The organism is Flavobacterium sp. GL_143 (genome assembly GCF_057834355.1).
In genome coordinates this window covers 5,305,778-5,363,448 of record NZ_CM174401.1, presented here as the reverse complement: position 1 = coordinate 5,363,448, position 57,671 = coordinate 5,305,778, and the positions used below count along the sequence as shown (strand labels likewise).

Genomic DNA, 57,671 nt, shown 5'->3' with positions numbered 1-57,671 from the left:
ATAAACTCTTGAGCTTACCGTGTCGATAGCTTTGTTAAGTTGGTAACCGTAGTGTGTATTAGATTGTCCAGCTACTAAAACGATGTCATAACCTTCACTTTGATCTAAATTTGTATTGTTTTGTGCAATTGATAATTGGAAACAAAATAGTATTAATAGTAATTTTATATATTTCATGTCGATTATTTTTTGATAATTTTTATTTGTTTAGTCACATTGTTTTCAAGTGTTACCGATACAATATGAATTCCTGTTTGAAAATGATTTACTGCAATTACAACCTCATTTTGGTCATATTTGTTTTGAAAGACTACTTGCTGACTTTGATTAAAAATGGCTATATTTTTAATCTTTGACGTTGCCGATACAGTTATGTTGTCAGTTGTAGGATTTGGATAAACCATTACATTTTCTGCTGTAATCTCAGGTTCAAGTGATACAGTTTGCACCTCAATTGCAGGTTCAATTAATACCGTTTGTTTCTCAACCGTTGGTTCAATTACTTTGGATGTACTTAATAATTGAGGTTTTGTATCATTATTAAGCATTCTTAAAAATTCCTTATAATATCTTGCACCCATTTCTCTTTGTCCAGCAGCATCAAAATGAATATCATCAAAATTATTATTTGGTTTTGTAATTACAGTAGGAAACTCTGAATCTGCAAATCCAGTATTTAGAACTCTACTTGGAGTGCTTTTGATAATTTGCTGTTGTTGTTTTCTGGTAGCGTTGTAATTAGCCCAATAAGGAACCATACCACCAAGTATGAAAGGAACATCCTGAATGTTTTTTTGATCAATGTCAGATCGCATATCTGCAATCATTTTATCAAGTGTTTTTTGATAATCTGCCCAACCTACGTTGGCCTCACCTTGATGCCAAAGTATAGCTGTTAACTTACTGCCAGGAACATTCTTTAAAACATAGTTTACTCTTTGCATAGCATCATTATACAAGTTTTGGTTTTTTGTCCAGCTTGTAATACTGCTTCCCGAATAACCACAAGGAATAATTAGAACTCTTCTTTTTGAATTCTTTAAAATATCATTTACATAAAGATTAGAAAAAGTCGTAACAAAGCCGACTCTGTCATTTGCTCTTGTCCAGAAATCTAGCGCTGGTTTTGCAGGTGCAATTCTGTAATCTAATCCATCGTATCTATAAAGAGAGTATACTCTTGAGCTTACAGTATCAATAGCTTTGTTAAGTTGGTAACCATAATGAGTATTTGATTGACCCGCAACCAAAATTACATCATAGGAAACATCATTAGCATTTATTGGATTTTTCTTGGTTTGTGCAACCGATGTTTTTAATCCTAAAAAGGTGAATAGGACTGAAAAGAGTAATAGCGTAGTTTTATTTTTCATTGACTTGTTTTTTGGTTTGCTCTTAAAAAAATAGATTTAATTTAAGAGCACAATTAATACTCAATATTTTTTTTGTAAAAAAAGTATTATATTTTTTGCAAATGTAAGACATATTTATGTAGAATTTTTCTTAATATTAAAATAATTTTTCTCTTTTGACTTCATTTGAGATTGTTTTTATTCTGAAAAAAAATGATTTTAATATAGAAAATGTTTAATTGGTGTTCAATTATTAAGTTATTGATTGTTAAAGAGTTATTTCGTTGCTCTTTTTGTAAAAATAATTTTCACAAAATTTAAACTAATATTTAATTGTTTTGTAAGTTTTTAGCTTTTAAAAATTATATAAAGTGCTGATTTTTAGTTAGTAATGATTTTGTTTTATGTGGTTTTTTTAAGTCAGACAGATAACTAATAATGAAGTTTTGTAATAAAATTTTCGGGTAAATTTGAAAACGAATAAAGGATGTATGTTAAGAATGGATAAAACCTTAAAAGATAAACGTTCAAAACGATAAGACGTTATTGTAATGCTTTTGAAATCTCAGAACCTTTGTGGCTTTGAACCTTTGATCCTAATTTTGAAAAAAAATCAGAATTCAATTTTTCAATTCGGAATATAAAAAGTATTTTTGCGCATGCAACACAACGTACTTATTTTAGATTTCGGATCGCAATATACTCAGCTTATTGCGCGTAGAGTTCGCGAATTAAATATATTCTGCGAAATCTTCCCTTACAATCATTTTCCGAGTGATTTATCAAGTTATAAAGCAGTAATTTTAGGAGGAAGTCCATTCTCTGTTCGCGCAGAAGATGCTCCACATCCTGATTTATCTCAAATTCGTGGTAAGCTTCCAATGTTGGCAGTTTGTTACGGAGCACAATATCTAGCTCATTTTAGCGGCGGAAAAGTAGCTGCTTCAGATACTAGAGAATATGGTAGAGCCAATTTGACTTATATTAAAGAAGACGAAGTTTTCTTTGAAGGTGTTTCTGAAAACAGTCAAGTTTGGATGAGTCATAGTGATAGTATTAAAGCTTTACCTACAAATGGAGTGAAATTAGCAAGTACACACGACGTAGAATTTGCTGCTTACAAAATTGAAGGTGAAACTACTTATGGTATTCAATATCACCCAGAAGTATTCCATTCTACAGATGGATCAAAAATGCTAGAAAACTTTTTAGTAAAAATTGCTGAAGTTCCTCAAAACTTTACACCAAATGCTTTTGTTGAAGAGATGGTGGGAGAATTAAAAGAGAAACTAGGTAATGATAAAGTAGTTTTAGGATTATCTGGAGGAGTAGATTCGACAGTAGCAGCTGTATTATTACACCAAGCTATTGGTAAAAACCTATATTGTATTTTCGTAAATAACGGTTTACTTCGTAAAAACGAATTCCAAAATGTATTAGATCAATACAAAGGAATGGGATTGAACGTAAAAGGAGTAGATGCTGGAGATCGTTTCTTGTCTCAATTAGCAGGAATTAGTGATCCAGAAACCAAACGTAAAACTATTGGTCGTGTATTCATCGAAGTTTTTGATGATGAATCGCACCTTATAGAAGATGTAAAATGGTTGGCACAAGGAACAATTTATCCTGATGTTATCGAGTCGGTTTCTGTAAAAGGACCTTCGGCAACTATTAAGTCACACCATAATGTGGGTGGATTACCAGATTACATGAAACTGAAAATTGTAGAACCATTACGTATGCTTTTTAAAGATGAAGTACGTAGAGTAGGTGCTACTTTAGGAATAGATCCAGAGTTATTAGGAAGACATCCTTTTCCAGGACCTGGATTATCAATTAGAATTCTTGGAGATATTACTCCAGAAAAAGTACAAATTTTGCAAGATGTTGATGCCGTATTTATCGACGGGTTAAAATCTTGGGGATTATATGATAAAGTTTGGCAAGCAGGGGCAATTTTACTTCCTGTAAATAGTGTTGGTGTAATGGGTGATGAGCGTACTTACGAAAAGGTAGTAGCGCTTAGAGCTGTAGAATCTACCGATGGTATGACTGCTGACTGGGTACATTTACCGTACGATTTCTTAATGAAAGTTTCTAACGACATTATAAATAAAGTAAAAGGCGTGAATCGTGTAGTTTACGATATAAGCTCAAAACCACCTGCAACAATTGAGTGGGAATAGTATTTTTTTTCAAATTAAGGCATTACATTTGTAATGCCTTAATTTTTTCAAACCTACTATTTATGAGAGAACTTTTAACGATTTCTCTTGTCTTTATTTTGTCTTTTAACAAAATAACTGCGCAAGAATCAATTATTGAACACAAAATCCAAAAAGGAGAAACTGCTTATTTCATTGCCCAGAAGTATAAAGTTTCCTTAGACGAGATTTACAGATTAAATCCCGAATCGCAAAGTGGATTAAAGGATAGTCAGATTATCCGAATTCCAGTACATTCTCCAGTCAAGGAGAAAGAAATCAAACAACTTACGCACACAGTTGCTGCCAAAGAAACTCTGTTTGGATTATCAAAACAATACAATGTGAGTGTTGAAGCCATTCAAAATGCAAATGCTTCAATTCTTACTGATGGATTAAAAATTGGTCAGGAACTTATTATTCCACAAGATGCTGCCAATATAATTAAGATTGCATCTGCAAATAATGTTACTTCATCAAAAGTGACACATGAGGTTTTGGCCAAAGAATCATTATTTAGTATTGCCAGACAATACAATGTTTCGGTTCAGGATTTAGAAACCTTAAATAAAGAAACTTTATTAAATGGTTTGCAAATAGGGCAAACTATTGCAATCCCGAATAAAAGAAAAACACTCGATGGTCGTGTTCGTGTTATCAATGGAGAAACTATTTTTCATGTTGTAGCACCAAAAGAGACAAAATATTCGATTGCTAAAAAATACGGAATTACAATTGATCAGCTTGAGGCTCAAAATCCTGAAATTGTAAACGGACTAGTTGAAGGAAATAAACTTGCCATCAATACCAAAGAAATTACGCCTACCAACGACAATGAAGAATTGATGCTTGCATTGGCAGAGAAACAAGTTGTGGTCGAAAAAACGAAAGCCAAGACAATCGAATTAGAAGATTTAAAAGATAGATTGGTAGTTCAGAAAGAGATGAATGAGAAGGTTATTAAAATCAATGACCTTAATGTTGATCTTAAGGGAATGGATGGTTTAAAAGGAAATTCGGTAGAAAAACTAAGATTGGTTCTGGAAGCGAATAAAAATGTTCAGGAAGTTTTAATGTCAAAATTAGATTCATTAGTTGTTAGTATGACAGATGATTTATATGACTTAAAAAAGATGGATGTGCTGAATATGAAAGAATCTAAACGCTTAGAAAAACTTTCGTACGAAGGTATTGCTAAAACTAATGAGCTTTCTTCTCAACTTAAAAAAGAATTAGCCGAGAACAGAAAATCGTATGCGGGATTGATGAATAAAGTAGAGCGAATTGCTGTAGAAGAAAATCAAGAGTATAAGAGAAAGGTTCGTGAAAACACAAAGAATAAAACTGGTGAAACCCTTTTGCAAAGTCTTTCTTTAGAAAAAATCAAATATTATAAGATTGATCAGGAGAAAAATGATGCTCAGAATCAGAAATTGATTGCCAAAATTGATTCATTAGATACTCAGAAAAAAATTGAGGTAAAGCGACATATTAGTAAAGCATCATTTTATGGATCTGAGGCCAGAGCATTTGATGATAAAGTAGCTTTGGTTAAATTAAAAAGATACCAAGATAATGCAATTCAGAATCAGGGAAATACTGAAACTTCAATTGTAGCGTTATCATTAGACGAAATAAAACAGAAAATAAAAGAAGATCCCCTTTATACTAATAAAGATGTTAAAGTTGAATTTTTTGATAACCTGAAAGCAGTTCCCAACGGATATTACTTGGTTTTAGGTATATTTACAGACGCTACGCCAAGAGATCAATTTATTATGAAACTAATAGATTCGGGGGATTTTAATGCTAGTTTTTTCTATAATGTAAACAGTCAGTCGTATTATGTTTATGCTGAGAGTTTTGAAAACATAGAAGAAGCTTTGTATAAATACAAACAAAAAGAAAATTCACCGCTTTATAAAAATTGGAGTATCGCTAAATTAGAATTATACATTAGCAAATAATTAACAAGCTTGTGGAATCTTGTTTTATACAGAAATACTATCTTGTTTAAAATTTTTTATCTTATTATGAAATACATTTCAATACTAATTACAACTGCTTTTTTGATGTCTTATTCTGTTTTTCCACAGGATAAAATTAGTAAACACACCGTTACCAAAGGAGAAACAATTAACCAAATTGCCCAAAAGTACAAAGTAACTCCTTATGATATTTATAAGCTTAACCCAGATGCACAAAGTGGATTAAAGTTGGATAGTGTTTTGTTGATTCCGAATAATTCAGGAAAAACAACTAGTTCAGATAAATCTACAGCAACCGTTACTCCTAAAAAAGCAAACGGAGCAACTACGCATGAAGTAGTTGCTAAAGAAACGCTTTTTGGTATTGAAAAAAAGTATAATGTTTCGGATGAAGCTTTAAAAAAAGCAAATCCATTTCTTGAAAAAGATGGTTTGCAAATAGGACAAAAGCTTGTTATTCCTTCAGGAAACAGTTCTAAAGAAGCATCAAAAGATTCTAAGATACCTGCTACAAAATTAGTTCCTGCTAAGCAACAAGATAAATATGTTTACCATGATGTTTTGGCAAAAGAAACTAAATATTCGATTGCAAAACAATACGGAATTACAATAGAAGAATTAGAGAAACGCAATCCAGAAGTAGTTCCGAGTTTGCCAGTAGGATATCGTTTAACAATAAAAGGAACAGCTCCAAAAACAGTTGCTCCAACAACTACTCCGGTTAAAAACGAAGTAAAAACTCCTGTAATCGAAACTACCAAAAAAGTATCGTATGCAGATTATCAGGTAAAACCAAAAGAGACATTATATAGTTTGTCTAAAACATTTGGTGTGTCGCAAGATGAGTTGCTTAAATTAAATCCAACTTTATCTGGAGGAGTTCAGGAAGGAATGATTTTAAAAGTTCCTGCAGGAATTATGCCTCCGCCAGAAATTAAATCTGAGACAAGACCAGAAATTAAAGAGGAAGTAAAAGAAATAGTTACTCTGACTAAAAAGAGAAGTAATGACCGTAAGAAGATAGCGTTATTATTGCCTTTTAATTTATCTAAAATTCAAAGTGATACTACCAGTGCTGCTACTCGTTTGAAAAAAGATAAGTTCTTGAATATGACTTTAGATTTTTATTCTGGAGCATTAATGGCAATAGATTCTGCTAAAGTTCTTGGACTACCAATAGATGTTTCGATTTTTGATTCTCAGGAAACCAAAAACGGATCAAATGTAGCGGCTATTATACAAAACAACAGATTGCAAGAAGCTGATGCTGTTATCGGACCATTTTATCAAAGTAATGCCGAAGCAACTGCTAAGTTATTAGGAGAAAATAAAGTTCCTGTAATTTCGCCGTTGTCTAAAGATCAAGGAAATTCATTTGATAATTTATATCAAACAATCCCATCTAATGATATTCTAAAAAATGCAATGTTTGATTACATGCGTTCTAAAGGAGGTAATATAGTTGCAGTTGTTGATAAGAAAAAAGAATCAATAAGACAGTATATTCAGCAAAATCAGAAAGGTGTAATTTTTGCACCAGTTACCGAAGCAGGAGATTTTAATCCGGCAGGTTTAAAAATTCAGTTTGTACCTAACAGAATGAATTATGTTGTAATGGAAACAGGAAATACAGCTATGATTAATGCTACGATTAAAGTTATGTTGAGTTCTATGTCATCATATCAGGTACAGTTGGTAATTTTAGAACCAAACAGTACATTAGATACAGACGAAGTTAGTTTTGAAAGTTTAACTAAATTGAAATTAATGTACCCATCAGTAACACGTGAAAACGAATCTTCGGGAGCACTTATTTTTGAAAAAGAGTATAGAAACAAAAATAAGATCAATCCAAATACGTATGCTACGAGAGGTTTTGATGTAACTTTTGATACTATGATGCGATTATCACAAGGAAAAACGTATGAAGAAACTGCAAGTGAAATTGCAACTGAACAAGTAGATAATAAATTTCAGTTTTATAAAAAAGAAGATGGAGGATTTGCTAATAAAGGCGTTTACATCTTATATTATGATAGTGATTTAACAATTAAAGAAGCAAACTAATGACATCAAAAGTAACCTATTTAGGGGATTTAAGAACTAAATCAGTACACGTGCAATCAGGAAATGAAATCATATCTGATGCACCTATAGATAATAACGGAAAAGGAGAAGCTTTTTCTCCAACCGATACTGTTGCTAATGCTTTGGCAAGTTGTATGATGACTATTATGGGAATTAAAGCCCGTGATTTAAATGTAGATTTCATTGGCTCAACTGCCGAAGTAACTAAGATAATGAATGCTGAACCAAGAAGAATTGGAGCAATAGAAATTGTTTTTGATATGCAAGGTGTTGCAGATGAAAAAAGTAGAACAATTCTGGAACGTGCAGGAATGACTTGTCCAGTTTTCCTAAGTTTGAATACTGATATCGAAAAGAGAATTACTTTTAACTGGAAGTAATTTTGTTTTACACATATTTAAAAAGCCATCAAGGAATTATTCTTTGATGGCTTTTTGTATTTACTGAAATGATTCTATAATCCTTTCTCAGGTCTTAAATCTTCAAGAATAGGAGTAAGGATGGTTTTTACTTCCTTTTGAATGGTTTCATTTTTTTGCTCAAAAATAACAATGTTGTTTTTACCTTTTTTAAGCCAACAACCAGGTAGGTAAAGTGTTTGTTGTGGGCCAACACTCCAATAACGACCAATGTTTATTCCGTTTACAAATACAATTCCTTTGCCCCAATCGCGCATATCCAGAAATACATCTCCAGTTTTATTAAGATTGAAATTACCTTGGTATAAAGTTGGTCGATTTACTTTTGCTGAATTTTTATAAACGGTTAAATCTGGTTCGGTTGTCATTGGTAATTTATACATTTCCCAATCGCCAGTAATTGTTTCACCATTAATAATAACAGGACTTATAATTCCTTTATTGTTGGCATTGATTTGAGAACCGTAATTAATACGTCCCATATTTTCGACAACAATATCTAATGTTGCATTAAATGGGATTTCGATTTCACAATCGTATTTTTTGTAATAACGATTTAATTCGGCTACTTTTTTTCCATTTACATATACTATTGCATAATCACGTAATCCGTTTAATTCTAATTTTCCGTTAATCGGTTGTGTGAATTTCTTGCTGTACCAAACATAACCATCCCCTTGATTTAATTGTTCAAATGTTTGTGGATTATCTTCGATTACAGGAGAAATTTTAGATTTTAAATCGGCTAAATCTACTGCTTTTGTCAGCTTTATATTCGGAATAGTGATTACTGGTATTTGGTCGGGAATAGCAGGAGTTTCATTTGTTTTTAATAATTCTCTTAAAGCATTATATTTTGGAGTTGCCCAACCTGCTTCACTAATCGGGGCATCATAATCATACGATGTCATATCGGGTTGAATATCGTGTTCTTTATCATAATTAGCGCCCGAAGTAAAACCGAAGTTTGTTCCTCCGTGTACCATATAATAATTAAATGAAACCTGATTGTCCAAATATTTTTTCGTTTGACGAACAGTTTGTTCTGGTTTTTGAGTTGGGAATGGTTCTGCCCAATGATCTAACCAACCAGGATAAAACTCGGCTACCATATAAGGGCCTTGATTATTATTAAATTGATTCACGACTGCTTTTAGTTTAGCGATATCACTTTCACCATTTGCAGTGGGTAATGCACCTGGTAAAGCACCACCTTCAAACAACCAACTTCCATCAGAAGTAAAGAAAGGGACTTCAAAACCGATATCTTTTAATTGCTGAAATACGGCTGCGCTATATTTTTTATGTTCTTCGAGAGGAATATCTTTGCGTTGAGCAACATAAGAACCAAATTCGTTCTCACCTTGTACCATGATTATTGGTCCGCCTTTGGTAATTTGTAAATCCTTAACCTGATTATACAATTCGGTAAAATAGGCTTTGGTCGCAGCCAAATATGCTGTATTGTAACCACGAATTAGCATATTAGGAACATTCTGCAAGAACCACGGATAACCTCCAAATTCCCACTCGGCACAAACATAAGGACCTGGGCGTAGGATTACGAACAAACCTTCTTCTTGAGCTATTTTTATATATTCGGCTAAGTTTTTATTTCCGGTTTTAAAATCCCAAACTCCGGGAGCTGTTTCATGATAGTTCCAGAATACATAGGTAGCAACGGTATTTAATCCCATTGATTTCATCATTTTTAAACGATGACGCCAATAGGGCTGAGGAATACGGGAGTAATGCATCTCGCCCGAATGTATTTGGATTGGTTTATCATTTAATAAAAAGTTCCCATCTCTTATTGCAAAAGTTTGTTTTTGCTGTGCTACTAGCGAAGGCAAAGTAAAGAAAGAAAATAGGAGGGCTAAATAAACTTTTTTCATTTTTAATTGAATTAAAGATTATAATTTATTGTGTTTTTTGTTTTATAGAGTTTGGTTATTAATTATGTCACCCTGAGGCGAAGCGTCATACTGAGTTTTAATGCGCATAGTCAGGAACGCGGATGACACAGATTTACTCCGTAATGACGCGGATAAAAACGTTTTTTTTTAAATAACGATAAGAAAAATCCGTTTTTATCTGCGTTTTCGTCTTTGACGAATCCGTATTATCTGTGTTCCTGACTAAGCTTGATATTGACTAAGTTTATCTTGAGTAAAGTTGAATGAAATTGGTTTGACATTTTGCTTAAGCAAATGTGTATAACAAAAAGAGGGCACTTTATAATGGTGCCCTCTTGATGCAATTTAACTAACTTCAAAATTTTATTTTATTTAGAAAATTCTAAACCTTTTAATTTATTCCAACCTCCACGTGTGAAATCTGGGATTTCTACTGGAGAAGAATTGTTGTCAAGTGAAATTTCTGTTAATGGACCTAAACAAGACCATTCTGCAAGATCGTATACATCCATATCAAGAGGCAATCCGTTTTGTAAGCAGTGAATCAAACGGTAATCCATGATGAAATCCATTCCACCGTGTCCACCAACTTGTTTTGCTTTTTCTTCGATTCCTACTACAATTGGGTGTTTGTATTTTTCCATTAATGCTTTTTTCACATCTTCTGGCATGAATTTGTGTGCACTTAAGTTTTCGTGATCTGGTTTAATGTCTGAACTTATAGATTTAGAATCTAATGCATATCCTTCTACGGGATATTTATTAGCAAATCCTTTAGTTCCGCTAAGTTGGTACATACGGCTGTATGGGCGTGGAGATGTTACATCATGCTGGATTTGGATAGTTTTTCCATTTTCAGTACGAATCATAGTCATTGTGTGATCTCCGTTTCTGAAATCTTTAATATCGATTCCTGATTTTTCTTTGATGTAAGCAGGGTTTCCAACTGCTTTTGTATCCATAGAAACTAAATAGTTCATTTTGTCACCACGGTGGATATTTAATGCTTGACAAGCTGGCCCCATACCATGTGTAGCATAAATATCACCACGGTGTTTTATATTATAATCCATACGCCAGTTATTCCAGTACTCTCCCCAAAATGGTTGAAGACCGTGAATGTAAGATCCTTCTGCATGAAGAATTTCTCCAAATAAACCTTGTTGAGCCATGTTTAATGTAGTAAGCTCGAAGAAATCATACACACAGTTTTCTAATTGCATACAGTGTTTACGAGTTTTTTCGGAAGTATCGATAAGATCCCAAATTTCTTTCATAGTCATTGCACCAGGAACTTCAATAGCTACGTTTTTACCATCTTTCATAGCTTGAACTCCTATAATAGCGTGGTGTTTCCAGTCGGTAGCGATATAAACTAAATCTACGTTTGGAAGCGCAGTTACTTGTCTCCAAATGTTCTCATCACCATAAAATTCTTTTGCTTTAGGAAGACCTTGTTTAGTAAGGATTTCGTTTGCTGATTTGGTATTTTTTTCAAGCATATCACAAAGTGCTACAATCTCTACACCAGGAATATGTGTCATGCGTTCTACTGCACCAGGACCACGCATTCCTAAACCAATAAAGGCTACACGAACTGTTGGGATTGGAGCAAGTGCCAAACGTAATACATCCTTTTGTCCTTTGGCACGCGCAGGAGTAGGTGTCTTAATCATTTGAGCTGAAGAAGTAGCATATCCTAAAAAGAAGCAGGATATCAGAATAAATTTAAAGATACTAGTTTTCATGTTGAATTAATTTTAATTTAAAATTGTGGGCAATCTATTTTGGGATTGTCTTACTGTTTTTTTATGGCAAAGTACTAAAATTTATACTTGGCTTATTATGCTTTAATGGTTTTGTAAATTTAGTTTTGGCTTTAGTGTATTTGTTAAAGAAACCTCCGTCTTTTAAAAAGAAAAAATCTTTTTCGACTCCACCAGAATAATCCATTCTATATCCTTTTCTTCCAGTATTATCTACTGTAAAAATAGCCGAATCTATTTCTGTCCAAACGCCCTTATCATCGCAATACCATTGGTTGTTAAACAAAACTTTGCGAGATTTATTTCCTTGTTGTGGCACGAAATTCTCTAAGAAAGAATGAAATCTTTTTAGATAAGTATTGGTTTGCGGACGGTTAAAACTTGCTATTAACATCCATTTGTTTGCTTCGGGTGCATAAAAATATGCAGTGTATGTGGTTGAGTTATCATTTTGAGGAACTCCGTTAAGCAAGAATTTATATGTTTTGCCAGCTTTCCAGTTGTATCTTAAGTAACTTTGTCCACCAGAACCTTCATTTCCGAATTCACCAGTTTGTACATTTTCTCCTTTTTTTAGCATTTTAATTTTATGCGATTCAGGAATACTTTTTGGATCATCTGTAACAAAAGGGCTCCAAACAGAAAACAATACGCGGCGCTCTGTTTCAGAATTTACCTGAATTCCAAAGTACCCTTCGCCAAAACCGTTTGCCATATAATAAGAACCTATTTTATCTTCGTTTACAGGAACGGTAATTTCGTTATAATACCATTGAACGTTTACTTTTTCGGGTACTTCGTAATTTAAATGTACCGAAGGACCTCTTCGTCCCCAGTGAAAAAAGTTGTCATCATTATTAGGTACAAAAGCAGTTTTTCCTTGGAGTGCTGATCCGCTAATGATTAATTTAGAAATAGAAGGGAAATTGTTTTGTGTTTTACTAATCCCTTTTATTTTTAAAGCAACATATCCTGTATCAATAATTTTCCATTCGTTTATTACAATTGGTCTTTTGTTACTTTCGTCAAATTCGATTTTTTTGAATTCTTTGTTAATACCAAATTCTAATGTAGATTTCCCTTGAACATTTACAAATTCATCTGTTGAGATTCGTATTAATCCTGGAGTTGAAACTCTAAAATAAACTGTAAAGTATTCTTTAGGGTCTGTCCAATTTTCTATTCCGTTATCGGTTATAGTATTATTACTTTCAAGATTGTAAGAACTAAAAGCATTTCCGCCAAGTGGCAAATGGATTTCGTTTTTTGAATCTTGTGCTAATACATTTGTGCTAATAAGCAGCAATGTAAGGAAAGAGAAAATAATTTTATAATATTTCATTTAGCCTGATTTTAGCTATTATTGTTTTTTGCATTTAACTTCTCTAGAATCCCTCTTATTTATATAAGAGGGAAATTCTAAAGAAGGCCTTATTTACTAACTAACCATTAAACTTAAAAATAGTTTTCAAAATCTTTATTAAGGATTTTGAGTTAAAGTACCAGGATAAGCATTTATTTCCGATTGAGGAATATATTGTACTACTCTTGGACTTGTTGCTGGATAATCTACCATTGGGGTATGAGGACCAGGGTAATGACGTGTCATTGTTTGTCCGTTTCTGTAAACGTCATATCCACGTTGTGCTTCAAAAGCTAGTTCTAGCTGGCGTTCTTCATCAATAAGTTGTACTGCATTTGTACTAGTTAAAGAAGTATATCCACCACCAACGATTGATCTTTCTCTAACGATATTTAAATTTTTAAGCGCATTTTGATAATCTGATTTTTTAGCATAAGCTTCAGCCATATTCAAATACATTTCGGCTAATCTTGAAATAATAGGCGAGTGTAGGTGTGAGCTATTGTCTTGCAAAGAACATTTTGTAACGTAGTACATAGGGTATACACGATTTAATAACATCATATAATCTTTTTCTCCTACATACGTTTTACCAGCATAATTTATCGAATAGCTATTTTCGGCTGCATTTACTACCGTAAGATTGTAATCTGTATTTGCTATAGTAATATAGTATGAACCGCTAGAATTAGTTTTAAGAGGTTGTTGTACATAGTTATAACCAGTTTGTACTCCACTAGCATTAAAAGCATCTGTTATAAAACGGAAAGCTTCTGTTTTATTGTTAGCAGCATCCAATGCATATTGAGGATCGATAAAAGCCCATCTTGCATCTTTCTTTAAGCCAGATTTACGTAAAAGATCTAAGTATTTTGCACTTGCATACATTTCTCCCCAACCTTGTCCTTGAATGTTAGCATACATACCACCAATACCACCATAATGATCATCTCCAGAATACTCTGAAGCTACACGTTTAACAGCAAAAATAGTTTCTGTTTGTCCGCTTGCATCAGGAGCAAAAGTATTGTATTTCATAAAATCGGCTCTGCTAAGCATATTATAACGACCGCTGGAAATTACTTTATTAGCATACTCAATAGACAAATCAGCATATTGTTGATTTGGCGTTTCATAAGTTCCACTCATATATAAATATACTCTTGAAAGCATTGCCTGAGCAGCTTCCTTAGTTGCATAAGCTGCAGTTCTGTTTTCATTCATTAGCGCTTCTCCTTTTTTAAGATCGCTAATAGCTTGCTCATAAGTTGCTTTTACAGTAGCTCTATCCGGAAGGTTAATGTTGGCAATATCTTCAGGTAATCCGTTAACAATTGGTACACCCAAATTAGTTTCAGGAGATTGTGCATAAGGTCTACCGAAAGTTTTAACCAAATAGAAATAAAGCATTCCTCTTAGGTAATAAGCTTCTCCTAATTGTTGGTCCATTTTAGGGCTTTCTCCTTCAGCTATCATTTTCATTAAATCACTTGATTGTGAAATTACTTTATAACTATTGTTCCAGAAAGTAGATAATCTACCATTAACAGGGCTATGCTGATAAGAAATAAAAGAATAAAAATCATCTGTAGAGGTACCTCTAATCATGATGTTGTCTCCAGGATATTCACCAACACGGTGCATTACATCCGACCAGCCTTTAAGTTGAGCATAACATCCGTTAAGAAGTACTTCGACAGCAGCTTCTTTATCCTGCATGATTTTATCTTTTGTGTAATAACCGTATGGTTCTCGCTCCAGCTCACATGAAGAAAGAAAGCTAAGGGTAATAAATAATATGAATATTTTTTTCATGGTTTTGTTTTTTAAAGAGTAAGATTAAAACCTAATACAAATCTGCGTGTCTGAGGGTATACCGAGGTTGAAACTCCAGTTATTGTTCTTACACCATTTCTTTCAAATGGAGGTATTTCTGGATCTACACCTGAGAAATCGGTAATTGTAAACAAGTTTTCACCAGATACAAATATTCTGAGATTAGAAATATTCAAACGCTCAATAGATAAATTATATCCAAACGATACACTTCTCATTTTTAAGTATGACCCATCTTCTAAGAAACGTGATGATGCTTTATTTGAGTTGCTCGAATTGTTATAAATTGCTTGTGGGTGTGTAGCAATATCCCCTGGTTTTTCCCAACGACTCCATCCTTTTTGAAGATTCATTTGGTTACGATCTGTATAAGCTCCATCTGAATCAAATTCAGCACGAGCATAGTTATAAATTTTACCACCTACTGAGTAGCTGAATGTTGCTCCTAAATCGAAATTTTTATAATTTAAACTAGTCGAGAATCCTCCGTAATAAGATGGAGTGTAGGCATCGATAGCAATTTGATTTTTAGATGCATCTCCATAGTTAGATGTCTTAACACGTTCTCCAGCTGCATTGGTTGTAAACCATTCTGGCTTTCCGTTATCAGGATTTACACCAGCCCATTCTGTAAGGTACCAAGTATCTACATCTTTTCCAGGTGTTAATAGTTTTTTTGCAGAACCAGAAATACCAGTTCCATCTTCAACAATAATTTGTTGTTTTGTTCCGTAAAGACTTGTCACTTTATTTCTATTTAAACCAATATTAAAGTCTACATTCCATTTCCAGTTTTCATTTTTAATGATATCTACGTTTATAGATGCTTCAAAACCTTTATTGTTTACAGACCCAACATTTCTCCAGATACTAGTTACTCCAATTACTCCAGGCAAAGGCACTTCATATAATAAACCAGATGTATCTTTATCGTAATAGTCTAATGTTATATTGATTCTATTTAAGAAGCTAACATCTAAACCAATACCAGTTGTAAACGTTTTTTCCCAGCTTAAATCAGGATTTCCTATTTGAGAAATAAGCGCACCAGGATTTTCATTATAACCAGAAGACACAGAATACAAAGGTAAGTGCAGGTATAAACCAGTTGGTCTGTTTCCTACTGAACCATAACTTGCTCTAAGTTTTAAGTTATTGATATAATCGGCTTTAAAGAATTTTTCTTTATGAATATTCCAACCACCACTAATAGAAAAGAAATTACCATATCTTGCATTTTCTCCAAAATTAGAAGCCCCATCACGGCGTATAGAAAATTGTGCCATGTATCTGTCGTCATAGGTATAATTTATGTTGGTAAACAATGATTGAACTGCCCATTGAGATCTGTTACCTTTAACTTTTTCTGGAACAGTAGCTGCATCTGCAACAATAAATCCTGGAGGTATTCCAGTTGAAATTGCTTCATTAGTTTTACCATTGTATTCATTCCATTCATATCCAGCAATTGCGTTTATAGCGTGTGCTCCAAATGATTTGTTGAATTTGAATAATTGACTGGTATAAAAACGATTATTACTAGTAGTTTCATCTGTAATTCTTCCTTTTACTGATAACCCTTCAGATGATCTTGGATCAATATAGGTCATTTCGTTGTAATTTGAGAAGGTGTAGTTATTTGTAGAAGTGAATGATAGCCAACTAGTAATTTTAGCATCAAAATCTAAATTGGTTCGAACACTATATCTTTCAGATTCTCCATAATTCCATTGTAAGTCATACAAATAGTTTGAACCCGTTGTATTTACCCAAGTAGGATTTGGCTGGTTGCCTACCAAAGTTCCATCAGGAAGATATGGGCTATCCCAAGGCATATTGCCATACATAGCACTGACAGAATGTTGTTTGTCTTCAGTTTCTGTACGTGTAATATTAGCTTGAGGACGTATGGTTAACCAATTGTTTACTTTATAGCTAAATTTAAGTAGTAAGTTATAACGAGTATAATCATATCCTTTTATAGCACCAGTTTCGTCATATATACCAAGAGAAACATAGCTTTTAAATACATCACTACCACCGTTAATCGATAAGTTAAAATCTCTTGCGATACCAGTTCGAGTAGCATTTTTCCACCAATCGTAATTTTTGTTTCTTAATTCAGGGTTCCACCACCATGCATTACTAAAATCTTGTTTGTTAGGGAAAGAGTCATATAAGTCATATAATTCCTGACCATTCATGATGTCAAAATTTCCTGTATTTACAGTTGTTGCAGCAGTTTTGATAGAGGCATTAATAGTTGCCTTACCACTTTTTCCGCTTTTTGTAGTAACAATGATTACACCATTTGCACCCTGAGAACCATACACAGCTGTAGATGCAGCATCTTTAAGTACAGTTAAAGTTTCGATATCGGCTGGGTTCATGTTTCCAGAACTACTTCCTACAATCACACCATCGATAACCCATAAAGGATCAGTACTTCCGTTAACAGTAGTTTTTCCACGAATAACGATTTTACCAGTATCTCCTGGCTGTCCATTTCCTGAACTTACATAAACTCCAGTAGCTTTACCAGCTAATAAATTCTCTACAGATGGAGTAGTAATATCAGTAAGTTTTTTATTATCTAGCGTTTGTAAAGCTCCAGTAAGACTTTCTTTTTTGATTTTGCTGTAACCAACGATAACTACTTCGTCCATTACTTCTCCAGCTTCTTTTAAAGTTACAACGATAGGCCCTTTTCCAATCGTTACTTCTTGTTCTTGCATTCCCATATAAGAAATAACCAATACTGTTTGATTATCTGCTACTTCTATGGCAAATTCACCATTGTAATCTGTTTGTACACCGATAGCAGTTCCTTTAATAAGAACATTTACTCCAGGAAGTGGCATTCCATTAGAATCGGTTACTTTACCCTTAACAATTTTTTGTACCAATGATAAATCAATTCTATTTGTGCTTACTTCTTTTGATGAAGCAGCGGTTGAAATTTGAAAAGTCAAAGCGAACAATGAAAGAATTGCTAATTTAATTTCCTTTCTAGAAGGGGCGTTTAACCGAAAACTTCTAGGTTTTTGTTTAATTAATAAATTCATACTCTTAAAAATGGGTTTGGTTAATAATTTGTTTTGTGTTGTTGTGTTAACTGGTATTCATTTTTATTATAATCGATTTAAGGAAATCTGCCTTAAATGAAATCGTGATGCTATTCTTTTTTTACTATTAATTATCTGAAAATTCAATTTTAAAATCTTAAATATGTACACTTTTTCTTGTTTATTTAGTTATGTTTTTTTAACATAAATTGTACTTTATTTTTTAAGATATGACGAAACTATATATTTAATTTTTATTAAACAAGGAAAAACACAAAAAATGTGCTCGAACACACAATATTTGTGTTCTCGAGCACATTTTTTTTATGGAAAATGTTTTTTTAGTAATAAAATTCTAGTTTCTTATTAAAAAATATGAAGCTTCTTGATTATTTAAAAACTAGTATTTTGATGGTAATTACCATAAGAAGATGAAATAAAGAAAGAGGATTGATAAAAAAAGTATCAAATTCTTATATAAGGGTACAGTTGAATATTAAATATTCCTGAAATATTGTGTTAACAAAGGCGATAATATAGTATCAATAACGGCAATATAAACTTAAGATTTAGTGTGTCTTTTTAGCTTAACGGAGATAACAGGAAATCCTTCAGATGACTGTAATCATTTGAAGGATTTTTATTGTGCGTATTTAAGTTAATTTTTGTTAAAATAAGGGAATTAGAAATTAGGAGAAAATAGGTAATAGTATTTAAATTCCTTTAAATACTATTACCTGTAAGTATCAATATAAAGTAAACTCATTTTGGAGAATGAATATTAATGAATATTTAGTTTTTTTAACCTGTGTTATTAGATTAATGGCATTAATTATTTTAATTTTCAAGGGTGATTATGAGAGTTTTATTATAAAAAAAAATTGTAAAATCTATAATACAAATGCTAGTTGCAAAATAGACATATAATTATTGGGACATATTTTTTGTAAAATAAAAATTACAAATATGCTAGATTTTATTAAAAAAAGGTATAGCTTAGCTTTTTGTTTAATTTTTATTCTTTTAACTTTAAAAATGTTATATTATGAAAAAAATAGTGCCATGTCTGTTTTTATTGTTATTTATGTTTAGTTGTAATAGTGATGATGCTTTAGAGACTGTAGAGTCTTCAGCCCAAGTATCTAATGGTACAGAGCATTATGTTTCGACACGTAAATCGAGTAGTTTACAGTATTCTCTTTTTCAAAATGTTGATCAATTTTGTACGCCCAATGCTTGTTATGCTATGGGTGAAATTTATTCTTCTGAGGCTGCGGTGGCAATAATTGAATTTGGTTATCAGGGAAGTCCAGCAAGTAAATATGAGCTTAGGATGCCAGGAAGTCCGACAATAACATCTGCTGCAGGGAAGTCTTTTAGAACATTAACAGTAAACTTGAATCCTGGAATTAATACGTTTTCGGCTTCGGTACTATTTTCAGATCCTGGCCAATCAGCTAATCTGAGGCTTAGTTTGATTTCAATAGGAGGGGATGTTACTTTGGATGCTGAAGGGCATATTGATTTAGTAGCAGAAGGACGCAGTGAAATTAGAGCTGTAGATGGCTCAACTCCCTTTCATTCTAAATGTAGTAGGTGTGGGACTCTAAATTCGGTTTACGCGCCAAAATGTGTTTCATGTGGGAAGTAACATAACGAAAAATATAAAAGCCTTCAAATTATATAATTTGAAGGCTTTTATATTTTTGAAATAGGCTAAAAAAGAAAAAGTTTAAACCTTAAAAAATTACCTTTTACTATTAAGTTGAAACAAGCCAATTTCTTTACCAGAATCATTAAGCATTTGCAAATTTAAAACTTTAGGATTAGCTTCAATTCGTATTAAAGTTCTAATTCCAGTTTCTGGTCCGCCGCCAATAACAAAATGATAGGAGTGATCTTTATTTGGTTCGAACATTCCGTATTCGTGTGTGTGTCCTGCAACAAACAAATCAATTTTATATTTTTCGAATAAAGGACCAAATAACCTGCGACATTCGGTTGTTCCGTGTTCTTCATCGGAATGATAATGCGGAATGTGCATCATTACTACACGAAAAGGAGCATTCTTAAAAGCTTTAGACTTCATTTGTTTCTCTAGCCAAACTGCTTGTTCTTCTCGATAAGAATCATAATTTACAGTTCCGCCATATACAGGATGTGAATCTTTTTTATCTTCGCCAGTATCTAAAACAATTGTAAAAACGGGACCCATTTTAAAAGTATAATACTCTTTCTTATCGTAGTTGTAGTAATAATCTAATAGATTTCTTGAGTATTTACCTCTGGTTTCATGATTTCCTCTTACAAGCATAAATGGTTTCTCAGTCGAAAATAAGCTGCAAGGATTAAGTAAATGATTGATGATTTGGTTTTCATCCGTTTGATAGTCAAACATATCTCCGTTAAGGAAAACAAAATCGTAAGGTTTATTTTGGTTAAGTTGTATAAGTTCGCCAAAAGATTTCGGGCGGTCGTGTATGTCGTTTAAAACGAGCCAGCTTACTTCTTTTGCTTTTGGATTGAGTGTTTTAAAATGATATGTTTCGCTATTTATAATATCTCCAAAAGTGATTTTATATGGTTGAAAATCTAAAATTTGTTTGGAGAAAACTTTATAGTAATAGGTCGTATCTGGTTTAAGATTTGTGAGTGTTACAGTATTGATTCTAGAATTAATATTCATCATACCATGAGCACATTGCTGGGCTTTGATTCCTAATTTTTCGGTTTCGCCATATTCTACCCAATTTAAGCAAAGTTGGTTAGTGAGCCACATTATTGTAATACCATCATTTGTGGGAGCTTGCAAATAGGGCTTTGTTAAGAAATCATGTTTTGAGTCTGGTACTTCGCTATTTGTGTTTGATGCTAAAGCCGATAATGGTAGCCCTGTTGCTATAACAGATCCCGAAATACCTGCTATAGTTTTTGTTAAGAAGGAGCGACGAGAGTTTTTTTCTTCTTTCATAAAAAGATAAAAATTTGGTTATTTATAGTTTAAAATGGTTGTTCTTTTGAGATAAATAGAAACGAAACTATAGATTATATTTTATTAAACAAAGAAAAGTATTGTAAAATGTGCTCGAACACATATTTTTTACTTTGAGTTTTAAAAAGAATTCCTCTTAATTCAATGCAGAATAATTAAGAGGAATTCCAGAAGAATATTTATTAATTATGGGTTTTGAGTTAATGTACCCGGATAAGCATTAATTTCTGATTGAGGGATGTATTGTATAACTCTTAAGCTTGTTGCCGGGATATCTATCATTGGAGAATGCGGGCCTGGGTAACGACGCGTCATAGTTTGTCCGTTTCGATACACGTCATATCCACGATGTGCTTCAAAGGCTAGTTCTAATTGGCGTTCTTCGTCAATAAGTTGTACTGCATTTGTACTATTTAATGAGGTATATCCGCCGCCAACAACGGCTCTTTCTCTTATGATATTTAAGTTTGTTAGAGCATTTTGATAATCTCCTTTTTTTGCATAAGCTTCAGCCATGTTCAAATACATCTCGGCTAATCTTGAGATAGTAGGAGAGTATAAATGGGAGTTGTTATCTTGTAGAGAGCATTTTGTAATGTAGAACATTGGATATATACGATTTAGCAACATCATATAATCTTTTTCGCCAACATATGTTTTATTTTCATAATCTATAGAGTAGCTATTTTCGGATGCGTTAACTACTGTAAGATTATAATCTTTAGTTCCGATAGTTATATAAAATGAACCATCAGTATTGCGTTTAAGTGGTTGTTGTACATAATTAAAACCTGTTTGTATTCCAGCAATATCATAAGTATTGGTTATAAAACGGAAAGCTTCGATTTTATTATTAGAATTATCAAAAGTATATTGTGGATCTATAAATGCCCATCTGGCATCTTTTTTTAGACCAGATTTCTTTAATAGATCCAGATATTTAGCACTAGGGTACATCTCTCCCCAACCTTGTCCCTGAATGTTAGCATACATGCCACCAATACTATTGTAATAATCATTGCCAGAAAACTCTGACGCTACACGTTTAACGGCAAAGATAGTTTCTGTTTGTCCGCTTGCATCAGGTGCAAAAACATTGTATTTCATAAAATTAGCTCTACTAAGTAATTGATAACGACCGCTAGAAATTACTTTATTAGCATATTCTATAGATAAAGAAGCGTATTCCTGATTTGGACTTTCGTAAGTTCCGCTCATGTATAAATAAATTCTGGAAAGCATTGCTTGAGCAGCTTGTTTTGTTGCGTAAGCTGCATTTTTGTTTTCGGTCATTAAAGCTTCCCCTTTTTTAAGATCGCTTATTGCTTGTTCGTATGTTGCTTTTACAGTTGCCCTGTCTGATGGATTGATGCTGTTAACATTTTCGGGCATTCCGTTTTCAATAGGCACACCTAGATTAGTTTCGGGAGATTGTGAGTATGGTCTGCCGTATATGCGACATAAATAAAAATACATCATTCCTCTTAGATAATGTAGTTCTCCTAATTGCTGATCAGTTTTAGGGCTTTCTCCTTCAGATATCATTTTTATCAAATCGCTGGATTGAGAAATAATCTTGTAACTATTGTTCCAGAAATTAGTTAGCCCGCCATTACTAGTCATATGTTGATATGAAATAAAAGAATAAGAATAACCTGTAGAAGTTCCTCTGATCATTACATTATCACTTGGATATTCTCCTGCAACATGCATTATATCTGACCAATTTTTGAGTTGTGCATAGCATCCGTTAAGTAGCACTTCTACAGCTGCTTCTTTATCAGATAAGATTTTATCTTTTACGTAAGAATCGTGAGGATCTCGCTCTAAATCGCATGAATATAGAAAGGCGATAGTAATGAATAATGTAAATACTTTTTTCATGATTTTAAGTTTTAAGGTTAAGGCCAAATGATAATTTGTTTACTGAAGAATAGTTTGGTTAATAATTATTTTAATCTGTTCTGGTATTTGTTATTTTGGTAAGAATAATGATAGTAAATAGGTGTTATTTGTTGGTTTTTTGTAATTTTTTCGCATAAAAAACTTACTAATAAAAAACGAATCTATATATTATTCTTTAATTAAGCAAGAAAAATTGTATAAATGTGTTCGAACACACTATATTTGTGTTCGAACACATTTTTGTTAATGAGAAAAACTAACCAGTAATAATTTAAATAAAATGATTATGTCAAGTAAAAACGTAAAGCGTCGTGATTTTATTAAGAATACCAGTCTGTTCGTTACCGGACTATTGGTTTATCGTATTCCTGTAATGGCAAACTCTCTTCTCCCAGAAGCTTTGAATAATGAGAAAGGAATATTATTAAGACAGGCAATAAATCAAGAATGGATAAAATCATTGTACGAAAAGAGTACAGTAACTACTTATTTAAAAAGTAAGAATGAATTAGATTTTATTGGTATGCCTGTAGGAGGTATTAATTGTGGAACGGTTTATTTAGGAGGAGATGGCAGATTATGGTTATGGGATATTTTTAATAAAAACCAAGAAGGAATTGAGCCAAAAGTGATAGCATGGAATACCGAAGTATTAGATGGAGGAAGCAAAGTACGTTCCAGAGATGGTGCCTGTTATGTAGAGCCATCCAAAGATATTCGTCCATTGGATCAGGGATTTGCAATTAAAATTATATATGCAGGTAAAACAGTCATTAAAGAACTTAAAAGTGAAGATTGGGATGAAATTGCTTTTGAGGCAACTTACCCATTAGCAACCATTAAGTACACAAAAAAAGAGTTACCAATTACGATTACACTACAAGCATTTTCTCCTTTTATTCCTTTGGATGAGGATAATTCTAATTTACCAGCTACAGTCCTTTCTTTTCAGGTTACAAATAACAGTAAGAAACCAATAAGCATTGAATTAATGGGCTGGTTAGAAAATGCTGTAAATAAATTCTCGGCTGGATCTGGTGATGGTGAACGTGTAAATAAGGTTGTAATAAAAGAAAATATGTTATCTGTATTTTCCAGATTTGTCGCTACCGAAGAAAATAAATTTTCTGAGTTTGGAGATTCAGGCTCTATGTGTTTATCATTAATTGGATCAAAAGGATTTGCAAATCCATCATTAGGAGAATTAATTCAAAGCGAAAAGCTTTTTTCAAAAACAGACAAAACGATTGTACATACCGACGCAGGCAATAAATTAATTGGAGGAATAGGTACTTCTCAAAAAATTAAAGCTGGGAAAACGGTAAAAATAGATTATGTTATAAGTTGGTATTTTCCTAATGTAGGAGAACGAATTAATGTGCCAGATGCAAAGAGTGGGAATTATTATGCTAGCAAATTCTCGGATGCATTAGAAGTGAATAATTACATTGCAGATAAATTCTCTTTCCTTTCATCACAAACAGAGTTATGGAAAACAACTTGGTATGATTCTACTTTGCCATGGTGGTTTTTGGAACGAACATTTATGAACATTTCTACTATGGCAACCACAACATCCCATCGTTTTGCTACAGGGCGTTCGTGGGCATGGGAAGGAGTAGGCGCATGTGAAGGAAATTGTACCCATGTTTGGCAATATGCACAGGCAGTTGGACGAATTTTTCCCGCTCTTGAAAAAGATAATAGGGAAAGGGTTGATTTAGGAATATCGTTAATGGAAAATGGAGGAATATGGTTTAGAGGAGAATATGATAAACGACCAGCAATAGATGGACAAGCAGGAACGGTATTGCGTATTTATCGAGAACATCAAATGAGTACAGATGATACATTTTTGAAAAAAAATTGGACACGTATTAAAAGAACCGTCCAGTTTATTATAGATCAGGATAAAAATAAAGATGGAATGGAAGATACACCAATGGAAAACACATTGGATGCAGTATGGGACGGAGAAATTGCATGGATTGTAGGTTTATGTATCGCTGCAGTAAAAGCAGGACAAGTGATGGCAGAAGAAATGAACGATGCTGTTTTTGCTGCTAAGTGCAAAGAATATGTAGAGATTGGAAGAAAGAACATGGAAGAAAAGTTATTTAATGGAGAGTATTTTATACATCGTCCTGATGCCAAAACAGGCAGGAAGAATTTAGGTTCCTATAATACATGCCATATAGATCAGGTATATGGTCAGGCATGGGCTTATCAAGTAGGATTGGGAAGAATTTTGGATAAAGAAAAAACAGTATCGGCATTACAATCTTTATGGAAATATAATTTTAAGATTGATGTAGGTCCCTATATAAAAGATCATCCAGGAGGTCGCCCTTATGCGTTGCCAGGAGAAGGAGGAATGATTTTAAATACAAATCCGTATAATGAACCCAAACCTTATGGCGATGATGTAACTTGGCAACTTGGTTATTTTCATGAATGTATGAGTGGTTTCGAACATCAAGTAGCTGCACATATGATTGCTGAAGGAATGGTAGATGAAGGGCTGGCAATGACAAAAGCGATACATGACCGATATCATGCAGCAAAGCGAAATCCATTTAATGAAATCGAATGTAGTGATCATTATTCACGAGCGATGGCAAGCTATGGAACATTTATAACAGCATGTGGTTTTGTATATCATGGCCCTAAAGGATATATTGGGTTTGCTCCAAAATGGGACAAAGAAAACTTTAAAGCACCATTTACAGCGGCAGAGGGATGGGGCTCTTATACCCAGTATAAACAATCAGGAAAACAAATACATAGAATCGATCTGAAATATGGTTCCCTAAAGTTAGGATCAGTTGGTCTTGAAAAAATAGATTTGCAAAAAATAGAAAAAGTTTCAGTAATGTTGGAATCCAATAATATACCGTTCGAATTTACTCATGGAGATTCTGATGTAAAGATTAACTTATTGAAACCAATTACTATACAAACAAATCAAGCTTTAGTCATTTTAATATCCTGATTAATAAATAATGAATTTTAATTGTAAATTGTGCTCGAACACATTATGTTTGTATTACTATAAAAGTATTGTATAGATAATTGGATTCGTAACGTATAATTAATTTAAATACATAGAAACATAGATTTTGTATTCTCAAAAAAGGCGTTGCATTTATTTAGAAAGTATCCCGTCCCGATGCTTCGGGATCGGGATTAGCTTTATGAACGAAATGTATTTTTCTTGTGTCCTTTTTTATTCATAAAATCTATGTTCTATGTACTAAATTCTATTTTTAGGAATTCTATTCAACGTGTTAATTAAAAATAATTATGAATCAGGGAATTAAAAATTACGAAGTAAATCGAATAGCTACAAACCAATTGATTATTTCTGGAAAGGGTGATTCTGATTTATGGAAAACAGCAATTATCCTGGATAATTTTTGTTCGCCTTGGGATTCTAAAGCGGTTTCCCGAATCGAGTTTAAAGCCTTATGGGATGTTGAGCAATTGTTTTTTTGTTTTACCGTTTATGATTCTGAAATTCATATAGTAGAGAATGACGATAGTATTGATAGTATCAATAATTCCGATAGGGTAGAGCTGTTTTTTAGACCAGATAGTTCGCTTAATCCGTATTATTGTATGGAGATTGATACCGCAGCCAGAGTAATGGATTTTATAGCGTATCCTGATAAGAATCTTAATTTTGACTGGTCCTGGCCAAAAGATGATTTATTAGTTAAATCATCTGTAAAAGATGATTCTTTTGTTGTAGAAGGCGCAATACGTATTGCATCCTTAAAGAAGCTTAATTTAATTAATAACAACCAAATCGAAACTGGAATTTTTAGAGCCAAATATTCTAAAACCAATGGTTCCGATTATGAACCGACCTGGATAACTTGGGTGAATCCTGATACAGAAACGCCCAATTTTCATATTGCATCATCGTTTGGAATTTTAACCTTGAAAGACTAGATTATTCCAGATAAAAATCGGCATTTTCAGAGTTAATAATATCAATAGGTAAGAGCGTAACAGCAGGTGTTTCTTTATGAAAAAGGAAATGCTCTACAAGATATGTTATACCAAGATATGCTTGTCTTTTTTGATTTTGATGAATCAAGAAATCAATTACGCCAAGATTTAGATTATTTACATTCTCATCGATTAAGTCATAACCAATAATTCGAATTTTTCTATCCTTAACCTTGTTAATTGTCTTGGCTATTTGATATGCTCTGGATGTAGTAATAAAAACACCAGATAAATCTGGATTTTCATTGATGAAGTTTTTTAGAGTGACTTCAACATTCGGGCTTTTTAGTTTTAATGTTGTAATCTTATAATCAAGGTTTTCTTTTTCGCTAAAATAATTTCTAAAACCTCTTTCTTTTTCCTGCATGTGAATTGCATTCTTGTAAGTTTCATCAATATGTATAATTGCAATTTGCCCTTTGTCTAGAATTGTATTTAATAATTTGGCTGCTACACGACCACTTCTAAACAAATCTTGCCCAACAAAATTTTTGATTAAAGTAGATTCTACCTGATTATTAAATGTGTTGACAATGATATTTAAAGAATCGTATTTTTTTATGGCATCCAATGTTTCTTTATGGAATAAAGGGGCTAGCAAAACAGCATCTGGCGATTTCTCTATAATCGTTTCGTTTGTGTTTGTAAACGATTTTGTTTTTTCGGGATTAAAATAAAATGTTTCAACAAGTATGTTGTATGCTTTAAATTCCTGAATAGCATCTTTTATTCCGTGGATGCAAGGAAGCCAATAAGGGTCAATCTTGGGATCGGGTAATAAAATACAGATATGATAAATCTTATTGTTTTTTAAATTTCGAGCAATAAGATTGGGTTCGTAATCAATTACATTTAAAACTTCGTTTACTTTTTCTAGAGCCAGCGGAGAAACTTTTCCTCTTTTATGCAAAACCCTGTCAACAGTACCTTTCGAAACACCTGCTAATTTAGCAATATCTTTAATCGTATATTTTTTATTCATAAGGAGGCAAATATATAAAAACTTTGTATTTATTCTTTTTTGGAGATATTTATAAAGTAAATGGCTTTTTTATTTGTAATGAAGTATTTGGTTGTGTAATAAATGGTTAATTTACTGAAAAAACGGAATGTGAAACAAAAATATAAAATTAGGTATTCTTAATTTCAATTAACATAAAAATCGTAATAAATTTCAAGAAGATTTTTATCAACATTTTCAGGCATCTATATAAGTGTGCTCGATAACATTATTTAAGTGTGTTCGAGCACATTTTTTGTTTTTTCTTAGGTTAATTAAAATTTAATATCTAGTTTCGTAAAGTTAAAACTAAAATAAAAGCCTATTTTATAAACTAATAATAGTGTAATTACCAGTATTGCAGTATTTTAATATATTTTAAAAGTGAAGAAAATTATATCATTGGCACCAGGACGAACGTGCCTTTTTGGAGATCATCAGGATTATTTAGGATTACCTGTTATAGCTTGTGCAATAAATAGAAATATACAATTAACAGCAGTAGAAAATGGGACTTCGGTTTTTAAACTAAACATGGAGGATATTAATGAAGTTAGAGTCATTGATATCAATGCAACTTTTGAAGAATTAGAACCACGTGATTATTTTGCTTCTTCGCTGAGAGTTTTAAGAAGACACGGTTGTATCCCTACAGTTGGATATGATATTACTGTAAAAGGAGATATTCCGATTAATTCAGGAACGTCAAGTTCATCGGCATTATTAATGGCATGGATTAACTTTTTAATTACAGCTTATGGAGTTGATTGTGAAGTTACTCCTGAGTTTATTGCGCAAATGGGGTACGCATCAGAAGTTTTGGAACATGGAGAACCAGGCGGAATGATGGATCATTTTAGTATAGGAGTAGGGAATATTGTTCATATTAATACAAGTGTTCCGTTCTCGTACAATATAATTGGCACACAATTAAAAGGATTAATTACAGGTGTTTCGGGAGTTCCAAAAGAAACAATTGGGTTAATAGGAGAATTAAAAGGCAATGCATTATTGGCCATCGATATTATAAAACAAAATTTTAAAGATTTTGATTTGCATAAAACCGAATTAGAAGATATAGATAAATATCGTAATTATTTACCAGACAGATTGATTCCGTTTTTTGAAGCAGCTATAAAGAACTATCAATATACAAAAGAAGCTTTAAAAGAATTTGATAAACCAACGCTTGATTTGGTTAGAATTGGTGAATTAATGAATATGCACCATGCTGTTTTAAGAGATTTATTAAAAATAACAGTACCAAAAATCGACGATATGATTAATGCAGCCTTACGTGCTGGAGCTTATGGTGCCAAGATTGTTGGTTCAGGCGGCGGCGGAAGCATTGTTGTAATTGCAGATCCTAAAAAAGAAGATGCAGTTGTAGCTGCAATATTAGCAGCAGGAGCAAAAGAAGCATATACTGTAACCGTTGATCCGGGAGCAAGAGTAATATAATAATTTTAAAATTTTAAAGAACAAATCATGCATGACAATTTAATTATTTTAGCAGGCGGTGCATCTTCTCGAATGAAAAAAGAAGTTGTATTAAATAATTTAACCGAAGAAGAAATCGCTCAGGCGAATGAAAGAAGTAAAGGCTTAATAGGAGTTGGTCCTAACGGAAGACCTTTGTTGGATTATCTTTTGCTAAATGCAAAAAAAGCAGGATATAAAAACATCATCATTATTATAGGAGAGCAAGGAGAATTGTTTAAAGAATTCTACGGAAATCAAGATAAAAACAATGATTTTCATGGATTAAATATTTCATTTGCTGTACAGTATATTCCCGAAGGCAGAGTAAAACCATTTGGTACAGCCGATGCATTGTTTCAGGCAGTAGCCCAATATCCAGAGATGAACACCCAAAGTTACTCAACTTGCAATAGTGATAATTTATATTCTACAGCAGCTTTGCTTGCGTTAAGAGAAACTAACAGCCCAAATGCTTTTATTGGCTACGACCGTGACGCATTGGATTTTCCATCCGAAAGAATTTCTCGTTTTGCAATAGCCAAACTAGATAAAAATAATCACTTATTGGATATTCTGGAAAAACCAACCGCAGACGATTTAGAAAATTACAAAGATTCCGAAGGAAAATTAAGAGTAAGTATGAATGCTTTTAAATTTGATGGAGCAATGCTATATCCTTATTTAAAAAATTGTCCGGTTAATCCAGAAAGAGACGAAAAAGAATTGCCAACAGTGCTTTTAAATACAATAAAAGACAACCCAAATACAGCTTTAGGAATCCCTTTTTCGGAACATGTTCCAGATTTAACTGCCAAAGAAGATATTGCAGAAGTAAAAGAATATCTCAAAAAAAACTACCCAGAACTAAACTGGGAATCATAAAAAATTAACAAAAATTTCATATCTAATTTAGGAATAAGAAGAACTTATTGAGCTACTTTTGTCGTAGTATTGCAAAAAAATCGCACAACCCGTGATTAATTTGCAAAAATTATGAAAGTGTTGGTGCTATTTTAGATTGAAAAAAAATAACTAATCTATTAACCATCAACCAAAAAAAACTATGTCAAAGATTGAAAGTGCAATACGTATAGACCAGAGGAGTACCATTATTCCTATGGTTATTTTAACCGCATTATTTTTTATTTTAGGATTTGTTACCTGGCTTAACGGGCCGCTAATTCCTTTTTTCGAATTAGCCTGTGAGTTAACTGCTTCTCAAGCTTATTTTGTAACATTTGCTTTCTATATCGCCTATTTTGTAATGGCAATTCCATCTTCTTGGGTTATCGAGAAAGTAGGATATAAAAACGGAATTTCGCTTGGTTTAATTGTAATTGCAGTAGGAGCTTTTATGTTTTATCCAGCAGCAGCAACAAGAACTTTTGTATTCTTTTTATTAGCATTATTTACCATGGGAACAGGTTTGGCAATTTTGCAAACCGCTGCAAATCCTTATGTAGTTGTTATTGGACCGAGAGAAAGCGCAGCAGCAAGAATTAGCGTTTTAGGAATTGCAAATAAGTTTGCAGGATTTATAGCCCCATTAGCCCTGACAGCTTTGGTGTTATCAAATATGCAAGAATACACAGCAGATAAAATTGCACTTTTAGATGAGGTTTCTAAAACAGAAGCCTTAAATTTGCTCACATTACAATTGCAAACACCATATCTTTATATGGGATTGGTTATTTTGGTTTTGGCACTTTTAGTTAAGCTATCACCATTACCAGAAATTGATTTAGATGAAGAAGGTGATGTACTACATTTAAGTATTTTTAAGCAAATTAAAAACGCTTTCAAACATCCACAATTAGTTTTAGGAGTAATAACTTTAATGTTATATCTGGCAGCCGAAGTTTTAGCAGGAGATTCCATTGGAGGATTCGGAAAACATTTGGGAGTATATGGTAAAGACGGTAATTTTTATTTAAAATTAACCTCATTTACAATGTCAGCGATGGTAGTAGGATATGTTTTAGGAATTACATTAATACCTAAATATCTTTCGCAAGTTACTGCATTAAAAGCATCTGGAATTTTAGGATTAATTTTAGTAATTTTAATAGTTGTAATATCACCTGAAATAACAGTTCAGTTTTCGGGGATTCCAGCTATACCATTAGTTGTTATTTTAGTAGCATTAATGGGACTTGCAAATGCACTTTGTTGGCCGGCAATATGGCCAATGGCATTACAGGATTTAAAAGGATATACCAAAATAGGAAGCGCAATTTTAATTATGGGTATTATAGGAGGAGCAATCTTTCCTTTAATTTATGGAGCTTGGGCAGAAAGTGTTAATGCAGCCAATATAGCAAATGGAGTTGCTAAAACGGCTAAAAGCGGAAATCAGATAGCATATTTAATGTTAGTGCCATGCTACTTAATGATTATATTTTTTGCATTCAAAGGACATAAATACAGAAGTTGGTCACGCAAATAAAAAACAGGATAAATAAATAAAGTAAATATAAAAAGAAGCGAATAATGTTAAAAAGTTCCATAGATAAGGCGACAGGTTTCGAAAAACGATTCGAAAATATTGACACGGTAGTTTTTGAGAATTCCACCGATGCATCCAAAGCAGTTGCGCAGCAAATAGCGGCACTTATCAAGTCAAAACAAGAAAAAAACGAATCATGTGTATTAGGATTAGCAACAGGATCATCCCCAAAAGGATTATATGCTGAGCTAGTACGTTTACACAAAGAAGAAGGATTAAGTTTTAAAAACGTAATCACTTTTAACCTGGACGAATACTATCCAATGGAGCCAGATTCAGTAAATAGCTACGTACGATTCATGAAAGAATTGTTGATGGATCAAGTAGATATTTTACCTGAAAATTACCATATTCCAGACGGACTTTTGACAAAAGAAGAAATAGCAGATTATTGCGCAGATTACGAAGCTAAAATAGAAGCTCTGGGCGGAATCGATCTACAAGTTCTTGGAATTGGAGCAAATGGACATATCGGATTCAACGAATCAGGATCATTGCAAAATTCAAAAACAAGATTAGTAGCATTAGACCATATTACCAGAGTTGCTGCAAGTAAAGACTTTTTCGGATTAAACAATACGCCAAGAACAGCCATTACACTTGGAGTAAAAAAGATAATGGAAGCCAAACAAGTTATTCTACTGGCTTGGGGAGAAGGAAAAGCAGACGTTGTAAAAAAATCTGTAGAAGGAGAAGTTACTAATAGAATTCCTGCGTCATTTTTGCAAGAGCATAACAATGTGGTTTTTGTTTTAGACAAAGAAGCCTCATCAAAACTAACAAGAATCAACAGACCATGGTTAGTAGAGAAAATTGTTTGGACAGACAAATTAACCCGTAAAGCTGTTTTAGGATTAGCACTAGATTTAAAGAAACCAATCCTAATGCTTACCGATGCCGATTATATTGAAAACGGAATGAGCGATTTACTAGCCGATTCAGGACCAGCATACGATATCAATATTAAGATATTTAATAAACTGCAAAATACCATTACAGGATGGCCAGGAGGTAAACCAAATGCAGATGATACCAAACGACCAGAAAGAGCTGAACCAGCAAGAAAAAGAGTATTGATATTCAGCCCGCATCCAGATGATGACATCATTAGTATGGGAGGAACATTTATGCGTTTGCAAGAGCAAGGACATGAAGTACATGTAGCATACCAAACCTCAGGGAACATTGCAGTTGCAGATGATGAAGCTTTGCGTTTTGCAAGATTCGTTACCGATTACAACGAGAAATTCGGAATCAAAAGCGCCGAAGCAGAAAATATCTATCAAAAAGCAGTAACCTTCTTAACCAATAAAAAGAATAGTGAGATTGATATTCCAGAAGTTCGTTACATAAAAGGATTAATCAGAAAAGGAGAAGCACGCTCAACAAGTCATTTTGTAGGTTTGCCAGACGAACAAATTCATTTTATGGAACTTCCATTTTATGAAACAGGAACAATCGAGAAAAAACCAATTGGAGAAGAAGATATTCAACTTACAATGGCTTTAATCGAAAAAATCAAACCACACCAAATCTATGCAGCAGGAGATTTAGCCGATCCACACGGAACACATAAAGTATGTCTGGATGCTATTTTTGAAGCAGTAAAACGATTAAAACCAAAATCATTTATGGATGATTGCTGGTTATGGTTATACCGTGGTGCTTGGCAAGAATGGGGAATTGACGAAGTCGAAATGGCAGTACCAATGAGCCCAGATCAGGTATTAGCAAAAAGACATGGAATCTTTAAACACCAATCTCAAAAAGATGGAGTTGTGTTTCAAGGATCAGATGCACGTGAGTTCTGGCAAAGAGCCGAAGACAGAAATGCAGAAACAGCCGAATTATACAACCAATTAGGATTATCGCGTTACGCTGCAATGGAAGCTTTCGTGAGATGGCATTACTAAAAGGGTCAAAGGAACAAAGTTACAAAGGTTCTGAGTTACTAAGATTCTAAGTTTCTAAGTTTTTGTCGAAAAGGTTAAAAGAAAGGTTCAAGGTTTTTAAATCTGTGAAAATCTTTTTGATCAGTGGCAAAAATAAAAGGAAAATAATAATAGCTTTGCATTCAATAGAAGCAAGAAGAGAGAATAAGTCTATATTCTTTTTTCTTGCTTCTTTTTTTCTTAAAAAAAAATGGAACAAGACAAAAAACTTCTCATAAAATTAGCCCACACCAAGATGCCTTTCGGAAAATACGAAGGACGATTTTTAATTGATCTTCCTGAATATTATGTCGTTTGGTATCATAATAAAGGATTTCCTAATGGTGAATTAGGACAGCAACTAGCACTTGTCTATGAGTTAAAACTTAATGGTTTAGAAGAGTTAATCAGGAATATCAAAAAGCAATATCCTAAGCCTCTGAAATAATAAATCAGCGTGAAAAAGAATGAAGAATAATTTTCAACAGTCACAAGCTGGCCAAAACATGAGTATTGCAGCTTTAGTAGTAGGAATAGTGTCTATTATAGTTGCTTTTATACCTTGCTTTTATATACTAGCTATAATTGGTGGGGTTTTAACAATGATTTTTGCAGCAATAGGAATGTCTCAGGCAAAAAGCGAAAATGCTTCAACTGCATTGTCTAAAGTCGGCTTTATTATAGGAATCATAGCATTACTAATTGCGGTTTTCTTTACCTTAATTTATGGTTTTATTTTCGCATTATTCATGATGTGGGATTAGTAAAACTGCGATTTTTGATATTTCACTTTAAGACTTTATAGTGTAATAAGTCTAAGCAGTCTAAGAAAGTCTAAAATTCTAAGCAAGTCTAAGTTAGTCTGATAATCATTTATTTGTTAATAACTTTGGTTTATTCTCTCTAATAGGGATAAGTGTTTTCTTATTTTTGCAGCAATTAACATAAAAAACGATATGGATAACAATTTACAATCATCAAATGCAGGTCAAGGAATGGGAACTGCCGCTTTAGTTTTAGGGATATTAACAATTCTAATAGCATTTATTCCTTGTGTAGGATTAATATCGGTATTTTTTGGAATACTTGCAGTGATTTTTGGAATAATTGGTTACATGAAAGCCAAAAAAGGAAATGCTTCTACCTCAATGCCAATAGCAGGAATAGTTTTAGGAGTTGTTGGGACTATCTTTGCACTTATGTGGGTACTACTTTTTGTAGGTTCAGTTTGGGCAGGATCATTATCTGATGAAAATGAAATAAGATCAACTATAGATTCTATACATACAGAGACATTAAAATTACAGGATTCTTTAAATAACAGCGTTGAAACAGTAACTGATTCAATTGAAGTAGAAGAACCAAAAGAATAATTTTTTGTGAAAACAAAACCTTCTTACGAAATTGATTCATACAAAAGGATAAACAAGATTTTTATTATAATAATCATGTTTATCTTTTTTTATTGTTATTTATCTTCTTTTTTAAATTTAGGAGTACGGTCCCTTTGCGAAGGAATGCCTTTGAGTTATTGTAAAAGTCGAGGATTAACAAGAGCATTTTCTCAAATTCTAAATTTAAACTTCAAAGAAGCAATTGCCTATAATCCTTACAGTTTAAAAATTTTCTCATTCTTCCTTATTCAGTTAATAGCACGTTTTCTCATTAATAAGATACTTCAATTTTCTAATTTTAAAATAGTATTGATTTTTGATGTATTCTTCAGTATTGTGTTTTTTATTTTTTCATTCTATAATTTGATAATAATTTAGACTTCTTAGATTTATAGACTTGCTTAGACATCTTAGATATTTAGACTCCTTAGACTTTCTTAGATTTTTTAGTATTGTCGGATTATTGGGTTTCTTAGAGTTTTCAGACTTTTTAGGAATATCGGATTTTAAAATTTCATATCATATAGGTTATATACTATGCATAATATAGAGTATATGCTATATAAATCACCAGAATAAAGAGTCATTACTTTTATATTCGACTTTGAAATTTAATAATATAATTTGGGAAATTTTTTTAGGATTACTATAATTCATCAGTCTAAAATTAGACAATCCAAATATCCAAGAAGTCTAAGGCAGTCTAAGCAGGTCTAAAAAATCTAAGCAAGTCTAAGAAGTCTAAGAAAGTCTAAGATGTCTAATAATCTAAGTTAGTCTAAAACTCTAAGTAATCTAATAATCTAAGCAAGTCTAAGTTGTCTAAAAATCTAAGCGAGTCTAATAATCTAAGTCAGTCTAAGAAGTCTAGGATAAAATTCTAATAATCCAATTTTATTCACTATTTTTGCCACGTTTTTTACACAACTACAATACAAACAACAACAGAATGAATCAAACGAAATATATTTTTGTTACAGGTGGTGTGACTTCTTCATTAGGAAAAGGGATTATCGCAGCATCTTTAGCAAAATTGTTACAAGCAAGAGGTTATCGCACAACTATTCAAAAATTTGACCCGTATATAAATGTAGACCCGGGTACATTAAATCCGTACGAGCACGGAGAATGTTATGTGACTGATGATGGTGCCGAAACCGATTTGGATTTAGGTCACTACGAGCGTTTTCTTAACGTTCCTACATCACAGGCAAATAACGTAACTACTGGTAGAGTATATCTTTCGGTTATAGAAAAAGAGAGAAGAGGGGAATTTCTTGGTAAAACAGTACAAGTAGTACCACATATTACCAACGAAATTAAAGATAGAATGCAATTGTTAGGTAAATCTGGCGATTATGATATTGTTATTACCGAAATCGGTGGAACAGTAGGAGATATAGAGTCATTACCTTATATAGAGTCAGTTCGTCAGCTAGTATGGGAATTGGGAGAAAATAACGGAATTGTAATACACTTAACATTAGTACCTTATTTGGCTGCTGCGGGAGAGTTAAAAACAAAACCAACACAACACTCTGTAAAAACGTTGATGGAAAGCGGTATAAAAGCTGATATCTTAGTTTGTAGAACAGAACACGAATTATCAGATGAATTACGTAACAAACTTGCTTTGTTCTGTAATGTTAAGAGAGAAGCTGTAATCCAGTCTATCGATGCATCTACAATATACGAAGTACCTAATTTAATGCTAGAAGAAGGATTAGATGTAGTTGCTTTAAAGAAATTGGATTTACCTAAAAAAGCAGCTCCGGATTTAAAAAACTGGAACACTTTCTTAAAAAGATTAAAAAATCCAAAGCATACCATTAATATTGGTTTGATTGGTAAATATGTAGAAATGCAAGATTGCTACAAATCAATTTTAGAAGCATTTATACATGCAGGAGCTTCAAATGAAACAAAAGTAAATGTAGTTTCTATACATTCAGAGTTTATCGATGCTGATAATATAGAAGACAAATTGAAAGGTTTAGACGGAATTCTTGTTGCTCCAGGTTTTGGAGAAAGAGGAATAGAAGGAAAAATCGAAGCAGTGCGTTATGCACGTGAAAATAAAGTTCCGTTTTTCGGAATTTGTTTGGGAATGCAAATGTCAGTAATCGAATATTCTCGTAATATTTTAGGTTATGCAGATGCAAACTCAACAGAGATGAATGAGAAAACAGTTCATCCAGTTGTAAATTTAATGGAAGAGCAAAAAACGATAACCGATAAAGGAGGAACAATGCGTCTTGGAGCATGGAAATGCGATATTACACCAGATTCATTGGCGCACAAAATTTATGGTAAAACAACTATTTCTGAGCGTCACCGTCACCGTTACGAGTACAACAGCCAGTATGTAGATGAGTTACAAAAAGCAGGATTAATAGCGTCAGGAGTAAACCCTGATACAGGATTGGTAGAAATTGTAGAATTAAAAGATCACCCATTTTTTATTGGTGTACAATACCATCCAGAATACAAAAGTACGGTAGCGAATCCGCACCCAATTTTTGTGAATTTTATAGCCGCTGCAGTAACGGCTCATAAAAAATAATACGTATTTGTATAAGTTTCTAAAAAACAGGAGAAACGCAAACATAAAACTTGAATAAAAATTACAATGGAAGAAAAAAAATTTGATCTCAATTCAATTATTGGTTTTATATTGATTTTTGGTATTTTGATTTGGATAATGTATCAAAACAAACCATCTGAAGCTACTATTGCTGCAGAAAAAGCCAAGAAAGAATTAGTTGCAAAACAAGAAGCTCAAGCTAAAGAAGCTACTACTGCTAAAACTGCAGTCTTGCCAGTTGCAGCAACTCCTGGAGATACAGTGCAATTAGCAAAATTGCAAAAAACATTAGGTGGATTTGCTTATTCAGCTACGCTTCCTTCTGCTAAAGATGCTTATACAACTATCGAAAATGAAAAGATTATACTGAAAATCGCTAATAAAGGTGGTTATATAGTAGAAGCTACATTAAAAGGATTCAAAAGATTCGAGAAAAATTCAGGACAATTAGTAGAGTTGATTAAAGACAACAATGCTCATTTAAATATTCAGTTGCAAACAACTGACAACAGAACTTTAAATTCAAAAGACTTATATTTTGAACCTACATTAACTAAAAATGGTGAGGATCAAATATTATCAATGCGTTTAAAAGCTGGTGCAAATGAATTTTTAGAGTACAAATATGTATTAAAACCAAATGAATATTTAGTTGGTTTTGATATTCGTTCTCAAGGATTGAACAAAGTTTTAAATTCGTCTAAACCATTAGATTTAGTTTGGGATTTAAAAACGAATAGAAACGAAAAAAGTGTTTCTATAGAAAAACGTTATGCTGAAATCTATTATGAATATGGAGATGAAAAATACAGCTATGTAAATCCTAATGGAGTAGGAAAAGAAGAAACACCTGAGAAAGTAAGTTATGTTGCTTTTAAACAACACTTTTTTACCACTATTTTAACTACAGATAAGCCATTCGAAAAATCAAGATTACAATCTGATGATTTAGTAAAAGATGAAAAAATTGATACTAATTACATAAAACAATTTAAAGCAACAGTTCCTTTAGCATTTTCTAACGGAGAAGTTGATTATAAAATGAGTTGGTATTTTGGACCGGCAGATTATAAAACTTTAAAATCATACGATAAAAATTTCGAAAAAATCATTCCATTAGGTTGGGGAATATTCGGATGGATTAATAAATTTATTTTTATTCCGTTATTCGGATTCTTGAGTTCTACAATTGGATTGTCATTAGGTATTGCTATCATTGTTTTTACAATTATAATAAAAATAGCGATGTCGCCAATTACTTATAAATCATTCTTGTCTCAGGCAAAAATGAAAGTATTGCGACCAGAAATTACTGAGTTGGGAGAAAAATTCAAAAAGGACCCAATGAAGAAACAGCAAGAAACAATGAAGCTGTATAATAAAGCAGGAGTAAACCCAATGGCGGGATGTATTCCAGCCTTGATACAACTTCCGTTTATGTATGCTTCGTTCCAGTTCTTCCCATCAGCTTTTGAGTTAAGACAAAAAAGCTTCCTTTGGGCAGACGATTTGTCTTCATTTGATGCTGTAGCAAAATTACCATTCCACATTCCTTTATATGGAGATCATATTAGTTTGTTCCCGATATTGGCAGCAATTGCGATTTTCTTTTACATGAAAATGACATCTGGTGACCAACAAATGGCAGCTCCACAACAAGAAGGTATGCCGGATATGGCTAAGATGATGAAAATCATGATTTATGTTTCTCCACTTATGATGTTGATATTCTTCAACTCTTACGGAGCAGGTTTGAGTTTATATAACTTTATCTCTAACTTAATTACAATCGGAATTATGTTTGTAATTAAAAACTACATTGTAGATAGCGATAAAATTCACGCTCAAATACAAGAAAACAAATTAAAAGAGCCTAAAAAACAAGGTAAGTTCCAAAGACGTTTACAAGAAGTTATGGAGCAACAAGAAGCTGCTAAAGCTGCCAAAGGCAAAAAATAATATACTTGTTAAAAATAAAAAAATCTCGATTTATCGGGATTTTTTTATACACGTATAATTTATAATACACTATTTCGTTAAGGTTTTAAAATAGAAGATAAAATGATTTGTAAAAGAATAATACTCGGATTGCTTTTGTTGAATGCTTTTTTTATAAATGCTCAGGCAAACTTGAATAAGCTCGATGCAGATGGAAAAAAGGATGGACTTTGGAAAGGGATTTATGAAGAATCAAAAAGACCTCGTTACGAAGGAACTTTTAGTCACGGTAAGGAAACAGGTATCTTTAAGTTTTATGATGATACCAAAGCTGCTAGTGTAATTGCAACGAGAGATTTTAGTGCTAATGATGGGAGCGCTTATACTATTTTTTATGATCAGAGCAAGAATAAAGTTAGCGAAGGCAAAGTAGTTAATAAGCTTTTTGAAGGAGAGTGGAAATATTATCACCAAGCTTCTCCAACTGTTATGACAATCGAGAATTACAGAAAAGGGAAGTTAAACGGTTTGCGTTCGGTTTTTTATCCAAATGGAAAAATTGCTGAAGAAATGAATTATAAAGACGGTATAAAAGACGGTCCTTATAAAAGATATGCAGAAAATGGAACTGTCTTAGAACAGTTGTATTATAAAAACAACGAATATAACGGAGAAGCTATTTTTAATAATGCTGATGGAACTGTTGCTTCAAAAGGGATGTTTTTAAATGGTAAAAAATCGGGTAACTGGCAATTTTTCGAAAAAGGAAAACTAGTAAAAGAAATCAATATGAGTGATCCGAAAAATGCAAACAAAACAGCTGATAAAGTCGAGAAGAAAAAAAAATAAAACAATAGATAAATTTGTTAAATTTGAGTCTTAACTAATAGATTCATATGGATTTACAAGAACTTTTCGGAAGGTTTGTATTATTGTTTTTTTCAATTCTGATTTTATACTTTTTTTCGAATAGAAAAGATAATGAAACAATTAATCCATTAATGGTTATTGTTGGGTTATGTACTTTTTCCTTATGTTATTTGTTTACCAGAATCGAAATAGGAGTAGGAATTGGCTTTGGTTTATTTGCGATTTTTTCTATTTTAAGATTTAGAACCCAAACCTTTACTGTAAATGCTATAATCTTTCTGTTTGCTACAATAACACTTTCTATTTTGGATATTATGTATCCATTTGAAAAAATAGAAGTGTTGCTTTTCTTTCAGTTGATAATCATTGGTTTTTACATTATAGCTTCTGTTTTAGTAAACAAAAAAGCATCGAGATATCTTAACACGGTTGATGTGAAAGTAAGCCTGGGAGATGACTTTTCTTTGAATAATCGGAATATCCGACAATTAATTCAAACACAAATTAATATAGAAAATTTCGATTTCAAAATCATTACCATAAATACCGTAACAAAAGAAATCGACGTTACGATTTTGTATTGATAGCTATTACTAAAAATATTTAAACCATTAGATATTTGAACCATTAAGAGATTAAGGGAAATTAAGTCAAGTTTTAAAAATTTAGCAAATACGGAATGCAAGAGAGTAAGGACTTTAGCTTTACACAAAACAATCTCAAACTTGTCTTTTCGACGAAGGAGAAATCTCCACGGGTAGCTCGACAATTTAAGAAAAGAAAAAAACTGTGAGTCAGTTTCTTGCGGAGATTTACTACGTCTGTTCGCTATCGCTCGAGTCTCCTTCGTCGAAAAGACAATATTGAGGGTAAACTTTGCGAGAGATTTATGAAAACTTAATTTCTCTTAATCTCTTAATGGTGAACAATGGTAAAAAAATGGTGAAAGCTAATCATTAAAAGGGCGGACTTGTTTTATATATAAATCTCTGCTTTGGTTTACAATTTTAAATTCCATGTCGATAGCGCTACTTGAATTTTTCCAATAACGGGACATTTTGCTTTCTATCTTTTTGCTAACTAAATAAAGGTTATTGATCTCCTTTTTCGTTAGCAAAGGTTTATTGTCATTTAAATTTGAATTAGAAGTAAAATCGACATCAAAATCGGGATCTTTAGCTTCATCGAAAGTAAAATTATAAACTACAAATTGTTCACAAACTTCACCTTTTTCTGGCTTTACAACTGAGTTTTCTCCTTTTTGGATGTTTACAGTAATTCCAGGAAGGCTTTCTCTAAAGATATTCTTTGTAATAATAACACCATTTGCCAATTCATCTGGGAACGAACGGTGAACAAGAACTCCCATCGCAATATTTTGTTGGTCGATGCCAAAGAGTTCGCGCTCCCAATACGAACTTTCATTCCATACACTTGCCCAAACTTGTTTAATTGCTTTTTCGAATGTTTTAATAGTGTCTCCCAGAATTCCGGTTTTAGACTCATATAAGCCAGCACCATTAAATCCAGCTATATCTTCGGCATTAGTAGAAGAGCGAAATCTGAAATTCTTAAAATCAGTTTGTTTACCTAATTTTTCATTTAGTTTAGTAATCAATACATTATCGATTGGTTCTTTTTTAATCGCTGTTCGGATCTTTTTCAATTGATTGTTTATCCATTGTGCGGAGTCCTTATGCGGATTATCTAAAAGTTCTTTTATTAATGGTGAAATACTTTTATTCTGAATGTGTTTTGTGTAATAATAAAACGGAATCGCATTAGCATTCTCTGGTGTTTTAAAAGGTGTATCTTTTGCAATAGCAATTAGATAAGCCAGATTTTGCGCTTTTGCACCAATATAATTTACACCATTTTTCGGAATAGTAGATAAGTCAACTAGTTCTGTAATCGAATTATCTACGACTAGTTTTTTCTTTTTTGAGATTGATTTCTCGGCTATTTTCTTGGTTGTTTCACTAATGTAAAAGGTATCAATAGCAATTTTTAATTCTACTTTTTTACCAATCAAACTTGTTATTTTGTTATCCTTTAAGACTTCGGTATAAGCCATAATAGGAATCTTTCGGTTCTTTCCTAATATGACTAAATGACTCAGAGGAGTTTGTAATTCATTTACAATAATTCCTCTTACATTTGGTAGGATTTCTGGCGTTCCGTCTAGAATAATAATCTCGTCTTTGTTGGGTTTTATCTTTTCTAAATCTTTAGTTCGGTACATTTTTAAAATACCAACATTCTTTCCCGAAACGACTTCTTGGTATTTAAGTTCATTAAAGATATAATCGGATTTTACACAAGGAATTTTAAACTTGCCTAACTCGTATAAATCAATGTTTTCTCTGTTATTCAGATAGAATTTTAGGTTTTTTCCAATAAAACTAGTTTCGGTAATGAGGTTGTAAAACTGCTCAATCAGTGGAATTGGCATATGATCGGAAGCAGCCAATTCAAAAATCCATTTTTCAGTTCCTTTTATGTGGTTAAGATTTCCAAGTAGATAGTTTCTGTTTTTGTCGGTATTGCTATAATTATCACGATTAAAGATTTCTAATTCTTTACTATAACCCAAATAGTCAACCACAAAATCATAATGGAGTTTAATTAATGTACTATTGAAATAGTATATTTTTTTGCTTTTAAGGGCATAAATAATTTTAACCGATTCAATATTTGAGAATTTATCAGATAACGGTTTTCCTCTAAATGCTTTGTATGCTTCGTAGTTTGGTAATTTTGAAACATAATTTTGAGCATAAAAAGTGGTAATTATTGCAAAGCAAATAATGGTATAAATACACTTTTTCATAGCAATTAATTTGAGTATTAAATATAAACAAAAATTGCAATAACTTGATTTATATTGGTAAAATGTGTATTTCTAATCCTGTGAGATTTTGTATTATTATCCTAACAGGTTTTAAAAACCTGTTAGGTATTTCGTATAGATTATAATACCTACAAGGTCAGGAAAAAGACCTTGCAGGATATCGATTAAGATTAACTTTTTTCTTTAATGATTTGCTTTCTTTTTAAAATAAAAACTCTTTCTTGTTCAGCTATAAATTCAGCATTATCGCTTTCTTTAATTTTTTCATCAGTAATTTCAGATTCAGAGCTCCAATTGGTTTTCTCATATTCTTTAATTATCTGGCGTAGTTTTTTTCTAATCTCTCTGTATTCGGGTTTTTCGGCACTTAATAACCGAAGTTTTCGTTCAAGAATAAGTGCTTTTTCTAATTCTAATTCATCAGAAATAGAACCTTTTTGGATGATTTTTGTATAAGTTTTTGTTTTCATAGTTTTTTTAGATTTTAATCTAATCAGAGTTTTGATGTCGACTATCTTTTATTTTTTCCTCCATTCTCTTTGCTATTAGAATTGGGTATATGGAATTAAACATTAGATACGCAGCTATAGAGGATAGTACTGGGATTCCTATTAGTCCTGGGTAGCCAATTTTTGAATGAATATCATCACCATAAATTGTAGATATTATATAAGTGAAGAAAAACAATACAAGCGAAATTACCAATATTATAGTTGAACCAATTCTTTCTATTTTATTAAGTTTTATTTCAATATTTTCTGAATTTAAATCTAAATATAATTTTGTGCTTTTTATATGTTTCCAAGTATAATGTCCAGAAAGCTCATTTTTGAAATTTATATATTTGTCGATTGACTTTTCATTCGTTTCAATTCCAGTCTGGATATAGAAGTATGTTTCTTTTAAATCAGGTAAAATAAAGTTAGTTTTAAACTGTGTTTCAAATGTCTCAAAGAGTTTTAGAGATTCAGTAGCATTTTCTATTTTTTTTAATTTTCTTCTTTTGATTAAATTAAATAAAAGAATAATTGGTTTTCCCACAAATAGCCCCAGAATGGCAGTAATAATTGGAATAAACATATTTAGATTTTCCATTTTATATTGATTATTATTTTGGTTAATTATTTTTATGATTAAATAAAAATATAGCTTTTTTATTACAATAAAAAGTTTTTTAAAATTAGTTTGTAACCTTTTATATAATCATATTCTAAGGATTTTGTTGTTAAATTATAAACGGATTATAGATTCAAATTAAGAATAAACATACCAATAACTTTTATCTACTACCCAATTGCATAAACTAATGGAAACAATAGTTATTATCTGCAATTATGGATTAACTTTGCAAAATAATTTTTTTTAGATTTCGAATATATGAAACGTGTTGTAGTAGGACTTTCCGGAGGTGTTGATTCTAGTGTTGCGGCTTACTTGTTGCAACAACAAGGATATGAGGTTATTGGCCTTTTTATGAAGAATTGGCATGACGATTCGGTTACTATTTCTAACGAATGCCCTTGGTTAGAAGATAGTAACGATGCATTATTGGTAGCCGAAAAACTTGGGATTCCTTTTCAAACCGTTGATTTAAGCGAAGAATACAAAGAAAAAATCGTTGACTATATGTTCAACGAATATGAAAAAGGACGCACACCAAACCCTGATGTGTTGTGTAATCGTGAGATTAAATTTGATGTTTTCATGAAAATTGCATTAAGTCTTGGAGCCGATTATGTGGCAACAGGACATTATTGCCAAAAAACGGAAATCGAAGTTAACGGCGAAAAAGTATACCAACTTATTGCTGGGGCTGATACCAATAAAGATCAATCTTATTTCTTATGTCAATTGTCGCAAGAACAATTGTCTAAATCGTTGTTTCCTATTGGAGAATTGACTAAACCAGAAGTACGCGTAATTGCTGCTGAAATGGATTTGGTTACTGCCGAAAAGAAAGATTCACAAGGATTATGTTTCATTGGGAAAGTGCGTTTGCCAGAATTTTTACAACAAAAACTGCAACCTAAAGATGGTTTAATTGTACAAATTGATAAAAATGACCCAATATATAATGCTGAGAAATCAGAAGATTTATCTCTTGAAAAAGAATTAGAACTTGAAGCTAAGAAATTACTTTACACTCCAAAAATGGGTAAAGTAGTTGGAAAACATCAAGGAGCACATTATTTTACTACAGGTCAGCGAAAAGGACTTAATGTGGGCGGAACAACTGATCCGTTATTTATTATTGCAACCGACGTTGAAACTAATACTATTTATACTGGTTTAACAAGTCAACATCCTGGTTTGTTCAAGAAAGCATTGTTTATAGAAAAATCTGAAGTACACTGGATTCGTACCGATTTAGCTTTAAAAAAGGGAGAACAAATGGAGGTAATGGCAAGAATTCGTTATCGCCAGCCTTTACAAAAAGCTACTTTGCACCAATTTGAGGGTGGAATGTATGTTCATTTTGATGAGCCACAATCGGCTATAACCGAAGGACAATTTGTTGCATGGTATTTAGATAATGAATTAGTTGGTTCGGGAGTAATTTCTTAGATTAGTACTTTTTTACGGAAGGTTTAACCTTATCTAAAAAAGTATTCTATGAAAAGATATTTCATAATTCTCTTATTATTCATTTCGGCAGCGAGTTTTTCGCAAGAAGAAGCATGGGTTTATTTTAATGCAAAGCCCAATTCTCAAACCTATTATGATAATCCTTTATCGATGCTTTCGCAAAGAGCTTTGGATAGAAGAACCAATCAGAATATTGCTTTAGATTTTAAAGATATTCCTATCGAAACAGCTTATGTTAATCAGGTACAAGCTAGTACAGGAATAACGGTTATGGCAAAATCGAAGTGGTTGAATGCAATGCATATTCGAGGAACACAAGCTAATATCAATAATCTAAAGCTATTATCGTTTGTATCTAAAGTTGATTTTGCAAATAAATCATTGAATCTTACTGGGAGAAAAGTAGCTTCGGATAGGGTTGAAGTAACAGATAAAGAGCTTAAAACTGCTGTGAACTATTCTTATGGGACTTCTGCAAACCAGATTCAAATGCTTAACGGACATATCTTGCATCAACAAGATTATACCGGTGCGGGCAAAATAATTGCTGTTCTCGATGCGGGTTTTCCAGGTGTTAATACCGCAAGTACTTTTCAGCGCTTAAGAGATAATAATAAGATTCTAGGCGGTTATAATTACGTTTTAAGAAATCCAGATTTTTATACCGGCGTTTCTCATGGTACCGAAGTTTTGTCGACTATGGGAGGATATAAAGTTAATGCGTTGGTTGGTACTGCTCCCGATGCTTCCTATTATTTGTTTATTACTGAAGATGATAACTCAGAGAATCCTGTAGAGGAATCTCTTTGGGTTGAAGCTGCAGAAGAGGCAGATAGGTTAGGAGCTGATATTATCACAACTTCTTTGGGCTATTTTGGATATGATAATGCAAATTATAGCCATACATATAGCGATATGAATGGTACAACTAATTTTATTTCGCGAGGAGCTGAAATCGCTTTTAGCAGAGGTATGATTGTGGTTGCATCTGCTGGAAATGAAGGAGATACTGTAGAGAAACATATTGGTGGCCCAGCCGATGCTGCATCTGTAATTACTGTAGGTTCGGTGACTGCTACCAAGAATTTATCTTATTTTAGTTCTATTGGTCCTAGTTATGACCAGAGAATTAAACCTGATGTTATGGCTCAAGGTACGGCTGCAGTGGTATCGGATGTTTCAGGAAATATTGGTACAACAAACGGAACTTCTTTTTCATGCCCCATAATGGCTGGAACAATAGCTTGTTTATGGCAGGCTTTCCCGAATAAAACGAATCAGCAAATTAGACAATTGGTTTTGCAATCTGCAGATAGATATGCTTCTCCTAATCCACAATTTGGCTACGGAATCCCTGATTTTAGTTTGGCATTAAATAATGCTTTAAGTGTAAAATCGAATGAAAATATTGATTTTTTACTATATCCTAACCCAACTGATTCTGATATTTTCTTTACTTTATCAAATGGTATTAATGAAGCGTTAGTAACTGTATATTCTATTCTTGGGCAAAAGGTTATTGAAAAGCAAATTACAAATGAGGCTTCGACAGTTTCATTACAATCATTACATTCTGGGATTTATTTTTATACTTTAGACGCAAATAACCTGCACAAAACAGGTAAAATTATAAAACAATAATTGGCATTATTACATGAATAAGATTACAACTCTTTTTAATATAAAATATCCAATCATTCAGGCAGGAATGATTTGGAATAGTGGCTACAAACTTGCTAGTGCAGTAAGTAATGCAGGCGGTTTAGGAATAATTGGTGCTGGCTCGATGTATCCTGAAGTGTTGCGTGAGCATATTCAGAAGTGCAAGAAAGCAACATCTAAACCATTTGGTGTTAATGTACCGATGCTTTATCCTAACATCGACGAAATTATAAAAATCATTATTGATGAAGGGGTAAAAATCGTATTTACATCGGCTGGAAATCCTAAAACATGGACATCTTTTTTAAAAGAAAATGGCATTACGGTTGTGCATGTGGTAAGTAGTACTATTTTTGCCTTAAAAGCGCAAGAAGCAGGTGTTGATGCCATTGTTGCCGAAGGTTTTGAAGCTGGGGGACATAATGGTCGTGATGAAACAACGACTTTTACATTGATTCCGATGGTGCGCGAAAAAATTACTATTCCGCTTATTGCAGCAGGGGGAATCGCAACAGGTAAAGGAATGCTTGCAGCAATGATTCTGGGTGCTGATGGAGTACAGGTGGGTAGTCGTTTTGCGGCTTCGATAGAATCATCGGCACATGATAATTTTAAGCAAACTATTGTTAAGGTTAAGGAAGGTGATACTCAATTGACATTAAAAGAGTTGGCTCCTGTGCGATTAATTAAGAATAAATTTTATCAGGATGTTCAGGCATTGTATGAAAAATGTCCAACTAAAGAAGAACTTGTCGAACTTTTGGGTAGAGCGAGAGCGAAGCGCGGAATGTTTGAAGGTGATTTGGAAGAAGGAGAATTAGAAATCGGACAAATAGCTGGACTTATTCATGATATTAAACCTGCTGCTGAAATTATTGAAGAAATGATTTCGGATTTTGAAAGTGCACGTAAGCAAACATTAAATTTAGATTTTTAGATAAATGAATCGCATAAAAATATACATAGTATTACTTTTTTTAGGTCTTGGTTTGCAACAAACCTATAGTCAGAGTTACAAATTTAGGACTTCTGGTTATAGTGTTTTACAGAAAAATGAAAAGGGGAAATGGGGCAAATGGTCCGACTTGGAATTGGTTAATATTATGGTTATTTTAGATACTGATAAAAACCGAATTGTTGTTAACTCTCAAGAGGTACAAGTTTTTCAAATTTCTGATTATATAGCCAGAGAAGAGAATGATACCGATATTGTATATTCTTTTATTTGTAAAGATTTAGGCGGAAACGATGCTAAGTTGTCTATCATTACCAGAAAAATGCAAGATAACAGAAAGCAATTGTATATAAATTACAATGACCGAATTGTAGTGTATAATATTTTTAATATGTAATTATATTAGAATGTGTTTTGCGTGAGGGATGGCAGCCAATGCCATTAAGTTAAGGGCTAACAAAATAAAAACCATTGAGTTATAAACCTAAATTAGGTTCTTTGTAATTGACAAAAAGAACAAAAACCCAATGGTAGAAGCAAATATAAAAATAATTGAAGAGTTAAAAGAAGTTTTAAAGGTTATTAATTCTGATTCGGAGATCAGAAAGTGTTTTGTAACCCAAGCATCCGATTTTACACGGAAAAGGAAATTAACCTATGATAGGACAGTTTTTTTAATCCTCAATATGCTCAAAAGAAGCTTGTCTATAGAGATTCAGGATTTCTTTGAGAATTGTATATCAGGTACGGTAAGCTGTAGCAAGGCAGCTTTTACACTTCAAAGAAAAAAACTAAATCCGTTTTTCTTTGAAGTTTGGAATAGCTTATTGGTAGACTGTTTTTATAATTATTATGGAGATAAAGTAAAAAAATGGAATGATTTTTTGCTGATAGCAGTAGATGGATCCACAGCATATTTGATAGATAAAGAACCCGTTAAAGCCCATTTTGGCACACATGGAAATCATTTGTCGGAAGTTCCAATGGCTGGGATAATGAAGTTTTATGATGTGCTGAATAAAATTGTAGTTTTTTCAAAAATCTATCCAATTAAAACAGGAGAAAAAACGATAGTAGCTCATTATATTGAAAAGCTTCCAGAAAAGAGTCTTTCCATATATGATAGGGGATTTGCAAGTTTTTCTCTAATGTATTTGTTGATTCATCAGGAAAAAACAAAACATTTTGTTATGAGATGCAAACAAGGATTTAATACAGAAGTCAGCTTATTTATGCAAAGTTCTGCCAAGGATTTAATTATTAATTTAGGTCCAAATCATAGAGCTATACACAAAATGAAAGAGTATGGTTATACTGTGTTTAAACACACGACCATAAAGATAAGAATGGTAAAAGTTGTTTTAAATACGGGAGAAATAGAAGTGTTATTGACCAATTTATATGATCAGGAAATATATAAAACAGATTCTTTTAAAAAACTTTATTTTATGAGATGGGGAATCGAAACTAGTTATGGCTATGATAAAAATGTTTTGCAATTAGAGGAGTTTAGCGGACAAACAGTTTGGAGTATTGAACAGGATTTTTATGCAACAACTTTTGTTTCTAATTTGCAAAACATCATAGAAAAACAATGTGAACCTTATTTGATAATAAAAAATGAAAAACGAAAACATAACTACAAAATCAATAAAACATTGGGTATTGGAAGTATGAAAAACAAAATAGTAACTTTATTTATTACAGAAGATCCCAGAGTAATACTTTTGAGATTGCAAGAGATATTTGAGAAAAATTTAGAACCCATTAGATTAGAAAGAAATTATCCGAGAATAAAATCAAAAATTAGAAAAAATGGAAAATTTAAAACATTAACTAATTACAAAAGAGTGATATAGCTCTTAACTTAATGACATTGGGATGGCAGCGAAAAGCCCACAGCCTGACGAAGGAAGTGCGAGGACTTGTAGCGAACAGCCCGACCCGAAGGGACACGCCAAATTATTTAAGATATGATAATGTAAACGCTGTATCGGACTAATAAGGAAGAAATAGAACTAAATAGAAAACCCGACAGATTTTAAAGTCTGTCGGGTTTTTTGTTTATTTTGAGATAATAACTACAACTTTATTAAAATCTGCGGCTGCATTTATAACTGCTTTGTATTGCTCGAAGCTCGATAAAGGGTAGTTTACGATATTGTAGAACTCACTATTCTCGATTATAACTTCGTTATTGTTCTTAGTGTATTTACTTGTAAAACCAGCTTCGGTTTTGCCGTTTATCTGTGTCTTGAAATCCATATTAAATTTCTCCAGATTTTTTATGGTCGCTCCTTTTGGGAGTATAAGCTTAATTTTTCTTGTGTAGGAATGTGGGTAATCAATTTCTATAGGTAACATTCTTTTATTTTCCTGGTAAAGCTCCATTTGTTTACCAATAGTTTTTCCAGCGGATACTAAGTAATTTGCCCCCGCTTTTTGAATTATTTCTTTTCCATCGAACGTAAGATTAATTATAAAAGGTTTTTTTCCTATAAAATCGGTTCCATCATTTTCGGTAGTTAATGTTTTGAATTCTGTTTGCGAAGTATAATTTTCGGCTATGCTTTTTAGCATGGTTTGGTATTGTTCATCAGAAACAAAATCTTTTATAGGCTGAAAATTTAGTCCTGAATAACCTCCGTAAGTAAATTTACTTGTTATTAATGGGTTTTCTATATCTTTTGTAAAATCTATAGTAATGTCCATGAAATCATGTGTGATTGTAGCATCAGGAATTTCGATAAAGTTAATCTCACTAATTCCCATTTTTACGCCTGCAAATACTTTTTCTTTTATAAATAAACCATTGTTATTTGCTAAGTAAGCAGGAAATAACGGAATACGGAATTCCATTTCTGTTGGGGTAAGATATTTTTTTATTGAAGGGAAATAGAATAAAAATTCGCTTAAGTTTTCATAACTCTCAAAATTTTTATCAAAAGGGATTTCGTATCTGTTTGAAGTAAATACGACGTTGTTCTCGATATTAAAATTCTTTAAAACGGTAACATATAATTTTAAAATATCGATACTACAGGCTTGCTTACTTTTGATTACCTCTGTTAATGTTTCTTTCTGGCTTACATATTTATCGTAAGCTATGCTTTTTTTAATTGTGTTTTCAATATTCCAGATTTGTTCTTGTAGGTCATTTGACTTAGGTATTTTAGAACAAAATTCTGTTATTGCTTTTTGTTGTTTTTTGTCTAATTCGGGATTGATGCGTTCATATAAACTTGTAGCATATTCTTTAAAATTATTTATATTTTTTGAGCCGCTATAATTATTAGCATCTAGTTTGTAACGTAGTAATCTTAATTGAACATCCCAATTTGAGTATGCTTCGTCATTTTTTAAAGCAATGATGTTTTTATCGTTTATGCTCAATACCGTTTTGTTTTCAAACTTTTTATCGTCTAAAACAGGTTCACTTAATCCATTATATGATTTAGTTTTAAAAACGAGGTGTACTGGATAAATTAGTTCAAAGTTTAGCTCGGCAATAGGGTATTGCGATTGCATTTTAATTGTTTTACCATCTAATTCTGGCGTTTCTTGCAGGATGTATAATTTCTCGATTACTGCTCCTTTTTCAAGTCCGTTTACAGCAAAATAATGATATTTTAATCCTTTTTCGGCATCAACTTCTTCTTTAATATCTCCTTTGTCTAAGGTTATTACTTTTCCATTTTTTAAAATTACTCTGGCTTTATTAAGTAATAGGGTTTCATCTTCATTAAAAGGGATATAGATTTTATTATTTCTTTCTATTGATTCATCAGAATTGATGTAAATTTTTTCATGAAATAATCGGTATTGTTGAGCTGCTTTTCCTACTACAATAATTTCTATTTTGGTGGTACGATTTAAAATTACTTCTTTTTCGTCTTTGTATTGTTTAGGAATTTCTATCGTGGTTTCTTTCTCTTTCCAATCATAGTCTTTGAAACTGTAATCTTGTGCAAAAAAAACGGAGGTGTTTATAATTGCAATAAAGGTTAAGATTGTTCTTAATAGTTCTTTTTTCATTATTTCTCAGATAAGATTAGGTTCTCGTTGTAGTTGGTTTTTAGTTTTTTTATTGTTTCATTCCAAGCAGCAAAATCTGAATTGATAAGCAATAATTTCTTCTGGCTTAACTCGATATTTAGATATAAAAGATTGTTTTTTAATGTGTAAGTAAAATTTGCTTTTATATAATCGTTGTCTAATTCAAAGTTTTTTGGAAGATATTTTATCTTATAATTTTTAGGAATTTCAAGAATATATTGTGTGTTGAATTTCGTTAGATATTCAAATTCATATGGAAAAGTTCGGTTTTGGTCTATAACTGCTTTATCCAGATATTTATCCAGAAATAAATTGATATAGACTTCATTATCTACTTTTACGATGTAATTATCTAAATCGAATTTGTAGTTTATTATATAGGCTTTATCTCTGTCATTTACATTTTCCTCGGTGTATTCCTCCAGATTAAACTTGTTGTTGCCCTTTATAACAAGACTTTTTATTCTTTCGAATCGGGCTTTATTTGTTGCATCTCCAATTTGCATTAATGTATGGCTTCTGTCGTACCCTGTACGTGATACTTTTCCTGATCCTATTAATTTATTTTTTGCAATAGTGATGTTTACGGTTTCTTTTATTTCATTTTTTTCGGCAGGTACTATTGGGACTTTAATAATTTTATAGGTACCATTTTCGCCAAACATAGCTTCTTTTCCTTGTATGAATGCTGTAGGGATTCCGTATCGGGTTTGTTTGTCGGTACCGTCTAAAAAGATGTATTCATCATTATTTTTAAAAAGAGCAATCATATGGTTGTCAACAGCAGGCGTAGGTAAATCATCGTATGAATAGGGGATACTTCGTGTCCCAATCCAGGCTAGGGTTACATTGCTTACGTTGGCATATTTTGCCATACAGGAAATTATGCTTGCCATGTCCTTACAGTCTCCAAATTTTCTCTGAAAAACCAAAGTTGCTTCACGAGGAATAAACCCTTCATAGCCGTTTTCAAAAGCGATGTATTTAATGTTCTCTTTTACCCAATAAAAGATGCTTTTTATTTTATCGCTATCTGTTTTTTTATCTTTTGTAATTTCGAGAGATAGCGCTTTTAAGTCGGCATTATCGTCTTTATTTAAATCTTTAACAAAGCCTTTATAATAACCAAATAATTGATTTGTAGTACCTAATACTTCTGTTGGTTTATTGTCTATTTGATACTCTTTTATATAAAACGCAATATGAGGAACCAGATATAAATATCCTGGAGAATTGTCTTCGTATTTTACGGGTTTTATATCGGTTAATGTCCATTTATAAATCCATTTTCCTTTTTTCTCTGTTTTAGAAAATACGATTGTATTTTTAGGGTCATTAAAAATCTTAAAATCTATCGAGATATTTTTATCCGTTTTTACTTCTAAGCTTGAATATTGAATTGGTAAATTATTTCCAAAGATGAATCTTTGTAATAAATACGGATCTATAAATTCAGTTTGATAATCATATACTTTTTTTGCGCCCGTTTCAAGATTTGGAAATGTAAGCTGACGTTCCATAACATCATTATAAAACACAGAACTTTGTTGCGATTGCTTTTCGTTTGTCTGTGTTACTTTTATTTTTTTCTCTTTTCCGTTATCATTAACAATGGTGTATGCATCGTAACTTTTTAGTTTTATTAAATCCGAATATGAAAATGATTCTTTGGTGTTTTGAATACCATTTTGGTTAAGAATCATTGATTCATAATGATTATCCTGTATGATTTTTAGTTTTTTATCTTTAATAGATATATCATAAGACTGAACCTCATTTAAAATGAGTTCATTATAATCTGGATACAAAATTTTATAGTCCTTAAGTGATTTCTGAGCAGAACTCGTTAATACAAAAGACGCAAAAAAAGCAATATATAAGAGGTGTTTATTTAGCAATATTGACCAATTCATTTGAATCGTATTTTTTTGTTAATACTAGCTTTCCTTCTTTATAAATTAATGTGTTCCCGTGTAACTCACCATTTTTATAAGCAGACTTAAGCCAAGGTTTTCCATCTTCTTTAAAATATTCCTGAATGCCTTCGAAGTCATTTTTTACAAAATGCTCTTTCTTATATATTTTACCATTTGCGTAATATTCAATACGATCTCCGTCTAGAATACTGTTTTTGTACATAGATTCATATTCAGGTTTACTCTCTATATTGTAAATGACTAATTTACCGTCTAGATTTCCTTTTAAGAGATTCAGTTGTATTGCAACTTTTCCGTTAGGGTAATAAGAACTAACTTCAGCTGTTTCGTTCTCTATAATTACTTTATCATTTAGTTCGCCTGTTTTGCTTTTGCGGGTATAATACATAGGCTGATTATTTGTATAGCCAATAGCTAATATAGGTTCCCCTTTTTGATTGTAATAAATGTATTCCCCTTCCGTTAATCCGTCGAGTTCATTATATTCTGATAATTTAGTTTTATTGTGGTAATAACGAATGGTTTTTCCGTTTTCATCCCCAAAAGTGTATTCGGTTGTAAGCCTTAAATTACCCACTAAATCGTATTGTTTACTCATACCATTTATATCTCCAGAATAATAATTACTATCGGTATAAATACTACCAGATGGGCTATACGATTTGTATGAATTATGTAATTTGCCATTAAGATATTCGGCTGTAGTAATAGGAGTATTTAGTTTGTCTTTTAATGTGTAAGCACCGTTAAATGCTCCATTTTTTAGATTGTAATCCTGAATAACAGTGCCATTATTGAGTGATAAAACAAATTTTCCTGTTTTATTCTTATAATCAATTTCATTCTCTTTAATTCCTTTTTGGTTATAGTATTCCTTACTAATCAAATAACCATCAACATAATTATCGATGATAGAGATTACTCCATTTTGAGAATAGCTATATTTTTTGAAATTCAAATCTCCATTTACAAAATAGCCCTCAATACTTGTAGTTCCATCAGAATAAAAAGATTTAAAAGGTCCGTTTTGAGTGTTGTTTTGATAATAGAAAGTTCTGTTTAATTTGTTATCCTCATATACTTCAAAAGTTCCATTTATTGTATCATTTGCATAATTTCGGATGTTGTCTATATTTCCATTCTGATTATAAGCAGTATATAAACCATGCAGTTTACCTCGGGAATAAAACTCTTTAGATTTAGGGTTGCCAGATCTATAGTTATAATTCCATTCGCCATTTTTATTACCTTTCTCATAATTACCATAAACTACTACTTTTCCTTCGTAAGTTTTAATTTCAAAAGGTTTTTGTGACAGACTTATTTCTTTAGGTTTTGCATTTTTATCAGAATATTGTAATCCATATTTTAATTCTCCAGATTTGTATTTTTCATCATAATATTTATTACCATTGATGTCAAAATAACTGTATGTTTCTAATTGCCCTTTTTGGTCGTATGTTAATTCAGTTGATTTTTTACCATTCGGGAAGTAATCATTTAATTTTACTATTTTACCTGCTGAAAAAGTACTTTCTCTTTCTAGAGTTTTATTACTGTAATAGGATTTGTATGTATCCTGTACAATACCATTTTTATAGGTAACTTCATTTTTTACTGTTTTGCCATCATGGTATTGAACCGATTTTCCGTCGACTACATCATTAACATAATTTGCACTCTCTACTATGTCACCAGCTACATTGTACTCTAAGTAATTTCCGTTTAATTTTCCGTTTTCATACCCTGTTTCAGATTTTTTACCACCATTTTGATACAAACAAATTAACTTTCCGTTACGTTTTCCACCAGTGAAAGTTATCTCGCAATTTTTCCCTCCATTAGGATAATAAGAAGTGCATATACCATCTAAAAGACCATCTTTATAATTTTCGACTAAGTCTATAGATCCGTTTTTATAATATGTTGTTCTGGTACCGTCTAACTTTCCATTTATAAAATATTTTTCTTCGCTTAGGTTTCCTTTATCATCATAATATTTTTGATGTCCATCTAATAAATTATTCTTAAAGTTGATTTCTCCTTTAAGATTTCCATCACTATTTAAGTATTTATATTTACCTTCTGATTTTCCATTTATTTGCGGACCAATAAGATAAGGCCTGCCGTTTTCTAATGTTATAACTACATCTTCTTGTTTACCAAAAATATCTAAGTTTCTCTTAGCATATTTTGACCAAAAGCTTTTTTTAATGTAATTTTCATTAAAAGAGGTGATTTTCTTTAAGTTCTTGGTTAATGTTTTTCCTAATTTTTCTTCCATTGATACTAACATATAGTATGTATATCCTTCAAATTGGTTTTCTTCCATCATGGTTTTTACCCATGGAATATAAATAGTTTCAAAAAAACCATCACCCATTTTGTGCTCTAATGTATATTCGGCAACTGCCTGAACTTGACGTGTTATAACATCATCGATATTAGACTTTACTTTGTAAGCACTTTTTAAAGGCAATTGGTTTCTAAGTATAGTTTCTATTTCTTCAAAATTATCTCCTGTTTTAGAAAAAACAACTTTGCTTTCGTCAAGATAATTTTGACCATATTTAGCATTTAATTTTAAAATAGCAGCTTCTGCATATGGGCCAGTCGGAGCAATTATAAGGTAGCTCATTAAAGCAAGTGTGCCTTCGGTTATTTTTCCGTTCTCTAATGCAATCGATCCCAAGAAAAAGTGAGATGAAGGGTGATTAGGGTTATTTGTAATTATGCGTTCAAGTATATCAACACTTTTTTGTGTTTCTCCTTTTCGAACATACAGAATTGCAAGATTATATAGGAATGAAGAAGAGTTAGGTAAGTACTTTTCTCCTTCTTTAAAAATTTTCTCTGATTTGTCATACTCTTTTTCATCACTCAAATAATTAGCATAAACCGCGTAAAGTTCAGGGAACTCGGGCATTACATTTTTAGTGTATAAGCTTTCGATAAAGGATTTGAATTCTTCCTTTTTATCAGATTGTCGAAGGCTAATTGCTTTTTCA

Annotated in this window: 39 protein-coding genes (2 of these 39 running past the window's edge); 23 read left to right on the top strand and 16 right to left on the bottom strand. The window is 32.2% G+C overall.

The window, feature by feature from the left end; all coding sequences use genetic code 11:
• Window positions 1-177, bottom strand: partial view of a sialate O-acetylesterase gene (locus AC3IPI_RS22625; protein WP_489155927.1) — the 5' end (the start) only. Its footprint begins 912 nt before the window's first position; the window shows 177 of its 1,089 coding nt (coding positions 1-177); it begins with the start codon at window positions 175-177; the stop codon falls past the left edge of the window.
• A 5-nt stretch (window positions 178-182) separates the two neighbouring features.
• Entirely contained in the window at window positions 183-1,373 is a 1,191-nt protein-coding gene (locus AC3IPI_RS22620; RefSeq protein ID WP_489155925.1) for a sialate O-acetylesterase, read from the bottom strand.
• Between the two features lie 638 nt (window positions 1,374-2,011).
• Here AC3IPI_RS22620 and guaA point away from each other — a divergent pair.
• The 4 genes from guaA to AC3IPI_RS22600 all read left to right on the top strand — a co-directional run bounded on the left by guaA (window position 2,012) and on the right by AC3IPI_RS22600 (window position 8,015).
• Window positions 2,012-3,541, top strand: coding sequence for a glutamine-hydrolyzing GMP synthase (gene guaA, locus AC3IPI_RS22615; RefSeq protein ID WP_039117766.1), 1,530 nt, complete (start codon window positions 2,012-2,014; stop codon window positions 3,539-3,541).
• A gap of 62 nt (window positions 3,542-3,603) precedes the next feature.
• Window positions 3,604-5,526: a LysM peptidoglycan-binding domain-containing protein gene (locus AC3IPI_RS22610; protein WP_489155922.1), complete on the top strand. Its 1,923-nt coding sequence runs from the start codon at window positions 3,604-3,606 to the stop codon at window positions 5,524-5,526.
• Between the two features lie 66 nt (window positions 5,527-5,592).
• Complete coding sequence (locus tag AC3IPI_RS22605; protein WP_489155920.1) at window positions 5,593-7,614, top strand: LysM peptidoglycan-binding domain-containing protein; 2,022 nt, start codon at window positions 5,593-5,595, stop codon at window positions 7,612-7,614.
• Window positions 7,614-8,015, top strand: coding sequence for an OsmC family protein (locus tag AC3IPI_RS22600; protein ID WP_039111047.1), 402 nt, complete (start codon window positions 7,614-7,616; stop codon window positions 8,013-8,015). The genes AC3IPI_RS22605 and AC3IPI_RS22600 overlap by 1 nt, the downstream gene beginning before the upstream one ends.
• Window positions 8,016-8,089: 74 nt before the next feature.
• Here AC3IPI_RS22600 and AC3IPI_RS22595 read toward each other — a convergent pair whose 3' ends face one another.
• The 5 genes from AC3IPI_RS22595 to AC3IPI_RS22575 all read right to left on the bottom strand — a co-directional run bounded on the left by AC3IPI_RS22595 (window position 8,090) and on the right by AC3IPI_RS22575 (window position 18,000).
• Window positions 8,090-9,949 carry a glycoside hydrolase family 35 protein gene (locus AC3IPI_RS22595; protein ID WP_489155917.1) on the bottom strand — a complete coding sequence of 620 codons (1,860 nt, stop codon included), beginning with the start codon at window positions 9,947-9,949 and terminating at the stop codon, window positions 8,090-8,092.
• Window positions 9,950-10,338: 389 nt separating this feature from the next.
• The gene (locus tag AC3IPI_RS22590; RefSeq protein ID WP_086895427.1) at window positions 10,339-11,718 is read right to left on the bottom strand and encodes a Gfo/Idh/MocA family protein; all 1,380 of its coding nucleotides are present in this window, start codon (window positions 11,716-11,718) and stop codon (window positions 10,339-10,341) included.
• 61 nt (window positions 11,719-11,779) lie between these two features.
• Window positions 11,780-13,078: a DUF3472 domain-containing protein gene (locus AC3IPI_RS22585; protein WP_489155915.1), complete on the bottom strand. Its 1,299-nt coding sequence runs from the start codon at window positions 13,076-13,078 to the stop codon at window positions 11,780-11,782.
• A gap of 138 nt (window positions 13,079-13,216) precedes the next feature.
• Entirely contained in the window at window positions 13,217-14,914 is a 1,698-nt protein-coding gene (locus AC3IPI_RS22580) for a RagB/SusD family nutrient uptake outer membrane protein (RefSeq protein WP_489155913.1), read from the bottom strand.
• Window positions 14,915-14,925: 11 nt separating this feature from the next.
• Window positions 14,926-18,000, bottom strand: coding sequence for a SusC/RagA family TonB-linked outer membrane protein (locus AC3IPI_RS22575; RefSeq protein WP_489155911.1), 3,075 nt, complete (start codon window positions 17,998-18,000; stop codon window positions 14,926-14,928).
• A 1,045-nt stretch (window positions 18,001-19,045) separates the two neighbouring features.
• On the opposite strand from AC3IPI_RS22575, the gene AC3IPI_RS22570 reads away from it, so the two are divergent.
• A complete protein-coding gene (locus AC3IPI_RS22570) occupies window positions 19,046-19,651 on the top strand; it encodes a hypothetical protein (RefSeq protein WP_489155910.1) in 606 nt (201 codons plus the stop codon).
• Window positions 19,652-19,747: 96 nt separating this feature from the next.
• Here the strand turns inward: AC3IPI_RS22570 and AC3IPI_RS22565 are convergent, their stop codons facing one another.
• Window positions 19,748-20,971 carry a purple acid phosphatase family protein gene (locus tag AC3IPI_RS22565; RefSeq protein WP_489155909.1) on the bottom strand — a complete coding sequence of 408 codons (1,224 nt, stop codon included), beginning with the start codon at window positions 20,969-20,971 and terminating at the stop codon, window positions 19,748-19,750.
• A 207-nt stretch (window positions 20,972-21,178) separates the two neighbouring features.
• A complete protein-coding gene (locus AC3IPI_RS22560) occupies window positions 21,179-22,876 on the bottom strand; it encodes a RagB/SusD family nutrient uptake outer membrane protein (RefSeq protein ID WP_489155907.1) in 1,698 nt (565 codons plus the stop codon).
• A 307-nt stretch (window positions 22,877-23,183) separates the two neighbouring features.
• On the opposite strand from AC3IPI_RS22560, the gene AC3IPI_RS22555 reads away from it, so the two are divergent.
• Entirely contained in the window at window positions 23,184-25,889 is a 2,706-nt protein-coding gene (locus AC3IPI_RS22555; protein WP_489155905.1) for a GH116 family glycosyl-hydrolase, read from the top strand.
• A 311-nt stretch (window positions 25,890-26,200) separates the two neighbouring features.
• A complete protein-coding gene (locus AC3IPI_RS22550) occupies window positions 26,201-26,851 on the top strand; it encodes a sugar-binding protein (RefSeq protein ID WP_489155903.1) in 651 nt (216 codons plus the stop codon).
• A 1-nt stretch (window position 26,852) separates the two neighbouring features.
• Here AC3IPI_RS22550 and AC3IPI_RS22545 read toward each other — a convergent pair whose 3' ends face one another.
• Entirely contained in the window at window positions 26,853-27,893 is a 1,041-nt protein-coding gene (locus tag AC3IPI_RS22545) for a substrate-binding domain-containing protein (RefSeq protein ID WP_489155901.1), read from the bottom strand.
• Window positions 27,894-28,295: 402 nt separating this feature from the next.
• Between AC3IPI_RS22545 and AC3IPI_RS22540 the strand changes: the two genes are divergently transcribed.
• From AC3IPI_RS22540 to AC3IPI_RS22490, 11 genes are all read left to right on the top strand, one after another.
• Complete coding sequence (locus AC3IPI_RS22540; protein ID WP_489155899.1) at window positions 28,296-29,372, top strand: mevalonate kinase family protein; 1,077 nt, start codon at window positions 28,296-28,298, stop codon at window positions 29,370-29,372.
• Window positions 29,373-29,399: 27 nt separating this feature from the next.
• Window positions 29,400-30,275: a sugar phosphate nucleotidyltransferase gene (locus AC3IPI_RS22535; protein WP_489155896.1), complete on the top strand. Its 876-nt coding sequence runs from the start codon at window positions 29,400-29,402 to the stop codon at window positions 30,273-30,275.
• Window positions 30,276-30,456: 181 nt separating this feature from the next.
• On the top strand, window positions 30,457-31,839 hold the full coding sequence (gene gluP / locus AC3IPI_RS22530) for a glucose/galactose MFS transporter (protein ID WP_489155894.1): 1,383 nt from the start codon (window positions 30,457-30,459) through the stop codon (window positions 31,837-31,839).
• Window positions 31,840-31,883: 44 nt separating this feature from the next.
• Entirely contained in the window at window positions 31,884-33,812 is a 1,929-nt protein-coding gene (nagB, locus tag AC3IPI_RS22525) for a glucosamine-6-phosphate deaminase (protein ID WP_323489073.1), read from the top strand.
• A gap of 229 nt (window positions 33,813-34,041) precedes the next feature.
• Window positions 34,042-34,278: a DUF3820 family protein gene (locus tag AC3IPI_RS22520; protein ID WP_086894244.1), complete on the top strand. Its 237-nt coding sequence runs from the start codon at window positions 34,042-34,044 to the stop codon at window positions 34,276-34,278.
• Between the two features lie 19 nt (window positions 34,279-34,297).
• Window positions 34,298-34,594: a hypothetical protein gene (locus AC3IPI_RS22515; protein ID WP_039117106.1), complete on the top strand. Its 297-nt coding sequence runs from the start codon at window positions 34,298-34,300 to the stop codon at window positions 34,592-34,594.
• Window positions 34,595-34,786: 192 nt separating this feature from the next.
• Complete coding sequence (locus AC3IPI_RS22510) at window positions 34,787-35,203, top strand: DUF4190 domain-containing protein (RefSeq protein WP_052249930.1); 417 nt, start codon at window positions 34,787-34,789, stop codon at window positions 35,201-35,203.
• A 970-nt stretch (window positions 35,204-36,173) separates the two neighbouring features.
• A complete protein-coding gene (pyrG, locus tag AC3IPI_RS22505) occupies window positions 36,174-37,787 on the top strand; it encodes a CTP synthase (protein ID WP_489155891.1) in 1,614 nt (537 codons plus the stop codon).
• A 66-nt stretch (window positions 37,788-37,853) separates the two neighbouring features.
• Window positions 37,854-39,767, top strand: a complete 1,914-nt coding sequence (yidC, locus tag AC3IPI_RS22500; protein WP_039112575.1) for a membrane protein insertase YidC — start codon at window positions 37,854-37,856, stop codon at window positions 39,765-39,767.
• A gap of 102 nt (window positions 39,768-39,869) precedes the next feature.
• Entirely contained in the window at window positions 39,870-40,595 is a 726-nt protein-coding gene (locus tag AC3IPI_RS22495; protein ID WP_039117109.1) for a toxin-antitoxin system YwqK family antitoxin, read from the top strand.
• 47 nt (window positions 40,596-40,642) lie between these two features.
• On the top strand, window positions 40,643-41,200 hold the full coding sequence (locus AC3IPI_RS22490; protein ID WP_489155888.1) for a DUF4956 domain-containing protein: 558 nt from the start codon (window positions 40,643-40,645) through the stop codon (window positions 41,198-41,200).
• Window positions 41,201-41,565: 365 nt separating this feature from the next.
• Here AC3IPI_RS22490 and AC3IPI_RS22485 read toward each other — a convergent pair whose 3' ends face one another.
• The 3 genes from AC3IPI_RS22485 to AC3IPI_RS22475 all read right to left on the bottom strand — a co-directional run bounded on the left by AC3IPI_RS22485 (window position 41,566) and on the right by AC3IPI_RS22475 (window position 44,562).
• Complete coding sequence (locus AC3IPI_RS22485) at window positions 41,566-43,446, bottom strand: PEP/pyruvate-binding domain-containing protein (RefSeq protein ID WP_489155886.1); 1,881 nt, start codon at window positions 43,444-43,446, stop codon at window positions 41,566-41,568.
• 191 nt (window positions 43,447-43,637) lie between these two features.
• Entirely contained in the window at window positions 43,638-43,937 is a 300-nt protein-coding gene (locus AC3IPI_RS22480; RefSeq protein ID WP_489155884.1) for a hypothetical protein, read from the bottom strand.
• A 19-nt stretch (window positions 43,938-43,956) separates the two neighbouring features.
• Window positions 43,957-44,562 (bottom strand): hypothetical protein, encoded by a 606-nt coding sequence (locus AC3IPI_RS22475; protein WP_489155882.1) that lies wholly within the window; start codon window positions 44,560-44,562, stop codon window positions 43,957-43,959.
• 282 nt (window positions 44,563-44,844) lie between these two features.
• Here AC3IPI_RS22475 and mnmA point away from each other — a divergent pair, with 282 nt between their 5' ends.
• The 5 genes from mnmA to AC3IPI_RS22450 all read left to right on the top strand — a co-directional run bounded on the left by mnmA (window position 44,845) and on the right by AC3IPI_RS22450 (window position 50,529).
• Complete coding sequence (gene mnmA / locus AC3IPI_RS22470; RefSeq protein WP_489155880.1) at window positions 44,845-46,032, top strand: tRNA 2-thiouridine(34) synthase MnmA; 1,188 nt, start codon at window positions 44,845-44,847, stop codon at window positions 46,030-46,032.
• 48 nt (window positions 46,033-46,080) lie between these two features.
• Window positions 46,081-47,694: a S8 family serine peptidase gene (locus AC3IPI_RS22465; RefSeq protein WP_489155878.1), complete on the top strand. Its 1,614-nt coding sequence runs from the start codon at window positions 46,081-46,083 to the stop codon at window positions 47,692-47,694.
• A gap of 13 nt (window positions 47,695-47,707) precedes the next feature.
• Window positions 47,708-48,652 carry an NAD(P)H-dependent flavin oxidoreductase gene (locus AC3IPI_RS22460; RefSeq protein ID WP_489155876.1) on the top strand — a complete coding sequence of 315 codons (945 nt, stop codon included), beginning with the start codon at window positions 47,708-47,710 and terminating at the stop codon, window positions 48,650-48,652.
• A gap of 4 nt (window positions 48,653-48,656) precedes the next feature.
• Window positions 48,657-49,067 (top strand): hypothetical protein, encoded by a 411-nt coding sequence (locus AC3IPI_RS22455; protein ID WP_489155874.1) that lies wholly within the window; start codon window positions 48,657-48,659, stop codon window positions 49,065-49,067.
• A gap of 130 nt (window positions 49,068-49,197) precedes the next feature.
• Window positions 49,198-50,529, top strand: coding sequence for an IS4 family transposase (locus AC3IPI_RS22450; protein WP_489155872.1), 1,332 nt, complete (start codon window positions 49,198-49,200; stop codon window positions 50,527-50,529).
• A gap of 205 nt (window positions 50,530-50,734) precedes the next feature.
• Here AC3IPI_RS22450 and AC3IPI_RS22445 read toward each other — a convergent pair whose 3' ends face one another.
• The 3 genes in view from AC3IPI_RS22445 to AC3IPI_RS22435 are tightly spaced (each overlapping or abutting the next) and all read right to left on the bottom strand, a layout consistent with a single transcriptional unit that may run on beyond the window.
• Entirely contained in the window at window positions 50,735-52,705 is a 1,971-nt protein-coding gene (locus tag AC3IPI_RS22445) for a DUF3857 domain-containing protein (RefSeq protein ID WP_489155870.1), read from the bottom strand.
• Window positions 52,705-54,639, bottom strand: a complete 1,935-nt coding sequence (locus AC3IPI_RS22440) for a DUF3857 domain-containing protein (RefSeq protein ID WP_489155868.1) — start codon at window positions 54,637-54,639, stop codon at window positions 52,705-52,707. Before AC3IPI_RS22440 ends, AC3IPI_RS22445 begins: the two co-directional genes overlap by 1 nt.
• Window positions 54,614-57,671: the 3' portion of a tetratricopeptide repeat protein gene (locus tag AC3IPI_RS22435; protein ID WP_489155866.1), read on the bottom strand. The gene runs 197 nt beyond the window's last position; only the last 3,058 of its 3,255 coding nucleotides appear in the window; the start codon falls outside the window, past its right edge; the stop codon is at window positions 54,614-54,616. Before AC3IPI_RS22435 ends, AC3IPI_RS22440 begins: the two co-directional genes overlap by 26 nt.

Coding starts and splice junctions, on each gene's coding strand:
- AC3IPI_RS22620 (WP_489155925.1), bottom strand. CDS start 1,373: ATGAAAAATAAAACTACGCTATTACTCTTTTCAGTCCTATTCACCTTT.
- guaA (WP_039117766.1), top strand. CDS start 2,012: ATGCAACACAACGTACTTATTTTAGATTTCGGATCGCAATATACTCAG.
- AC3IPI_RS22610 (WP_489155922.1), top strand. CDS start 3,604: ATGAGAGAACTTTTAACGATTTCTCTTGTCTTTATTTTGTCTTTTAAC.
- AC3IPI_RS22605 (WP_489155920.1), top strand. CDS start 5,593: ATGAAATACATTTCAATACTAATTACAACTGCTTTTTTGATGTCTTAT.
- AC3IPI_RS22600 (WP_039111047.1), top strand. CDS start 7,614: ATGACATCAAAAGTAACCTATTTAGGGGATTTAAGAACTAAATCAGTA.
- AC3IPI_RS22595 (WP_489155917.1), bottom strand. CDS start 9,949: ATGAAAAAAGTTTATTTAGCCCTCCTATTTTCTTTCTTTACTTTGCCT.
- AC3IPI_RS22590 (WP_086895427.1), bottom strand. CDS start 11,718: ATGAAAACTAGTATCTTTAAATTTATTCTGATATCCTGCTTCTTTTTA.
- AC3IPI_RS22585 (WP_489155915.1), bottom strand. CDS start 13,078: ATGAAATATTATAAAATTATTTTCTCTTTCCTTACATTGCTGCTTATT.
- AC3IPI_RS22580 (WP_489155913.1), bottom strand. CDS start 14,914: ATGAAAAAAATATTCATATTATTTATTACCCTTAGCTTTCTTTCTTCA.
- AC3IPI_RS22575 (WP_489155911.1), bottom strand. CDS start 18,000: ATGAATTTATTAATTAAACAAAAACCTAGAAGTTTTCGGTTAAACGCC.
- AC3IPI_RS22570 (WP_489155910.1), top strand. CDS start 19,046: ATGAAAAAAATAGTGCCATGTCTGTTTTTATTGTTATTTATGTTTAGT.
- AC3IPI_RS22565 (WP_489155909.1), bottom strand. CDS start 20,971: ATGAAAGAAGAAAAAAACTCTCGTCGCTCCTTCTTAACAAAAACTATA.
- AC3IPI_RS22560 (WP_489155907.1), bottom strand. CDS start 22,876: ATGAAAAAAGTATTTACATTATTCATTACTATCGCCTTTCTATATTCA.
- AC3IPI_RS22555 (WP_489155905.1), top strand. CDS start 23,184: ATGTCAAGTAAAAACGTAAAGCGTCGTGATTTTATTAAGAATACCAGT.
- AC3IPI_RS22550 (WP_489155903.1), top strand. CDS start 26,201: ATGAATCAGGGAATTAAAAATTACGAAGTAAATCGAATAGCTACAAAC.
- AC3IPI_RS22545 (WP_489155901.1), bottom strand. CDS start 27,893: ATGAATAAAAAATATACGATTAAAGATATTGCTAAATTAGCAGGTGTT.
- AC3IPI_RS22535 (WP_489155896.1), top strand. CDS start 29,400: ATGCATGACAATTTAATTATTTTAGCAGGCGGTGCATCTTCTCGAATG.
- gluP (WP_489155894.1), top strand. CDS start 30,457: ATGTCAAAGATTGAAAGTGCAATACGTATAGACCAGAGGAGTACCATT.
- nagB (WP_323489073.1), top strand. CDS start 31,884: ATGTTAAAAAGTTCCATAGATAAGGCGACAGGTTTCGAAAAACGATTC.
- AC3IPI_RS22520 (WP_086894244.1), top strand. CDS start 34,042: ATGGAACAAGACAAAAAACTTCTCATAAAATTAGCCCACACCAAGATG.
- AC3IPI_RS22515 (WP_039117106.1), top strand. CDS start 34,298: ATGAAGAATAATTTTCAACAGTCACAAGCTGGCCAAAACATGAGTATT.
- AC3IPI_RS22510 (WP_052249930.1), top strand. CDS start 34,787: ATGGATAACAATTTACAATCATCAAATGCAGGTCAAGGAATGGGAACT.
- pyrG (WP_489155891.1), top strand. CDS start 36,174: ATGAATCAAACGAAATATATTTTTGTTACAGGTGGTGTGACTTCTTCA.
- yidC (WP_039112575.1), top strand. CDS start 37,854: ATGGAAGAAAAAAAATTTGATCTCAATTCAATTATTGGTTTTATATTG.
- AC3IPI_RS22495 (WP_039117109.1), top strand. CDS start 39,870: ATGATTTGTAAAAGAATAATACTCGGATTGCTTTTGTTGAATGCTTTT.
- AC3IPI_RS22490 (WP_489155888.1), top strand. CDS start 40,643: ATGGATTTACAAGAACTTTTCGGAAGGTTTGTATTATTGTTTTTTTCA.
- AC3IPI_RS22485 (WP_489155886.1), bottom strand. CDS start 43,446: ATGAAAAAGTGTATTTATACCATTATTTGCTTTGCAATAATTACCACT.
- AC3IPI_RS22480 (WP_489155884.1), bottom strand. CDS start 43,937: ATGAAAACAAAAACTTATACAAAAATCATCCAAAAAGGTTCTATTTCT.
- AC3IPI_RS22475 (WP_489155882.1), bottom strand. CDS start 44,562: ATGGAAAATCTAAATATGTTTATTCCAATTATTACTGCCATTCTGGGG.
- mnmA (WP_489155880.1), top strand. CDS start 44,845: ATGAAACGTGTTGTAGTAGGACTTTCCGGAGGTGTTGATTCTAGTGTT.
- AC3IPI_RS22465 (WP_489155878.1), top strand. CDS start 46,081: ATGAAAAGATATTTCATAATTCTCTTATTATTCATTTCGGCAGCGAGT.
- AC3IPI_RS22460 (WP_489155876.1), top strand. CDS start 47,708: ATGAATAAGATTACAACTCTTTTTAATATAAAATATCCAATCATTCAG.
- AC3IPI_RS22455 (WP_489155874.1), top strand. CDS start 48,657: ATGAATCGCATAAAAATATACATAGTATTACTTTTTTTAGGTCTTGGT.
- AC3IPI_RS22450 (WP_489155872.1), top strand. CDS start 49,198: ATGGTAGAAGCAAATATAAAAATAATTGAAGAGTTAAAAGAAGTTTTA.
- AC3IPI_RS22445 (WP_489155870.1), bottom strand. CDS start 52,705: ATGAAAAAAGAACTATTAAGAACAATCTTAACCTTTATTGCAATTATA.
- AC3IPI_RS22440 (WP_489155868.1), bottom strand. CDS start 54,639: ATGAATTGGTCAATATTGCTAAATAAACACCTCTTATATATTGCTTTT.